Below are 57,514 nucleotides of genomic sequence, written 5' to 3'. Positions count from 1 at the left end.
ATTAAAGATGCGGGCATGTCGGCACTTACGTATACCGGTTGGTTTCCGGGTGCCGCTATAGGGCTTGATATTAATTCAAAAACGCTGATGCAGAACATCAGCCTTGGCTATGCTGGCGGTAATTTAAAAAACGAGTTTAACCCGGCAACCGTATCGCATAGGTATTATTCCGCCAATTACACCGCCTTGGTCCCGCTGATGCAAGGGAAATTGCGGTTTGATGTTGGCGGTGTTTTCAATAACGCCCTGGCCACCCGTAAACACAGCTCGTTCAACAATAACAACAAGTATTTCGAGTTCAACAGTTCTGTTGGCCCTGCTGTACAGTTATCTTACTTGTTTGGTAACGATGGCGGCAACGGCAACAATGCCGATGGCTTATTAAGTTTCCGGGTGTTTAGCCCGCTATTAACTGCTTTGTCGCGCTCAAATTCTGTTTACAATCAACAAAATGCTTTCTTGTCGCCACGCTTAAGTACATACCTTAAAAATACGCGCATTGTCACTTTTGGACGCTATGCAAAAGTTAACCTGCATACCCAATTTGATAACCGGGCAGGGGTGTTAAAAGGCTTATCGGTAGCTTATAATTGGGAGTATTACAAAATATCCGAGAGTAACGCGGTGCAGTCGGCCGTAAACACAGTAAGCCTGTCTTATCATTTTTAAGCTATGAAACCGGTAATACGCGCCACCACATCCGTTCTTGTCATCATCGTTTTGCTTTGCAGCGCTTGTAATAAAGCCGTTATAACAACTGAGAAAAGCAGCAGCATAGCAGTCTTCGACTACCTGTGGAACACCCTCGATACCAAGTACGCCATGTTTACTTATAAAAAAGTAAACTGGCAGGCAGTTTACAATAAGTACCGCCCACAAGTATCTGACGCTACTACGCAGCAAGACTTGTTTAATATCTGCACCAATATGCTCGATGAGCTGAAGGACGGGCACGTATCGTTAAGCACCAACACATCCGTTTATAGCTATACCGGTTACTACCAAAACTACGGGCATAACTACAATGCTGATGTTTTAAGGACGCGTTACCTTACGGCTTTAAAAAGCAAGGGAATAATATCTTACCAGCTTACAGGTGGCATTAGCTACATCCATATTCCGAGTTTCGGTAGCGAGCTTAAAGCCAATGATATTAACGCGGTGCTGGAAGAGTTTAAGGATGTTACCAAAATCATGATTGATGTGCGGGATAACACAGGCGGCGGCTCGGTTATGGTTGATCTGCTGGCATCCAAATTTGCTACGCAGAAGATCCTGGTGAAATACGATACCTATAAACGTGGCACCGGGCACGATGACTACTTTCCGGAGGTAGCTAAATATGTAGAGGCAGGCGACAGCAGGTTTGCCGGAAAGCGCATTGCCGTTTTAACAAACCGCAGGTGTTTTAGCTCCTGCAACGATTTTGTTTTGTACATGTCAGAACTCCCCGGCCTTACCATTATAGGCGACAAAACAGGCGGCGGCGGCGGCACGCCTTTTAATATAGAGTTGCCAAACGGCTGGGTGCTTTCTTACTCGTCATCGTTCGCTACATCTCCCTCCGGCTTTAATATTGAAGACGGCATTACACCCGATATCTTGGTTACCAATAGCCTTGCCGATGATGTGAACAGGCGCGATGCTATATTCGAGGCGGCCGTTAATTACCTCAACAAGTAAGCTTACTGTTTCCACAGGCATTGCCCACGCGTAATGCTGTTTTTTGTACCTTTGCGGCTATGGCATCTGTTAAACCATCTGTACCCTCTGGTACCCGCGATTTTTCTCCCGCCGAAATGGCAAAACGTAACTTTATTTTCGATACCATTAAGGGCGTATTCCGCAAATATGGCTATCAGCAAATAGAAACGCCTACCATGGAGAAGCTAAGTACCCTTACCGGTAAATATGGTGATGAAGGAGATAAATTGATATTTAAAGTGCTGAACAGTGGCGATTATTTAGTTAAAGCCGATGTAAAGCAGTTAGAGGATCGTAACTCTAATTTGCTTACCTCATCTATCTCCGAAAAAGCCCTCCGCTACGACCTTACAGTGCCTTTTGCCCGTTACGTAGTGCAGCACCAAAACGAAATTACGTTCCCGTTCAAACGTTTCCAGGTGCAACCCGTTTGGCGTGCTGACAAGCCACAAAAAGGGCGTTACCGCGAATTTTACCAGTGCGATGCGGATGTGGTAGGTTCCAAATCTTTATTGAACGAGGCAGAATTTGTAATGATTTACGATGAAGCCTTAAGCCTTTTAGGGTTGAAGGATTTCACCATCAAAATAAACAATAGGAAAATACTATCAGGCATTGCACAGGTTATAGACAAGTACGATAGCATTATTGACCTTACTGTAGCCATTGATAAGCTGGATAAAATAGGTTTGGATGGCGTTATAAAAGAGCTGCTGGAGCGCGGCTTTACCGAAGCGGATATTGATAAGCTAAAGCCCGTTATTTTGCTGGAAGGCAGTAACGACGAGAAACTACAGAAACTTCGCGAAGCATTGGCTACATCAGAAATTGGCTTGGCGGGTTGCGACGAGCTGGAAACCGTTTTCAATTACCTGCAATACACCCCGCTTAAGAAAGCAACGCTGGAGCTGGATATCACCCTTGCCCGTGGCTTAAACTACTACACCGGCGCTATCTTCGAGGTGAAAACCAACGAGGTAGCCATGGGCAGCATAGGCGGCGGCGGCAGGTACGACGACCTTACCGGCATGTTCGGCTTAAAAGGCTTAACCGGCGCGGGCATCTCTTTCGGTGCCGACCGTATTTACGATGTACTGGAAGAACTTAACCTGTTCCCGGCTTCGGCAGTAGAGGGTACCAAAGCGCTCATTATTTGCTTTGATGCCTCGGGCGAAACCTTTGCCCTTCCACTGCTGCAAAAGCTACGCAACGCCGGCATCAATGCCGAACTGTACCCCGCTGGTGCCAAGCTTAAAAAGCAGATGGATTACGCCAACAACAAACAAATACCCTACACCATCCTGATAGGCAGCGAAGAAATGCAAACCGGTTTGCTGGCATTTAAAGATATGGAAAGCGGCGTACAAGAAAAGCTATCGGCAGAAGATATATTGACGAGGTTAGGGGCGTAATAAAGCCTCTCCCCCCATACTCACAGCATTATTGCGAGTGCAGAGCTAAGAGCGATTGTTTTCTTTTGTCATCCTGAGCGATAGCGAAGGATCTACTCGCGAACTACGCATTACCGCAATGCATAGCCGATAGATGCTTCGTGCCTCAGCATGACAAATCCCAATTGGTTTTTGTTACCTTGCGCTATGCTCATCACTATCATTATACTATTATTCCTAACGGGGTTCTTCGTATTTAAAAAGCCTTTGAAAAGCGAGGCTACATCGCAAGGCTTATCGCCCCAACAGAAAAGCCTTTTAGCACAGCACATAAAATATTATACCCAACTATCTGAGGCTGATAAAGCGCTTTTCGAAATTAAGGTAGCGCAGTTTCTTGCCGAGGTAAACATAGAAGGCGTTGGATTGGAACTTACCGATACCGACCGCATAATGGTTGCCGCCAGTGCCGTTATCCCCATTTTTGGCTTTAAAGATTGGACCTACCGCAATGTAACCAACGTACTGTTGTACCCCGACACCTTTAATAAAGATTTTGAGTTTGAAGGCAACGAGGGCGAAAGCCGCAGCATAATGGGCATGGTAGGCAGCGGTTACATGAACGGGCAAATGATACTGTCGCGTGCGGCGCTGATAAAAGGCTTCTCTAAAAATTCGGGAAAAGAGAATACCGGCATTCACGAGTTTGTACACCTGCTTGATAAAGCCGACGGCGCTACCGATGGCATCCCCGAAGGCTTTTTGGAGCACGAATACGTTACGCCCTGGGTGAAAATGATGCACCAGGAGATACACCGCATAGAGGAAGGGCATTCGGATATTAACCCCTACGCCACCACCAACGAGGCAGAGTTTTTAGCCGTTGTAGCCGAGTACTTTTTTACCAAGCCGGAACAATTTCAAACCAAGCACCCCGAATTATACGATATGCTGAGCAAGATATTCGGGCAGGATCCATCAACAAAATAAGCCCCATGACGTTTGCCGAAAAAGTTATTGCCTTCAACCGCCAACTGGAATATACCGGTCCGCCCCTGCCCGCCGGCATCCGTATCATGAACCCTTTCCGCGAAGAGGAGCAAGCGCTGCGCATATCCGAAGAGTTTTACCGCAAGTATTATAACGACGATAACCCGCGCCACCTCATCCTGGGCATTAACCCCGGCAGGTTTGGCGGCGGCTTAACTGGCATCCCCTTTACCGACCCAAAGCGGCTGCAATCGGAATGCCATATTGCCTACGAGGGCAAGGTAACACACGAGCCATCATCAGTATTTGTATACGAGGTAATAAACGCCTACGGCGGCCCAGAAGCGTTTTATAACGACATTTATATCAACTCGCTTTGCCCGCTGGGTTTTACTACCATTGATAACAAGGGCAAAGAGAAGAACTATAATTATTACGATAGCGCCGAGCTGGCTGCCACAGTACGCCCCTACATTATCGATAACATTAAAAACCAAATTGCCCTCGGCGTTAATACCGATCTTTGCTTTTGCTTCGGCACCGGGCAAAATGAGAAGTTCATCAGGAAACTGAACGAGGAGCATGGCTTCTTTAAAGAAGTGGTTGCCTTGGAGCATCCGCGCTTTATTATGCAATACAAAACCAAAAGCAAGCAGGCTTACATTGATAAGTACTTAGAAGCCTTTGCACGGATGAAGCAATAACCCGCTGCCAAACACCGATAGAAACAAAAACGGCCCCGAATGTTCGGAGCCGTTTTGTTTTATTTTACCAGCGTACCAATTGGGTCGCCCTCGGCTATCTTCATAAAGTTGCCGGGTTTGTTCATATCAAATACAATGATTGGAAGTTTGTTTTCTTGGCAAAGGGTAATGGCGGTCATGTCCATTACGTTTAAGCCTTTGTCGTACACTTCCTGGAAGGTTATTTCGTCGTAACGGGTGGCTGTTGGGTCTTTCTCCGGGTCGGCGGTGTAAATACCATCTACACGGGTACCTTTCAGCACTACATCGGCTTTTATTTCGATAGCGCGCAGTGATGCAGCCGTATCGGTAGTGAAATATGGGTTACCTGTACCGGCACCAAATATCACTATTTTACCGCACTCGAGGTGGTGCATAGCACGGCGGCGAATGTAAGGCTCGCATATCTGCTCCATTTTAATAGCCGATTGCAGGCGGGTTTCTACGCCAACGCTTTCCAATGCGTTTTGCAAAGCCATACAGTTTATAACGGTTGCAAGCATACCCATGTAATCTGCCTGGGCGCGTTCCATTCCGCTTTTTTCGGCACTTAGCCCGCGGAAAATGTTACCACCGCCAACTACTACCGCTATTTCTATACCTTGTTCTTTTACAGCTTTTATGTCTTGCGCGTATTGCAAAACCTGGTTATTATCAATACCATACTGTTTTTCGCCCATGAGGGACTCGCCACTAAGCTTTAAAAGGACTCTTTTGTATTTCATTTGGATGGATGATTTGTCAAAAATAGCTAATTAATGGTATTGTTAAAATTTTATATAGTCTCTGTTAAAAAATTCCCCTTTAGCATGGTTGCCTGCACTTCATAGCCGTCGTTAAACACTATCAGGTCGGCTTGGTAGCCTGCAGCAATACGCCCAAGCTTATCCATTTTCGCCAGCTCGGCAGGATATTTGGCTGCCATGTTCACGGCTTCTGCCAATTCAATGCCAACCTTCTCCACGCAATTTTGCACAGCTTTCAGCATCGTAAGGCTCGATCCGGATAGGGTACCATCGGGCATTACGTATTTGTTACCCTCCAGCCTGTGCTGGTATGCGCCTGCATTGGCTTCGGTAACAGCATCAGTTATCAGGAAAAGTTTATCGCCCAGTTCGCGTTTGGCAAGGCGTATCATAGCCCAATCCACATGGTTGCCATCGGCAACTATACTGGCGTATGGGCGCTCCTCAAATATGGCGGGGATGTAGCCCGGCTCGCGGTGGTGCATCTGCGGCATAGCATTAAACAAATGCGTAACGGCGGGTATAGGTTTGTTTAAAAAGCCCTTGCCCTGCGCGTAGGTTGCATTGCTATGCCCCGATGATATAATGATGCCTTGTGCATACAGGTAGTCTATCACTTCCTGGTCTTGCAGTTCGGGTGCAATGGTCATCATTTTAATAACACCATCGGCACTTTCTATCCAACGTTTCAATTCGGAGAGGGTTGCCTTCTTAATGTATTGTTCGGGGTGTGCGCCTTTCTTTGCTGCGTTTAAGTAGGGGCCCTCGAGGTGTAATCCCCAAAAGTTTCCCCGTGCGCTATCGCGATATTCTTTTGCTGCGGCTATGCCTCGTTCCACCACCTCATCGGAGTTTGTAGCAATGGTAGCAAAAAAGCCAACGGTACCTTCGCTAAGCAGTACGTCCTCCATTCGCTTCAAGGCATCAACCTCGGGTATGCCGCCAAATAGTTTTCCGCCTGCGCCATATATCTGCAGGTCGATAAATCCCGGAGCCAGGTAAGCGCCTTGCAGGTTGTGCTTATCAGCGCCTGCCGGTATAGCTGTATCATCAACAATGCCGATGATGGTTTCGCCCGAAATTAATACTGCTTTGCCCGAGGTAATAACACCATCGGTAATAAATTTGAGGTTGTGAAGTGCTGTTATCATAAGTAGAAAAGATGCTTTAGCTACAAGCAAGTGCTGCCCCCTTGCATATGGTAATACCCCCACCGGCGATAGCTTCGTTCCTCGCAACTATGTGGCGACAGGGAAAACCGAAACAATATCGCAAAAAAAATCCCCCTCGTTTTTAACGAGGGGGATAATAAAATTAAGCTCCTAAAGCTACTCGCTTAAATGCGGTTACCGTTAGGCCCTTTTCAACCGTATCTAAAAACTGGCTAACAGATTTAGATGAGTCTTTAACAAACTCCTGGTTCAACAGGGTAGAGTCTTTGTAGAATTTATTCAGTTTACCTGCAGCAATTTTTTCGATCATTGCTTCCGGTTTACCTTCAGCGCGGATAACGTCTTTTGCAATTTCAAGCTCACGCTCAACAACCGAAGCATCAACGCCGTCTTTATCAATAGCAACAGGGTTCATGGCAGCAATTTGCATAGCAACGTCTTTACCTGCTTCGTCAGCACCTTCAACGTTTTTGCTCAAGCCTACCAATACACCTAAACGGAAGTTACCGTGGATGTAAGCAACAACTTTTTCGCCTTCAACAACTTCGTATTTAGATACGCCTATTTTCTCGCCAATTTTACCGGTTTTGTCGATAGTTGCATCGCCAATTTTAACAGTAGTGTTTTCAACATCTATGTTTAAAGCGTAAAGCTCTTCGATGTTGGCAGGGTTTGCTTCAACAGCTGCGTTAGCAATTTGGTTAGCAAAAGCAATAAACTCAGCGTTTTTAGCTACGAAGTCAGTTTCGCAGTTAAGCTCGATGATAACACCACGTTTGCCATCTTCAGATGCGCGTGCAATTACTACACCTTCGTTGCTTTCGCGGTCCTGACGGCTCGCAGCAACTTTAGCGCCTTTTTTCCTTAAAAAATCAATAGCAGCTTCAAAATCACCATTGGTTTCAGTTAAAGCTTTTTTGCAATCCATCATGCCTGCACCGGTTTGCTGGCGCAGTTTGTTTACATCGGCTGCAGAGATCTGTACTGTAGACATTTTTTTAGTTTTTAAAAGTTGTAGATGTTACAAAGGTTGCAAAAATTGTAAGGCTATTCGGAAAAAACCTCACAATTTATGCAACCCTTACAACAATTTAATATTACTCTTCTGTAGATTCAGCAGCAGGTGCTTCGGTTTCAGCTTCGGCTGTTACTTCTGCAGTCCTTTTTCTTTTGCCACCTTCAGCAGAACGGTCTGCTACTTCAGGAGCATCAGCTTTTGCTTTTGCAGCAGCTGCTTCTTTTTCAGTTTCGTCTTCTTTATCGCGTTTGCGCTCTTCTAAACCTTCTTCGATAGCTTTGATGATGATACCGGTGATCAAAGAGATCGATTTGGTTGCATCGTCGTTTGCCGGGATAGGGAAGTCGATGTTAGAAGGGTCAGAGTTAGTATCAACCATTGCGAAAGTAGGGATGTTCAATTTCAACGCTTCCGAAACAGCGATGTGCTCTTTCTTAACGTCGATAAGGAACAAAGCAGCAGGCAAACGGTTAAGGTCTGCAATACCGCCCAATAGGCTTTCTAATTTGATACGCTCGCGCTGAATCATCAGCCTTTCTTTTTTAGAAAGGTTGCTGTAAGTACCGTCTTTAGTCAATTTATCGATGTTAGACATCTTTTTGATCGACTTACGTACGGTTGCAAAGTTGGTTAACATACCACCCAACCAACGCTCGGTGATGTAAGGCATGTTTACCAATTTAGCTTGCTCGGCTACAATATCCTTAGCTTGTTTTTTGGTAGCTACGAATAAAACCTTACGGCCCGATTTTACTATTTGTTTGATAGCTGCAGCAGCTTCTTCAACTTTTGATAAAGTTTTATTTAAATCGATAATGTGGATACCGTTGCGCTCCATGAAAATGTACTGTGACATTTTCGGGTCCCATTTGCGGGTAAGGTGGCCAAAGTGTACACCTGCATCCAGTAAATCCTGATATGTTGTTCTTGCCATTGTTGTTGTCCTCCTAAAATATTAACGTTTACTGAATTGGAATCTCTTACGTGCTTTCCTGCGGCCCGGTTTCTTACGCTCAACCATACGGTCATCACGTGTCATTAAACCTTTAGCGCGTAAAGCAGGTTTTTTGTCCGCATCCAGTTCAACAATAGCTTTCGCAATAGCTAAACGAACGGCTTCTGCCTGTCCTTTTACACCACCACCAGCTACGTTTACTTTAACATCGTATTTACCGGTAGAGCCCGATACTTCGGTGCTTTGGGTAACAATGTATTGTAAAGGTAGAGTTGGGAAGTACTCTTTGTAATCTTTACCGTTTACGGTAATAGCGCCAGCACCATCAGTTAAATAGATGCGGGCAACTGCTGTTTTTCTTCTGCCTGAAGTGTTAGTTGTTGGCATTTTTCTTTTCTCCTGTTAATTAAATGGTTTTTGGATTTTGAGCTGCATGAGGGTGCTCTGCGCCGGCATAAACGTGCAGGTTGCCATAAATGGCTTTACCTAAACGGCTTTTTGGCAACATACCGCGAACGGCTTTTTCGATCACACGCTCAGGGTGCTTAGCCATTAACTCTTTTGGAGAAATGAAACGCTGACCACCTGGGTAACCAGTGTAAGAAACATAAGTTTTATCGCTAAACTTGTTTCCGGTCAGTTTAACCTTGTCTGCATTAATAACAATAACGTTATCGCCGCAGTCTACGTGTGGGGTGTACCCTGGCTTGTGTTTACCACGAATCATCATCGCGATTTTTGTACACAAGCGCCCCAAAATCTCATTGTTTGCATCAACAACAACCCATTCTTTGCTAACGGTTTTCTTGTTGGCTGAGACAGTTTTGTAACTTAACGTATTCACTTGCTTTAAATTAAATTAAATAAACGTATTCTATACCCCGCATTTACGGGACTGCAAAGATACGCCTATTTGTTTAATTTACAAGGGGTATTTAAGATTATTAAAAATATTGATTTTCAGGAGGGTTTGATGGTTATTTTAACCACAGAGGGCACGGAGGTTGCGCAGAGGTTCGCAGAGCCTTGCAAACTCATTAGAGAGTTGTTGAGATAGCAAATACAGTTGCACTAAAGGGAGCCCGGGACTATTAGGTTTTTGCTAACTCATTAGCCAGTTTGCAAAGCTCTCTGTGGCTCTTTGTGCTTTTCTCTCCCTGTTCTCTGTGGTTAAATTCACCACAATGCGAACCTATTTCACCGGCAATTTCTTCAATACCTTATATATAGCCTTCGCCCAGAACTCGCCTAATGCAACAGCTCCTTTTTTATTGGGATGCAGGTAAAAGATGCCTTGCCTGCCTTGCTCTGCCTGGAGATCAGTTAAGTGGTTCTTTTCGAAGTAAGCAAAAGCTTTGGTATCGCCAACAAATACATGTTCAGGGTTGCTTGCTTTGTATTCGCCTGCCAGTGCATCTATTACCGGGATGTAGGTTTGCAGCCGTGTTAGCCCTTCCTGCAAATAGGTTGAGCCGTTTTGGGTATTGGGGCTGTACCATACCGGGTGCTGGTATATCACTATAGCTGCAGGAAACTCCTTCAGCAAAGCGTCGGTAATGGTTTTTAAATTGGTGCGATAATTCTCTACCGAAGCCGGCGCTCCATGGGTGCCTTTTACGGCGCTATCATTAGTACCTATCTTGATAGAAAATATGAGTTGAGCGCTTGTATTTGTAAATGCTCTTGCGGCTTGCTCTACCTGTTTAAACGCATCCGTACCCGGCAGAAAATCAAGCGTGGTATAACCGCTGTGCCCCTGGTTGCTAAAGTTTACTTCGCCAATGTGTTTTTGTTTCTTAAGCCATGCCGATGCCATAACCGGTGGCGCCTGGGTGGTAGGGCTATCTAAACCGGCGCCATACGTAATACTGTTGCCGATAAACACGATATTGAGATTGCGGGTTTGGGCGGAGGCGGAGAACTGGAAAAGTATAATAAGTATGCCAGTTAAAACCCGCCCAATATATCTATTATTCACTACTTCTTATTTGGATGCCTGCTTGTATGAAAAACCGAAGCAATAGTAATAGCTTTATACACTTCATCAATTTCATATAATATTAAAAAAGGAAAATCCGGCAAATTTGCTTCGCGATATTTCCCTTTTAGAGGGTAATGAAATGGATTGCTTCTTACTGATTCAATTTTAGCAGCCACCTGGGTTTCGAATCGATAACCCAAGCCTATTTGCTTTTCTTCATACCAATCGCCACTTTCCTGTATTTCTTTGATTGCTTTTGGTGAAATGCTGAAATTGTAGATCATCGTTTGTATCTCAACTCAATAGATCTCTTAAATTCTTCTAAAGTAACGCCTCTATCAACGCCGGTTTTTACGCGCATTACTCTATCATCTAATTCAGCTAAAAAAGCTTTATCATTTTGCCAATCGTAACTTTCCTCAGGTTCATCGCTCCAGATCAAATAAAGCTGGTCAACTTTTTTATCGTCGGCATTATTTATTAAGGCGTGGAGTTTTTCTCGTTTTGCAGTAGTCGTCATAACAATATGCTTTTAAACAAATTTAACCATTTAGTTTGATGGTATCAACCACCACATCGCATCAATATGATTTGAATTACCGTGTAGTCTAATCTCTCGCTGCCAACTCCAATAACTCTTTTTCATCAGGATACTTAACACCTAATGGTATCGCCTCGCGTATTACCCGAAACCTCTTTTTGCCAATAGTGTAATGCTGCAGCCCTTCTCCGCGTTGGGTGAAGTAAATAAGCCGGTCGGCATCTTTTGGCATGATGATGTAGGTGTAAAAGACAATATTGGGTCCTTTCTCCTTTACAGCTTGTTTGTTTCCGTCAACATCAAACTGGTCATAAACTGTATACGACGGGGTAACCGACCTTATTTGGCATATCTCGAGGTTATTCTGCGGAGCTTTCCATTTAATGATGGTGTGTTGACCGCTCTGAACTTTACTGAACTTAAAACCGCTTAAATTCATATCAGCATATTTCCTAAATACCCTTAGCCCGAGTTTGCCCTCCTTATCCATCAAAATGCCATGCTGATTTCCCAGTATTTGGCGGCGGTCGCGCTCAAAGTCGATTTTCAACTGCAGCGTGTCGGCAACAGGCGTAAACAACAATAAGTATATCAACAACAGCCTGATCATTGCTTACCTCTTCTCCACCCTATCGTAAAACCCGCCGAAAGAGTTCAGCTTCACGGCATCTTCGTTAAAGAAATCGCCGGGGAAGCCGAGTTCTATTTTGCTGGCATCATCCAGTTTTTTTATTTGCTCGGGGCTTAGTTTTACGTCAACGGTTTTCAGATTGTCTTTTAGCTGGTCAACCTTGGTGGCACCTACAATGGGTATGCACTGGAAACCTTTGCTCATGGTCCATTGCAGGGCTACGTGGCTTTCAGATACGCCGAGTTCGTCTGCAACTTCCATCACTACGCGGGTTATTTTTTCTGCTCGCTGGTTCAGGCGGTTGCTTTCGGGTTTTATGCGCCCTTTGTCGCCTTTTAGGTATTTACCGGTTAGTGCGCCGCCTGCCAGTGGTGCCCAGGGCGTAACCGTCATGCCGAAGTGTTTTGCCATGGGTATCAGTTCGCGTTCTGCCGTGCGGGCAAGCAGGCTATACTCCACCTGCAATGCTATGAACTGGCTCCAGCCCATTAGTTCGGCAAGGGTGTTGCCTTTTGCTACTACCCAGGCGGGGGTATCGCTAATGGCGGCGTAGGTTATTTTGCCCTGTTTTATCAGGTCGTCCATAGCGCGCAGTACTTCGTCTATCGGGGTTATATCGTCCCAAATGTGCAGATACAATACGTCAATAAAATCGGTTTTGAGGCGTTTTAGGCTTTCCTCCACACTGCGCATCATGTTTTTGCGGTTGTTGCCGCTGGCGTTGGGGTTGGTAATGTTATCCTTTAAGGTATACTTAGTGGCTACCACAAAATAGTCGCGGTCCTGGTTGCCCAGGTAATCGCCAATTATCTTTTCGCTGGTGCCCAGTTTATACATATTGGCGGTATCGAGAAAGTTGCCGCCAGCGTTGGCATAGGCATCCATTATCGCAAAGCTTGTTGCGGCATCGGCGCCCCAGCCGGCTTCGGTACCAAAACCCATGGTGCCCAGGCATAATTCGGAAACCTTAAGGCCCGAGCGGCCCAGTAATTTATATTTCATAAGCGGTAGTTTTTATATAGAACGGTTATAGCAAAGCTGCTGTTTTACGGGCTTAAATAAAAGCCGGCTGTAAACAATAATTACAGGCAATTGTAAATATTGGTAAATACCCGCCGCCATGAAAATTATAACCCTGCATAAACCGGTAAATATTAATGCGCTGTACCAACACATCAAACAAAGGCTAAACCCCATCTTCCGCGAGCAAAGGCAGGTTGATTTCGACCTTGTGATAGAAAACACTCCGGCAGGCATCACCATCAGCCAGCCCGAAATGTACGAGGGCGAGCTGTTTATTATTGCCGTGCAGGACGATGAGCTTTGGATAACCCGCAACGAGCATTATGTGGATGATGTAAATTCGGTAACCATAGAATCTATCCTGAATAGTTTATTCGATGATTTATCAGACGGTTTAGGTACCGACCTGGTATTAGAAGGGTAGCGCCTTTGGCATTTAGCCGATTATATATTTAGCTTTACATAAAAAGCCCTGATGCGGATAAAATATCTACTCCCCGTAATTTTATTATGCCTTTCGTTTAACCTGAAAGCGCAAACCATCCTTACGAATGGCGGCGTGCCTATCATCGTTAATAAGGATACTTTATTTAAGGTATACGCCGGGCAGGGCATGTTTGATGTACAGGAACGTGCGGAAGTTATTACCCGCCGCATAAATGGCTTGCTCAACAGTATTGATTTCAACCCAGATTCGTTAACCTTAACTAACGACACTTCGCTATCGGTTATCGCCTACAAATCGCAGGTGGTTATGGCGGTTAACGATAAAGATGCTTCTTTTACCGAACTGAACCGCGCTAAGCTTGCAGCTAACTATCTAACTATATTAAGGAAAAAGCTGGGAAATGTTTTCGAAAGGAATTCGCTGAAACAACTTACCGTAAACGTTTTGGAGGCGGTGGCTGTTGTTATTTTGCTGGTGATACTAATTTGGGGCGTAACCCGTGCCTTCCGTTGGCTCAAACTCAAAATTATTAAAGCGTGGGAAAGCCGCTTAGCCAAGCTGGCTGCAAAAGGAGCCCCTGTTGGTTATGCCAATCGCATATTCCCACTTATTAATAGTGTGCTGCGTATTGCAAGGCTCCTCATCATTATCCTGCTTGTATACTTAGCGTTGCCATTACTGTTTTATATCTTTCCCTCATCAAAGCCTTACGCTACGCTGTTGCTGGGTTATATTGTCGACCCGCTGAAAAGCATACTTGTAGCGTTTATCCATTACATCCCCAACCTGCTTACCATAGCCGTAATATTTACGGTTACCTATTATATAGTAAAGCTGGTAAAATTCATCGCCCGCGAAATTGAGCAGGGAGCATTTAGCATCAACGGCTTTTACCCCGAATGGGCAATGCCTACCTACAACATCATCAGGGTGTTGCTCTATGCCTTTATGTTTATTGTGATATTCCCCTATTTGCCGGGTTCCGATTCGAAAGTATTCCAGGGGGTTACTGTATTTTTGGGGGTGTTGTTCTCGTTCGGTTCCTCATCGGCAATATCCAACATGGTATCGGGCATTGTGCTTACTTATATGCGCCCCTTTAAAGCGGGCGACAGGGTGAAACTCGGCGAAATTACCGGAGATGTTATTGAGAAGAACATACTGGTAACCCGCGTGCGCACCATCAAAAACGAGGATATCACTATCCCCAACAGTACCATCCTCAACAGCCATACTGTAAACTATACTTCAACCGCAAAAACGCTGGGGCTGATACTGCATACCACCATTACTATTGGGTACGATGCCCCCTGGCAGCAAATACACCAGCTGTTGATAAGCGCAGCCGAAGCAACGGATGGTATACTGCCCGAACCCAAGCCCTTTGTGCTGCAAACCGCCCTGAACGATTTTAACGTGAGCTACCAGATAAACGCTTACACCGCGAGCCCCAACCAAATGGCGGCTATTTACTCGCGCCTGCACCAAAACATACAGGATAAATTTAACGAAGCCGGGGTAGAAATTATGTCGCCGCATTACAGTGCCCTGCGCGATGGTAACCACATCCAAATACCCGACGATTACCTGCCTAATGATTATAAAACTCCCGGATTTAATGTTAAACCAAGCGAATAAGCCTTAAAACAAAAAAGCCTGCATTGCAGCAGGCTTCAGTATTTTTAAGCGGGATGAACTATCCGTGTATCCAGCTGAATTTGTATTCGAGTTGCGGGTTTTTCATACGCTCGGCTACGCGAAGTAAACGGGCAGGCAGGTTCACAATGTAATCGCGTGCTTTTTCGCCGTCTTCTTTTAAGCCTGTAACGCTCTCAATGTGCCAGTCTTCTATCAGTTCTTTCAGGATGTCTACATAATCGATAGCGGTGTAAATACCCAGGCGTTCGGCAGCATCGGTAAAATGCCCGAAGGTTTGCCCTATTTTTAAGCCCACTTCGCGCAGGAAGTGTGCCGGCATTACTATCTTTTTACGCATCATATCTTCAAAAGCCAGCATCGCCTCGTTTTGGTCAACCTCAAATATTTTCTCGATGAAGTATTTGTAGGCTTTGGCGTGGCGTGCCTCGTCGCCGGCAATTACGCCGCACATTTTTGACAATAACGTATCGCCATCTTTCTTAGCTGCCGATGCCACCCTGCGGTGAGATACATTGGTAGCCAACTCCTGGAAGGATGTGTATATAAAGTTGCGGTATGGGTCGCGCCCGGTGCCTATGTCAAAACCATCGGCGATAAGCCATTGGGTGCTTACCTCCATCATGCGCATGTTTACGCGGCCGCTCAGGTAAAGGTATTTGTTCAGCAAATCGCCGTGGCGGTTCTCTTCGGCGGTCCAATGGCGGGTCCATTTCATCCAGCCACCATCTTCGTCTTTGCTCACACCTTCTACCATGGTCAACCACGATTCGTAGGTGGGCAGCGCTTCTTCGGTGATGGTGTCACCTATAAGTACCGCAATGAGGTCGTAAGAAAGCCCGCGGGCACTTTCCTGCAATTCTTTTATCTCGTTAAAAAACGTATCCCTTGATGCATCCGGTAAAAAATCCGATGGCTGCCAAATGGTATCAACGGGTTTCAGGAACTCGAACATCTTCTCGAGCATGTGCGGCTCGATATGCGACATAACCTCCTTACGTTTTTCTTCGAAAAAGTGCATAGTACTGTATTAGCTTACAAAGTTAAGCATTTAAATTATATAATTGTTTTACGGGCGGTAGCCAATCGCATCCTTCATTGCGCCCGATAAATTGTTCAGATTTGGTTCGCCGTTAAATATCGAAAAATTGGTGTTATAATCCCACAAAATTCCCGGAATATCTAAGGCTTTTAAAGTCTGCCTTACGGTTTTAATGTACCGCGCCCGGCTGTCCTCCTCGGTGTACTTTCGGTATACGCCATACTCGCCGCATATAATAGGTACAAAGTATTTATTGCCCCAGTTTTTTACTATCTGCAACTTATCGCGTACCGACTGCTCGTTGCCGTCCGTCCGGTATTGGTAGTAGTTGTTTTCGCCCCAGGTGCCAATTACCATGGGGTTTATAGCGGGGTAGGTTTTTACATTATAAGGGAACGGAATGCCGGTGGTGGCTACCTGGTCGCCCACCCAATCTGCCCCCTGGTGGGTAAACAAAAAGGGCTCGTAAAAATGGAAGGTGTAAATGATGTTCTCATCTGCCAGCCTTTCCATGCGGCTAAGCTCGTAAATACTGTTGTAGTTAGATGCGCCAACCAGCAGCGTGCGTTTCTTATCAAACTTGCGGATGGCGGTTACAATATTGTACGCAGCATCTTTCCACACTTTGGGGTCCATGTGGGGTGGCTCGTTGTATATCTCAAAAAAAAGTACATTGGGGCTCTCGCGGATGTACCTTTTAGTTAATAATAACCACGAGTTAATAACCTTTGGGGTTTCGGTGAGGTAATTATTATCATTTATTTTACCATAATGGTAATCTATTATCAACTTTATACCGTATAAACGGCACTGTTTCAAAACTTCATCAATGTGTGTAAATACTTTCTCAACGGGAATTTTTGTACTTTCGAAGTGTTCAAAGGCGACGGGCAGGCGGATAGTGGTGATCTTAAGCGTCCTCAATAACTCATAATCGCTTGTTTTTATGTGGCTTACGCTTAAAGCATCCTTATTCCACCACTGTTCGAGCCACGATACGCTCACCCCATTGTTTAAACTTTTGGCACGCTTAAATGCTTCCAACCTTTCGTTTGAGGGTGTTGGTTTGCTTTTTGCGTTAAGGCTATGCATAATTATAATTAAAGTTATAAATAGCATTCCTACGCGTTGTAAGGTAAAACAATGTGGTGTAAGGGTTGTAATTTTCACTTGAAATCAATATTGCGCTATTAACTGATCTGGAAATCTTATTATAATTAAACAACTAATGTTTGTTCAAATATCAAAAGAGGAATATAAAAAGGAAATCCTAAAAAAATCATGGTACCAAACCAATAATATTATCTGGACCATCATATTCCTGTACCCGGTGTTTAGTATAGTTGATTTTATTTATGCTAACACCATCTGGCTCCAATTTTTTATAGTACGCATAATTACCGTACTCATTGTGTTGGGGCTCTATAATTTCTTCCAGACCAAAAAGTACAATTACCGAAGTTTACTGCATCTCTGCTTCTTTATGCTCTCTATCACCACTGCATTGCTGTGTAACCTGGTGAGCCTACAAGCACAACTGATATACTTTTTAATGTATTCCATCATTATCCTGTTTTTTAACCTGCAGGTGTTTTGGGAACCCATTAACTCCATCATACAAATACTGATGGCGTTTTTGCTGTTGGCTATTTTCTACAACCTGTTCAGCGAGTTCCCATTGGAGCTGGTTATTAACAACGGCGGTAACTTCTTTGCGGTTATTGCTTTTATATCGTGCTTAATACCAAACGCACGCTACAAAGTTATGGCGCGCGATGTACGCTCGCAGATATTGATAGAAAAATCTAACGACCAGCTGAAAGAGCAAAACCGCGACATTAACGAGAAAAACAACATCATCGACAGGCAATACGAGCAACTGCGCAAATTAGATGAGCAGAAAAACAGCTTCATAAACATTGCCGGGCACGATTTGAAGAACCTTATAGGGCAGGTAATAATGAGCAATAACATGCTTAAAGAAGAAGATTACCGCCTTAGCTCTGATCAGAAAGAGATGAGCAATTACATATCCGAATCGGCAGAGAAGATGCAGTATATGCTGAACAAGCTGATGGATGTGAAAGAGATCGAGTCGCCGGAGATGAAGTTTAATATGGAGATATTCGACATTAATGCAGAGGTGATGCACGTATTTAAAGGCTTGCAGGAAACTGCCCAAATGAAGAACATCCATTTGGTTGATAACATACTTAAACTGCCTTTGAACGTGAAACTGGATAGGGTATTTGCAGGGCAGGTTTTCCAAAACCTACTCTCAAACGCTATAAAGTTCTCGCAAACAAACAACAATATAAAAATTGTTACCAGTTTACAGCGCCAGAAATTTGTGTTCGAGATTATTGATGAGGGCGTAGCCATTGGGCAGCAAGAGCTGGATATGATGTTTAATAAACTTAAAACCCTTAACGATGCATCATCAGGCTCAACTATGGAGAGCCGCCTGGGCTTAGGTTTATCCATTGCAAAACTAATGACCAAAGAGCTGGGTGGCGAACTGATGTACCGCAGCGACGATAATGGCAACTATTTTAGAGTAGAATTTTACGTAATTAACTAATACTGAAAAACCCGATGAAGAGATTATTAACCCTTTTAGCTTTCATTGTAATTAGCACGGCATCATTTGCCCAGGCGATAATATCGTTTAAGGCAATGGGGCACGATGACGACGAACCTGTTTACGGTATGAGCGGGGCAACCTCGTTCTACTTTAAAATTACCCCCCAGTACGAAATTACCGGCAGCAAACTGGTTATTTACTTTGAGCCATCGCAAGCTTTAATCCGCGAAAAATCTTACGTAAACTTATTTATAGGCCCAAAACCGGTTTATAGCGCCCGCTTAACTAAAGACAGTATCCAGAAGATATCTATCAACCTGAGCAAGGCTGATGTATCGCCGGATAACTACCTTAAAATGAGCGTAAAAACGCTGTTGACCATTACCGACGATATGTGCCGCGATTTGGACAACCCCGCTATGTGGTTGAAAATCAAAAACTACTCGTACCTGTCGTTAGTTAAAAGCCAAAAGAATTTCTTCAACAACATCAACATCAGCAATTGCTTTGATAGCAAAACCGCCATTGTATACCCGAGCAACCCCACCCTGCACGATTTGAAAGCCGTTGCATGGGCATACTCGCGCATGAAAAAAACGCAGCAAAAAAACATCGGCGTATACGAGGTGAACAAACTGCCCGATACTGTGCGCAACTACATTATGGTGGGCAATATGAACAGCCTGCCTGCCGATAAACGCCCTATGGTGAAAGTTACCCCGCAAAGCAGCCAGGGCTTGTTTTACCTGCACAAATCTATAAGCACCGTTACCGATACCATTACCCGCATGGTTGATGTGAAAGGGCAGTTAGTGCCTGTTAAATCGGTAGCATCTGAAGTGGTACCTACCGAGATATTGTTTGTTACCGGTGGCGACGATACAGGTTACGAAAAAACCATCACCGCACTGGGTAACATGAACATCCTTAACTCTACCTTCGGCGATTACCTGTTGGTAAATAAGGCACAAAACCAATTCTTTAAAACTATCGACGAAAACCGCTCTAAGCTTTCGTTGAAACAAATTGGCGGTGTTAGCGACTTCTTATCGGGTATCGGCTCGTTAAAAAGCGCCTTCAACTTTAAAAACTCCGATTTTAGCTTTACGCCAAAAGAGGTTGAGATACGCATAGTAGGTAACTACAGCAGCCTTAACCCAGGCGACCGTGGCTTCTTCAACATATACCTTAATGGTTTGTTGCTGAGCAGCGAGAAATTGGATGCATCGGGCAAGCTGAATACCACTGTAACCATTAACCGTTACCAGCACCACAAATACAACACGCTGGAAGCCGAGTTCCGCTTTTACCCTAACAACGGTAACTGTAAAAACAGCTTCACCAACTTCTTTGCCGAGGTTGACGTGGATAAATCGTACCTCGAATCGAAAAACCCTTTCATCACCAGCGACCTGAGCTTCTACCAATACCCGGAAGCCTTTAACAGCGGTACCACCAAAATTGTGGTTACTAAAGATTATGCCAAGTACGCTGCCGGTGCCATGGGCGAAATTATCTACGAGTTGAACAACAACATCAATGCTAACAACTTCCCTGAATTTGTTTACTCGAGCGATATCCCTGCTTCTGACCTGAAAAAGAACAACATCATCGCCCTGCTAAGCAAAGATGACCCGATGTACAAAGAGTTCCCGGATGCGCCTATCAATTTCGAGAAGAACTTCCGCCTCTATAATACCGATAACAATACCGTGGTATACTCGCTATCGGATACTACATCCAACGGTTTGGCGCAGATCTTCTACGGGCGCAGCAATAACGCTACACTGGTGTTAACTGCTACCGGCAAACACCCTGCCGAAGCATTCCTGAGTGCCTCAAAATCGATAACCGAACAGTTATCAACCCTGAGCAGCAACGTATGTATATCTGATGTGAACAACAACAAATACCTGTTCAACATTAACAAGAGCAGCGATAACCTGGAGTATATTGATACCAAGAGCGCGCTTACCCGTTTCTGGGATAGCTACAACCTGTACATATTGCTGGGTATATTGGTGCTGATACTATTATCGTTCCTGTACATCCGTTCTAAAGTTCAAAAATCACAAGAGTTATTTAATGATTAATGTGCCCGGCGCATATTCATTCTGTTAACCCTTTAATTTTGCTATAACAACGATGTCGATTCCTGAATTACTCATTAAGGACGGATTTATTACTGCCGATGACCGTGAGAAAATTGACAGATATTCGAGCGAGAGCGGGCTATCTTTTATCAAGATAGCCCTCACGCTCGGCTATATCTCGCGCAAGAACTACGAGCGGTCGCTGAACGAGGTGGGCATAGAGTTCGCCCAGATACGGGAGATGGAGTACGACCAGGATGTGCTCGACAAAATCGACCTCTCCTTCGCCAACGAACACCTTGCCCTGCCCCTGCGCATAGAGAACGGCAAAGTGGTAACCGTAATGGCTAACCCCGATGATGAGCTTTTTGTAGACTTTATAAAGTTCACTTACGATTTAGAGCCGCACATCATCATCGCATCCGACTTGGATATTACCTGGCTGAGCAATAAACTCATCGGCGAGAAATACGTAAAATCATCCGTATTCGAGTTGCTGAAGCGCGACCCGGATAGCTCTGCCGTAGTAACCTTTTCATCGGCACAGCTGGTATTTATATTTATACTGATAGGCGTGGTAGCCGTTGGTTTGGTGATGAGCTTTAAAAACACCTCCATCATCCTCAACGTTATCATTAGCTCGTTCTTCCTGGTTGCTATTATATTTAAGCTGTTCCTTGCTCTTGTGGGGTCGAGGTTCGAGCTGCACCAGGCGGTTACTAAAGAGGAGTTGAAGCTTACTATTGATGATGAGCTGCCCATCTACACCATACTGCTGCCGGTATACAAAGAAGATAAGCTGATAAAAAAACTCATCTGGAACTTACAGGCGATAGATTACCCCCGCCACAAGCTGGATGTAAAGTTGCTGATAGAGGAAGACGACGATAAAACGCTGAACGCGGTGCGCAACCTCGATTTCCCTGCCATTTTTGAGGTGCTTGTAGTGCCTTACCACATGCCTAAAACCAAACCCAAGGCATGTAACTACGGCTTGCACTTTGCCCGCGGTAAATACCTTACCATTTACGATGCCGAGGATATCCCCGATACCGACCAGTTGAAGAAAGTGGTATCGTTGTTCGGCAAGCTGCCTTCGGAGTACATTTGCGTGCAGAGCGCCCTCAACTACTTCAACCGTAACGAGAACTTCCTTACCCGTATGTTTACCCTCGAGTATTCGTACTGGTTCGACTATATGCTGCCCGGGTTGGATACACTCGATATCCCCATCCCATTGGGTGGTACCAGTAACCACTTTAAACTGCAGGAGCTGATAGACCTTGGCGCGTGGGACCCATTCAACGTAACCGAAGATGCCGACTTAGGCGTGCGCGCTTATGCAAAGGGGCACAAAATTGCCATCATCAACTCTACCACCTACGAGGAAGCCAACAACGAACCCTTTAACTGGATTCGCCAACGCAGCCGCTGGATTAAAGGCTACATGCAAACCTACCTGGTGCACATGCGCGACCCGGTTAAACTGGTGAAGAAAATTGGCTGGAAAGGTTTCCTGGGCTTCAACTTCTTCATCGGCGCTACGCCTGTTATATTTTTGGTGTACCCGCTGTTGCTAACGTTCTTTATCTGCTATATCATCTTCGACCTTTCGTCTATCCGCACCCTCTTTCCGGATTGGGTGTTGTTTATGTCGATATTCAACCTCATGGTGGGTAACATACTGATGATATACGTGAACATGATGGCGGTATTTAAACGCCGCTACTACGAGCTGATTTTGTTTGCCATAGCCAACCCTATTTACTGGCTAATGCACAGCATATCGGCATACAAAGGGCTGTACCAGCTGGTTACTAACCCATTCTATTGGGAAAAAACCAACCACGGCTTAAGTAAAGTAAATAACCCAACAAACGTTGTAAAATAAAACATGAGAATCAGCAGGTCTGTATATCTACTTTTCCTCACGGTGGTACTTATTATTTACTACCTGGTGGCTGCCGTATACCTCAATAATTTGGGGTACTACAACCACGAGTCGTTGTTTTACATCGAAAAAACGCGCATTGTATTTGATGGTGTTGGCGCACGCCTGAAGGTTATGGGGCTTACCTCGCCCATGATCCCCTTCATGGCTACCTTCTTTTTCACCAATATAAGTTACACGCTGGCGCCTGCGCTGGCAAGCGCATTGGGTACGGGCTTACTATTTTTTGTAATAGCAAGCACCCTCATCAAACGCCGCGACGACGACTTTTTTATGTACCTGCTGCTTGCCATATTCCTGTTTCACCCGGGCATATTGTACACGGCAGCATCGGGCAAGAGTACCTATCTGGTGCTCATGTTCTTCTTCCTGTTCTTCCTCAACCTGCTCAAATTTTACCGCAGCAATACTACCTTCCACGTATCTATTGCCAGTATATGTTTGGTAACGCTTATTTTTTGCGATTATAAGTTTGTGTGGCTCACGCTCTTCTTTTTACCGCTGGTGCTTACCATTACCATACACAGCTTAAATTTGGGCGAGCAGGAGAGTATCTTCCGTTTGTTCCTCAGCTTTAACAGCCCATCGCTGCGCCGTAAACTGGTAAACAAAACCTTTGCGCTGTACATCATCATCTTCGCGCTGCCGCTGGTTGCCGTGCTTTGCTACAAGCTGCTAAACCTTACCCACGCCAGCGACCTTAACTACTTTAACGAAAGCCCCTACGCTACCTGGAACGTACTGATAGATAAGCTAAGCTTCGACCAGCAGACCACCAACACCAACTACCAGATACCCGAGATAAGCCTGCTGATAAGCGCGCGCGTGCTGATGTTTTGCCCCATGATACTGATAGCCATCTACCTTTTCAGGGAGAGTACCTACCAGATATTGACTTTGCTTACACCCTTCGCGTTCATCGAGTTTTTACACCTCAAATACGATAAGGTATACATTGCCTACCAGTACTACATGGTGTTTTTGGTGCTGGCTTTCTTGTGCGTAATGTTTAAATCGCAAACGGTTAAAAACCAGAAAACCTTCCGGCTGATACTCGCAGTAACCGTTATTGTGCAGCTGTACACCGGCTGGTACTTCCTCAAAACATCGCCCATTGCCGAAGACCGCAACTTCCTGAGCGTACTAACCAAACGCACCGAAGACGAAACCCAAAGCGATAACGCCGATATTGCCGGCTACATCAACAGCCTGCCCGACGATGTGCACATCCTTTTAGATGATGCCACCGCCTACGGCGTAGTTGCCTTTGTTAACCAACAGAAGATAAAAGCCCTCACCATGCCCTACCAGGACAACTTCCTGAGCGGTGTAGAATCGCCGGATAAAGCTGCCGACTACATACTAATAGCAACCGACAAGAACCTGGTAACCGGCTACACCCAGCTAAACAACCGCTACTTAGTGAGCATAAAACGCACCCTGCCCCAACTGGTATTCAAACGCGTATACGAAACCGACAACTGGATAATGTTTAGGGTGGTTAAATAGATTTTGGGATTTCACCGATGGGGGATTGATTCCACCGATTAAGAAAATACGAAAGGGGCTAAGGTAGGTTGAACTACTTTAGCCCCTTTTGTTTATCGGCTATTTTTCTGAACCATGATTTTCCTGATTTTAGGATTATCTGATGCGATACGCTAATCGGAGAATCCTAAAATCAAGCGCATCATGGTTCAGACAATATGATTGTCCGATGCGATACGTCAATCGGAAAATCCCATAATCAAGCGCATCATGGTTCAGACAATGAACTGCTCACTGCAAACCGCGAACTGTCAACTGCCAACCGCCTACTGCAAACTGTCTTCCTCATCCTCCACATTGCCGTCGGACCCAACCAGTGGGGTATCTTCCGCATCGGTATTGCCGAGGCTTACAGGTTTAATGGTGCCCGCATCATCATGCGGATTAGCGAAATCGCCCTCTAAAGGAGCCGACAGTTCCGTTTCTTCTTCGGGATGTTTAAATATGTTCTTCGATGCCATAATAGGTAATGTTTGGGCAGAACATAATACAAAAGCGGTGCCGAAAATAAACAGTAAAGGTACTGCAGCAGCAAATAGGGCAGGTTCCGCCCCGCTTTCCGCTCATACGCGCACAAGGCATTACGCGCGAAGCCGGTATACGCTGCAATCGGGTTTATTGCCGAGCGGCAGCTTCATCTGCACATCCGCACATCCAAGGGTGTCCGTCCGTCCGGAAGTGCCTATGTTGCGGATAGGGTACGGACAAATATCACTTGCGCCAACAGCTTGCTACCACGACACCCGCCTAAGTAACTGATTTTGTTCATAATCCAAGGTTATTTTTATACCTTGCATAACCAATTTAAACCTATGCCAAACACAAAAACTCGAAAAATCTCATTTAATACCATTATTAAAAGACAATGGTCAACGCGAGTGGAAACCCCCTTCTTTGCTATAGCTGACGTTATTAAGTATGTACTCTCTCTTAATAAAAAAGGGAAACAGTTCGAAATGAAGGAAGACAAATTTTGTCTCCTACAAACAGCGAAAGCAGAGCGGGATGTCGATACAGTATTGATATCAGGTTTCTTTAAAAGTGCCAGGCACACATTCAGACCCAATTTAATTGACAGACAGACCGGTGAAGAGCGACCAAGCCCGAAGAGACTTTCCGAAGGAGATATTGAAAAAACCCACTTTGCGTTTAAAATCACTAAAAGCGAAGTTTTTTTGGTTGTAGAAATAAATGGCAATGGGATTTCAGCAAATCAGATAGTAGAATACTTCGGTGCTTTCACAAAGAAGTATCTAACTTCGAAAGGCGAACCCAAAAACTTTACAATTGTGTTCTTCAAAATTGGCAGGGAAGACTTTTTGGAAGAAATAAAGTCCATGAAAACAATAAGGTTAGCCAAAGTCTTTTTCGATAAAAAGCTTTTGGGAAGTAATTGTTTAGCTTTTTCAAATAGAACGAGTAATCTCCAACGAGACATTGAGTTAACAGTAAAGGCAGAAAGCCGGTCCGATATTACGGAAACTGCCATAGATTTTTATAATTCCTTTACCAACAAAACCGAAAAAAGTATATCTAAAGTTCGAATTGAGGGAAAAGATAGAAACGGAACTGAAGTTGCTTTAGATACATCATTTATGGAAAAACTGGATAGCGTCGATGTATCCATAAATGCGACTACAGGAGAAGTTGAAACAACAGAAATGCTCTCTTCGCTTAAAGCGTTTACAAAGGACTTGAAATAATTAATATTATGTGGCTATTAGTTTTCTTAGAATATTTTAAAATAAGCAATACGAAAGCCCTATTGATAAATTTTTCCATAGCGGCGTTAATTTGCGTTAGCATTTTCTACTATCGCGACCCTATAAACTTTGCAAAATATATTGACCAATTTGTAAGTAATTCTACAAGTGTATTAAGCCTACTTGTTGGATTCACCGTTGCAATGTTTACTTTACTAATAACCGCATCCAATCCGAATATTGATGAAATTAAAACGGTGCTGACGGAGTTCGTTCTTTACAACGAAAAGGTTAGTATTTATAAGATGCTATTAATCAAAATGGTCTATATCATACTAATTGAAAGCATACTGTTGTTATTTAATTTGTTGTATCCTTTCTTCTTTGAGGCAACAACCCGGGTGGGAAAAATCTTCTTTGGTATTGATGCGTTTTTAACCACACATATCATATTGGCGAACATAAATAACACCGTTGATTTATATTTCGTACTAACAAAAAAAAATAATTAGTTGTATTTAGAATACGATAGGAGCGGATTATTAACTAAGGAAAGGACCGAAATTTATAAATTAACATAAAAACTTAAGTTGTCATTTACAGTTATCTTATCCATGTTTTTAATTTTTTCTCTATCACTGAGAAGCTCAACTGGGTAGAATGTTTGAACTCGTAAATAATCTTGAGTGATACCGCCCTTAAGAGATTTCGTCATTGACCTGAACCAAATTGCATAATCAACACTCTTTAGATTAAAAAAGATAACTTGTTTATTGAAATACGTACAATCAACCGTCTGTTGATACTCAATGAGAATAGATAATATTTCTTTAGGAATATTTTTAAAATCAATTACGCCATTTCTGTGATAAGTTTTGCCGGGACGATTGAATTTAACATCGGCTGCAAAATGTGCAAACAATGTATGTACATATACAAAACTATCTACTACGATTAAATTACCGCATAGTGTCAAAATTTCTTCCTGCTGTTTATTTTCTTCATAGTATTCACGAACTTGATAATAAACGTATTTACTATGTAGAGTTAGCGCCTTTTCAATGTATTTATGTCGATTTGAGCCTTCTCCGAGGCTTTTTGAATAGTCGACAACTTCCTTTATCAATCTTATGGTCTCAGTAGCCACTGTTTGCAACAGAAATGAGCCGAATTTACTACCATGAATTGTGTTCTTCCATTCTTCAAAATGTTGCTGTAGCAAAGCGACATCAATGATTTTTCTTTCTGGAGATATTGTTGTTGTGTCGCTATTTTTAATCTCACCCCATCCCTCATGGTCATCCCAGTACAGCAGGTATTTTTCCCAAAATAAAAAATCTGAACACTGTGTAAAATCTTCTGCTTTTAACGACTTAGCACTTTTATCATCAGAATAAGTATGCTTTAGTCCTAAACAAACGAACTTAGATTCAGCAAGCGATAAATCTTCGTTATTTATTAGTTTATTGATTAAAGCTTGCGTGACTTCATTAAATTTCTCGTCTGATGCATTATTTAAATTAAGTAACTCTTCTCGTGTGTAAGTCATGATATTATTTTTAACAATACAAATATGATTATTAAATTGGTTTGATAATCTGTAGATAGATTTTGACTATCCATCATCCCGTCCGTCCGCCGAGACAAGCCCCATCCTTTGGACACCTTGCGGACAAACCATCCCACCCAAAAACTTTTCCACCAGAAATCCACATCGCTATAAATACTAAAAATATTAGCATAATTTTGCGATATGCCAATGAAGTTTAGGAAGGTGTATGTGGTGGTTTGCGATAACCATATTTTTAGCCCTCATAATTACATGAGTGTTGAAATGTATAGCAAGCGCGATAATGCCGATAGGGCGTGCAAACGGCAGCAGGATAAAGCCAACGAGGAAGCGAGAATGCTTTATAAAGCTAACAAGCCTATACCTCAATACAAAGTGCATGGCTTTTACCTGGTGCACGAGAAGCTTTTTTAATTAAGCAGGGCGTGTCCGTCCGCCAACACAAGCCCCACCCTTTGGACACCTCGCGGACAAACCCTTAAAATCCCCCGAAAACCACATCCGCAATATCCACCCCTTGCTTGCGGTTTTCTTCGGTGGCGTGCTGCTCCAGCATTGCCGATACTTCTATGCGCAGGGCGGGGTTTTCGCGCTGTAGCTGTCGGGCTTTGGCGAGCCATTTATCGTAACCATTAACATCGGGGAAGAGCATTACTTTGCGCCCGGCGAGGATGCGGCATTTGTCGGTGTTCAAGCCGTCGAGGCTGCCGCAGGCGAGCCAGGTGAAGGCGGGCATGAGGGCGCTGGCTATAATGGCGGTTTTCTCGCTTTCTACAATGGCTACGGGTATGTGGGGGGCTTCGGGCAGCAGGTGTTCGCCAAACAGGCATTGCCTTAACTTGAAGTTTGCAGTTTGCGGTTGGCAGTTTGCAGAGCTTGCCTGAAAGTTTGCAGTTCGCGGTGGGCAGTTTGCAGAATTTTGCTGGTTCGCAGTTTGCGGTGGGCAGTTTGCAGAGCTTTCTTTACTGCTAACTGCAAACTGTCCACTGCCAACTGAGGACTGCACACTGCTAACTGAAAACTGCTTACTTATCAGCGTGTGCATCCACGTAATGTGGTTGTGGGGCTGCTTTACGCGCTTGCCGGTTTGCTTATTGTACAGCATTACCTTGCCCGTGCGCAGGTTGCCCTTTGCATCCAACTGCCAAAAAACGGTAGCGCCCTCCCAATGGCTGTGGGTGCCTATGCGGTACCTGCCCACCAGCGTATCGGCAACATCAAACCCGAAACGCGCAATAAGGTACTGCACAAAGTTATTCTTATCGTAATCAACAAAGCTGTTATTAGCGTACCAGGCATCGATGAATAGTTCGGGGGAGGTGGGTAGTTTTAAGTCCGAAGTCCTAAGTCTTGAGTCGGAAGATAGTCTTGAGCCTGAAGTCGGAAGCCCATAGTGGGAAGATAGTCCTGAGCCCGAAGTCGGAAGTCTATAGTGGGAAGTACCGGGCTTACTTCGCACTACCGACTTCCTCAAAGAGCTGCCGGGGCGTATAGTGGTAGCCGCAATTGTCGGCGCGGTCGCATTTGCCGGCGTGAGGGGCAAGGGTTTCGCCTGTGTCGGTATCAATATAGCGGGTAAAGGTTTTACGGCTGTTGCAGGCAGGGCAGGTGTGGCGGCTTTGCATGCCTTGGTAGGGTTGCAGGGTGTATTTGTGCATTGGCTTGGATGTGCAGATGATGTTGGGATAGCACGTATTGTGGCTATACTTTGTGGTTAATTGCATGCGGGCCACAAGCCGGGGACGCTTGCGGCAGCGGGAGATACCGGTGGCAGGGCATCTGCACATTTGTAATTTGCACATCTGCACATCTCCATGTCCGTCCGTCACTAAATACCACGGCACCTCGGGACGGACGGACAAAACGGTATTAGCCGGCTAAGCAGCTTTCAATATCCTGTCGACCTTTTGATGCGATATGCCCATAGTTGTACCAATTTGGCGCAGGGTTAAGCCTTCTTCGCGTAGTTGCATTGCCTGTTGCAACAGTTCAATATCTGTAAGGCTTTTCTGCCTGTCTTCCAGCTGCTGCCACTCGTGCCCGAAGCCTACAAAACTATAATGCAAAAAGTTGTAAGGCTTGCTTATGCGGCACAGGCATACATTACTTTCGCCATACACTTGCTCGGTATTACGTTGCTTTATCTGCTTAAGGTAGCGCAGGGTACTATCGGCATTGCTTTCGCCAATGGCAAAGGCGCTGTCGCAAAAGTTCATCAGCATTTTACTGCCTTGCAAATGGTTGCGGGTTATGGGTTGGGTAAGGTCGCGCTTAGGGGTGTGCGCCAGTACCAGTATGCTAAGCCCGTGTTTGTTTTTCAGGTTCTTCAGCTCCTTCATCAGTGGCAGGGCACCGTTGGCTTGTTCGGTTTCGTTACGCAGGTAGGTGAGGTTATCAATAATAAGCACCTTGGCGTTGGTTGCCACTACGGTGCGTTCCAAATCGTAAATAAGGTACTGGTCAAAATCGTCGAAACCGTTGGGCAGCTCAATATCGGGGTTAATTTTAGCACGCAAAAAGCCGGGCATAAACTGGTAATGGTTGGTATAATCCTGCGAGTAGCGTGCCTCAAATTGTTTATCGGTTAGTTCAAAATCGCAATACACAACAGTTTGGGCTTCGGCTTCCACATCAAAAGGTGCATTGGCACTGCCTTTGGTAATGGCATCGGCAATTTGCACTGCCAGTATGCTTTTGCCCAGGTTGCTATCGGCAAATAAAATACACACCTCTCCCTGGTGCCAAAATTTACCGAAAAGCATTTTAGGGATAGCGGCATCCCTTGCTTCGGTTATCCAATGGTTAGCTTCGCGCACCATCAGCACGCTATCCTCAATAACTTCGGGTTGGTTAAGCTGCTGCAGGCTTTGTTGTTGCAGGTGTTCGGCATGTATACTCATGCTTTGGGCTTGGTTTTGTTGCATATATAAATGATTAAAAAATGGCATTTTTTAATACAGCCCCTCCAATAGCCTATAGTATATAAGGGCTTTAAAGGCATTGGAAGGAAGGCTTTAGCGTGGCTTAGTGCGTTTGTCCGTCCGCCGGGAAGTACTGTTTTTTATGGACAGGCTTGCGGACAAAGCATTTTAACCACCCCGAATTGGATTTTACAACCCGCGGGATGCTTATAAGTATAGAAAGGGCAGGGGGTGTTTACCTGTAGGGGTGAATTATTTTTTGTCCGCAAAGCAGGGGCTATTTATTTCGGACGGACAGGGCTGCGGATGTGCAGATGTGCGAATTACAGATGTGCAGATGAAGATTTAGGATGACCTGCGATATTGGAATGCTTTGTGGTTACCTTGCATGCGGGTCACAAGCCGCGGACGCTTGCGGTAGCGATAGGCAGCGATGGACGAGCTTCCTTTCTCAAACCTCACATCTAATATCTCAAATCTCCTTCGGCGCTATCCAAAAGTTATTAAAGCCTAAGCCTATTTGTATATCTATCATTTCCTGCTGAAGCATCTCCAGCACGGCGAGGAAGTTGTATACAAAGTGCACCTTGTTTTCGCTGCCTTCGGCTATGTTTTTAAAATCGAGGCGTTTGTTTATTTGGAGGAGGTTTTGGATGGCTTGCTTCTGCTTTTCTATAGTGTAGGGGTACTGTACCACCGTGTGGGTAACCTGCTCGCTGCGGGTGAGGTATTGGCGCATCAGGCGGTTGTATACCGTCATCAGTTTATACAGGTTCAGTTCAGATAGTTCTTCGCCGGGGGTAACAACCTTTTCTACCTGCTCCAAATCGGTTTTAATGTTGCCGCGGCGCTCCTGTTTAAAGCGTTCATCTTCAAAGGGGCGTATCTCCTCGCAAACTTCCTTGAATTTTTTGTACTCTATCAGCTTGCGTATCAGCCCTTCTTTGGTATCAAGCTCGTTCTCTTCCTCGCCGGTATTGTATCGCGGCAGCAGCATTTTTGCCTTGATGCGCATGAGGGTGGCAGCCACGAAGATGAACTCGCTGGCAAGCTCCATGTTCAGCACCGTCATCTGGTGTATGTAGTTCAGGAAGTCGTCGGTAATTTTGGCGATGGGGATATCGTGTATATCCAGCTCGTCGCGCTCTATGAAGAAGAGCAGCAGGTCGAACGGTCCTTCGAACTGGGGGAGCTTTATCGCGAAATCGTTATCCAACATTGGGTTCAAATTTAGAGATATTCCGGATAACCAAAAGGCATTGATATTCCCAAAAGAAATAATTACCTTTATTCTATTCTAAATTTGTCACTTAATATAGCTTACTTTGTAGGTTAAATTTTTCTAACGAATGTCCATGCAGGTACCCGCCGGTGAATTATTAAAAAACATCGCATACCCTTCTGATCTAAAGCAACTTAAGGAAGAAGACCTGAAAAAGGTGTGCGACGAACTGCGCCAGTATATTATTGATGTTGTATCGGTAAACGGGGGGCATTTTGCCGCCAGCCTGGGCGTGGTAGAACTAACGGTTGCCCTGCAATATGTACTGAACACCCCTTACGACCAATTGGTTTGGGATGTAGGGCACCAGGCATACGGGCACAAAATACTCACCGGGCGCCGCGAGCAATTTCACACTAACCGTATTCATGGCGGCTTAAGCGGTTTCCCTAAACGCAGCGAAAGCGAATACGATACCTTTGGCGTTGGGCACTCCTCTACTTCCATTTCGGCAGCGCTGGGCATGGCGGTAGCATCGCAATACAAAGGCGAAACCGACAGGCAGCACGTAGCCGTAATTGGCGATGGCTCCATGACCGCCGGGCTTGCCTTTGAAGCCCTTAACCATGCAGGTATAGAGAACAGCAACCTGCTGGTGATACTGAACGATAACAACATGGCGATTGACCCCAACGTGGGCGCGCTGAAAGAATACCTAACGGATATTACCACCTCTAAACCCTACAACAGGTTTAGGGATGATATTGCCACCGTGCTCACCAAGCTATCGGCAATTGGTCCGGATGCGTTTAAAATTGCCAAGAAGATAGAGAAAAGCATAAAAGGCACGCTGCTTAAACGCAGCAACTTCTTCGAGGCGCTGAAGTTCCGCTATTTTGGTCCTATTGACGGGCACGATGTGGAGCATTTGGTAAAAGTACTGAAAGACCTGCGCGATATACCGGGACCAAAACTGCTGCATTGCATTACCGTAAAAGGTAAAGGCTACGCCCTGGCAGAAAAAGACCAAACCAAATGGCATGCCCCGGGCTTGTTCGATAAGATAACCGGCGAAATAAAAAAGGCTAAATTTGATAAGCCGCAACCACCCAAGTACCAGGATGTTTTTGGGCATAGCATTATTGAGCTTGCCGAGGCTAACCCTAAAATTATGGGTATTACGCCTGCCATGCCGTCGGGTTGTTCGCTCAACCTCATGATGAAGGCTATGCCGCACCGCGCGTTCGACGTGGGCATTGCCGAACAGCATGCTGTTACCTTCTCTGCCGGTTTGGCTACACAGGGCTTAGTGCCCTTCTGTAACATATACAGCAGCTTTATGCAGCGCGCTTACGACCAGGTGATACACGATGTTGCCCTGCAAAAGCTCAACGTTATCTTCTGTTTAGACCGTGCAGGTATTGCGGGTGCCGACGGTGCCACTCACCACGGCGCATACGACCTTGCCTACATGCGCTGCATACCCAATATGGTGGTAAGCGCCCCTATGAATGAGGAAGAACTGCGCAACCTGATGTATACAGCACAGCTGGAAAACATGGGTCCGTTCTGCATACGTTACCCGCGCGGCAACGGTGTTATGGTTGATTGGCAGAAGCCATTCAAAGCTATACCGGTTGGCAAAGGGCGCAAGGTAAGCGATGGCGAAGAAGTTGCCATAGTATCGATAGGCGCTATAGGTAACGAAGTGGTGAAAGCCACCGCCCAGTTGAACGAGCTTGGCTACTACCCCGCCCATTACGACCTCCGCTTTGTAAAACCCCTTGATGCCGCCATGCTGCACGAGGTGTTCAGCAAGTTCGGCTGCGTAATTACGGTTGAAGATGGTTGTTTAGAAGGCGGTATGGGTACAGCCCTGCTGGAGTTTATGGCTGATAACAATTACCAAAACGTAAACGTGATACGCCTCGGCATCCCCGATGCTTTTATAGAACACGGCGAGCAACCCGAGCTATGGGCAGAATGCGGCTACGATGCGGCATCAATAGTAGCCAAAGTGCAAAGCCTGGATATTAAATGCAATAAGCATACTATAGCGTCGTAAAAAAGAATCAAGAGTTAAGAAGCAAGAATCAAGATTATAATAAAAAAGCGATTAGGGTGACCAATCGCTTTTTTTTAAGTTGTATCTCGACTATTTTAAATAATCCGGTAATTTCAATTTGCTAAGGGTTTCTTTAGCTTCTGCCACTTTCTTTAAAACAAAGGGATCGTTAGCATGGCTTTTCATGTTAGGGTCGATAGTCATTTTGCCTTCGCCTTTTTTTGTTTTCTTAACTATAGTCATCACAACTCCTTTCTTTTATATCAAATATAACCATTTATTTCCTCTTAATCAAAAAGCTGTCGTAGTTAACGTTATTTTGAAATGTATACAATTCATTGTCTTTTATCCCAAAAACATCAAAATCCATGCTAATTTCGGCATACAAGCGGCTAATACTCATTTGATATAATCTTGTTCGCGCCGGCGTACTCCCTTTAGCATAAATCAGATGATTACCGAAATGGTCACAAAAATTATTTATCGTTTTTGCTACAGTAGCCAATACTATATCTCTATCCTTATTATCAGTTACAGCTTTATCATCAATTTCTCCATCAACCGAACTTTCATCTCCAAATGCTAAATTGTAAATAGTAGGATCATCCTGAAATTTAGAATAGATGATTTTCTTTTTTATCTTTCCGTTGGGACCTTCGCTATAAAAAGAAAATTCTTGAAAATCTTTACCGGCTTTGTAATCATAACTTTCTAAATGCATCAGGTAATAATAAGATTTTCAAAAATAAATTCAAATGCAATTGACGCCTGCGAACATTCTTTCCGCTACATTTGGCTATCATGGCAAAACTTTTAGATAAAATAGCGATAGTTGATGTTGAAGCTACTTGCTGGGAGGGCGCTGCGCCCGAGGGCATGGAGAGCGATATTATTGAAATTGGCATTTGCCTGCTGGATGTAAACACCGGTGAAATTACCGATAATAGAGGTATCCTGATAAAACCTGAGCGCTCCACCATTAGCGAGTTTTGCACTTCGCTTACCACCATTACACCCGAAATGGTAGCCGCCGAGGGCGTAAGCTATAAAGAAGGCTGCGCGATACTGAAGAAGCAATACCTAACCCAAAGCCGTGCCTGGGCAAGCTTCGGCGGGTACGATGCCAAGCAGTTTCAGCGGCAAAGCACGGCGGCGGGTGTGGGGTATCCGTTCAGCCCCTCGCATATCAATGTGAAAACCTTGTTCGCGCTCAAAAAGAAATTGCCTTTTGAACAAGGCATGGCAGGCGCGTTAGACATACTCAACATCCCCTTAGAAGGCACCCACCACCGCGGCGTTGATGATGCAAAAAACATAGCCAAAATACTTTGGTGGATATTGAATAACTAAGAAACAAAAAAAGCGATTGGGATGACCAATCGCTTTTTTGTTGTGTATAACTCCTGTTCCCCCGCTAACCAGCGGGGGTTAGGGGGCTTACCTTGCAGGCGCCGCTTTAGGCAATTCCTTACGCGGTATCATATCTTTACGCTCGCTGGTGTGGTATACGAACGATGCTACGATAGTTGCGGCTTGTTTCAGGTCGTCTTCTATCAGGCGCTCGTAGGTATCCTGGTTGCTGTGGTGCGTGCGGGTGTTGTAATCTATACCATCCTGTATGAACTGGAAGCCGGGTAAACCCAGTGCATCGTAGCTCAGGTGGTCGGTACCGCCGGTGTTGCCAACAGTAATGGTGGTAGCGCCAAGGTCTTTAAAGGGCTCCAGCCATGCCTTGAATATAGGGCCGGCAAGCGAATCGCCCTGCAAGTACACACCACGAATTTTACCCGTACCGTTGTCAAGGTTGTAGTAAGCATCAAGCTTGGCGTGCTCTGGTTTCAGTTCCATGGTTTTTGGGTCGCCCAGGTGGTTGGCAACGTAACCGCGCGAGCCGTATAAGCCCTGCTCTTCGCTGCTCCACAAACCAATGCGGATAGTGCGTTTTGGTTTAAAGCCAATAGCTTTCAGTATACGCATGGCTTCCATCATAACAGCACTGCCGGCAGCGTTATCTGTAGCGCCGGTACCTGCGTGCCACGAATCGAAGTGCCCGCCTATCATAATTACCTGGTCTTTCAGTTTTTTATCGGTACCCGGTATTTCGGCAAGTACGTTGTAGCCTTGCAGGTCCTTAGTGAAAAACTCGGTTTTTACATCGGCTTCCATCTCCACCTTTTTACCGGCTTTCACCAGGCGTAAAATGCGTTGGAAATCTTCGCTGCTGGTTTCCAGTTCGGGGGCAACAGCTTTTGCGGTATCGGCGTACGATGCACCGTTGGTGGTAAATACCGTACCATCGGTACCGCGTGCCTGGCTTAATATCAAGCCCACTTTTTGCTCAACAAAAAAGGTGCTCATGGCAGCGCGCATAGCTATCATTTTGCGGCGGGCAACCATCATAGGAGAGTTAGGGTCGAATGCGTTGTTGCGATTGCCACCGCGTGGTGCGGCAGTTGCCTGTGCCATTTTATCAAGCTCTTCATCGGTATAGCGCGATGCATCCGGTTTAAAGCTGCGCTCGGTAAGTGGTTTGGTATCAAATATTACCACTTTGCCTGCAAGGTTGCCTTTGTATTTTTCCAGGTCGGCAATGCTATCGGCTTTCACCAATACCACTTCGCCTTTAATAGCGCCGTTGGTGCCTGGGGTCCATGCTTTGGGGATGGCGATGATGGCGTGGTAGTAAGGCACGGTGATGGCAGCGTAGTTTTTCTGCACTTCCCAGCCTTTGCCAAATTTGCCCCATGCTTCAAGCTTAGCGTTAGCCAAACCCCATTCTTTCAGTTGGTTTACTGCCCAATCCTGGGCGCGTTTTAAGCCGGGCGAGTTAGATAGGCGCGGGCCCGAAACATCGGTAATGTTGAAGGCAATATCCATCACTTTAGAGTGGTTTAAGCCTTCTTCACGAATTTTGGCAACAGCCGCTGCATCAACAGGTTCCTGAGCGAACGCGCTGGCTGCCAGCCCTGTAAGTGCCATACAGGTGTAAAGTAGTTTTAATTTCATTGTAAATCAGTTAATTAAGCAATGAGCAAACTTATTTAAATAAAACTGAAATTCGTTTTAACAAAGTTGTTACACGGAAGGAATTAAATGAGGTATATTTAGGCAAATAACCCATCGTCATGTTCAACTACGCCATACCCATATTAGCCTCCCTCAATGCGGATGAAACCATAAAGTTCTATACCGAAAAGCTGGGCTTTACCTTCCACAATAATTGGGATGGCTACCTCATCTTCAGCCGCGACGGCATCTATATTCACCACTGGCCCTGCACCGACCCGGAGATACCCAAAGCCACAGGCTGCTATGTGAACATAACGGAAGTTGATAAACTGTACGAGGAGTACAAGGCACACGGCATTATCCACCCCAATGGCGACATCACTGATATGCCCTGGGGAATGCGCCAGTTCAGCATTTTAGATAATGGCGGCAACATTATCCACTTCGGCGAAAATATAGCGGGGTTTGATGATGAGGATTAACTTATTGCCCATCTGTTTAGCCGGTGCCTATATTTTAAACAGCGGCAAATGCTTTGCACAGGATACAGTTTACAAGCCAGTAGTTATTAACCCAATCCCTAAAACGAGTTTCGCTTTCACCAAACACTGGGCATACGCCTGGTATATAACCAAGGATGATAAGGGGAGGATCAGTAAAGCCATAGATGGGGAAATTACTAAAGCCGATAAAGCACATCTATATTTTACGGCAGATTGCAAAACCAATGTGCAGGGCGGTTACAACATCAGGTATTGCTATGCCAACAAGAAACCCGACGGAACAATATTACTTACCTTTCGGGATGGCGAGCCCGCTTACTCCAATTCTTTTAAGGCGAATATCGGCAACCGCCAATTTAATTTCGAGCCCGAAATTGTATCGCCCATGCTCGTTGCCGGGCAAAAAACAACTTACCGGGTAACGCAGCAAAAGCTGGTGCTACATCAAAAAGAGTACGCCACAGCAAAAGTCATCAGCGGGTATATTGATGTTGAGTTTTCTGAAGTGATAACCGAAGGCGGCAAAACTGCCAAGCATCCGCTATACTTACGCGGCTACTTTAAAACGCCCGTTAATTGATCAGCAGCTTATATCCTCTGCCGTGTACGTTAATTATCTCTACCGATGGGTCCTCTCTCAGGTACTTGCGTATTTTGCTCAAAAACACATCCATACTGCGCCCGTTAAAGTAGTTATCATCGTGCCAAATGTTCAGCAGGGCTTCTTCGCGGGTGAGTACTTCGTTTTTGCGGAGGCATAGCAGGCGCAGCAGTTCTGCTTCTTTGGTTGATAGCTTTTGGTGCACATCGCCACGGGTTACCATTTGCGCGGTGTAATCAAAATTATAGCTGCCCAGTTTAAAGGTAGTGGGGTTATCGTCGGGGGCTTTTTTAGCGTCGCCTTTGTCGGTACGTTTCAGCAGGGCGTTTATGCGCAACAGCAGTTCTTCTATCCTGAAAGGTTTGGTAATGTAATCATCGCCACCAAGGGTAAAGGCTTGCGTTTTATCCTCTATCATGGCTTTTGCAGTAGCGAAGATGATGGGCACATCAGGGTTTATTTTGCGCACCTCCTTACCCAGGGTAAAGCCATCCTTTTTGGGCATCATTACATCCAGTATCAGCAGGTCGTAAGTTTGCTTGGTGAAAGCGCGCAGCCCTTCCTCGCCATCTTTACAAAGCACCACATCAAACTTACCTTTCAGTTGCAGGTAGTCTTGCAGCAAAAGCCCAAGGTTGGGGTCGTCTTCAACAAGTAGTATTTTCTTCATTTGCGTTAAGTGCAGCAACCCGGTTTTGTCCGCGAGTGCCTGTAGGTTGGGTATCTGCGGACGGACGGACAAGCCGCACACCGCAAGGTTTATCAATATATTAGTAAGACCGCCAAACAGCAATTGTGTTACACCGCGTGGAATTTCAGCTCGAACTCCGAGCCTTTATCCTTCTCGCTTTTCACGCTGATGGTACCATCAAGGCGTTTCACAATGGTATTTACATAGCTAAGCCCGAGCCCAAAGCCTTTAACATCGTGCAGGTTGCCGGTGGGTATGCGGTAAAACTGTTCGAAAATTTTGCTCTGCTGGTCGCGGCTCATGCCAATGCCTTTATCGGCTACTTTAATACAAACGTCGGCACCACGCTTTATTGTGGTAATGGTAATATCCGGCGCATCTTTACTGTATTTTACGGCATTATCAACCAGGTTATACAGTACGTTGCTAAAGTGCAGCTCGTCGCCAATAATGGTGGTGCTATCTTCGGTGAGGTTTAAGTGCGTAACTGCATCGTACTTTTGCAGCTTCAGCGCCATACTATCCAATACGGCGGTTATCATCTCGTTAACGTCAACAGGCTTTTTATCCAGCTTAAAGTCGTTCTTCTCTATACGGGCAATGTTCAGCACACGTTCTATATGGCTGCCCAGGCGCACGTTCTCTTCGTATATCACATTTGCCAAACGAGCTACGCGGCTTTTATCCTCGGCTATCTCATCATCCTTTAAAGCCTCGCTGGCTATCATTATGGTTGATACCGGGGTTTTAAACTCGTGCGTCATGTTGTTGATGAAATCTATCTTCATCTCCGATATTTTCTTTTGGCGCAGTATTGAGAATATGGTGTACCCAAAGCAGAAGATAACCACAAACAACAGCGTACCGGTGGTAGCCATGGTAGCCTTCATGTTACCCAATATAAAAGAGTTCTTTTGCGGGAAGGCTATTTTTATCATGCCCGGGTCGTTCACAATTTCGTTAGCGAAGATGGCTTTCTGGTAGCTGTTGGTCTCCACAAATTTTGGCTTCTGCCCCTCAGTATCCATCGCGCTCGAGAAGATGAGCGAATCGCTATTAGCGGTTGATACCTCGTAGCTAAACGGAAGGAATATACCGCGGTTATGCAACTCGAAACGCAGCAACGAATCTACCCAGAAACCATTCAGGCGTTTTGCCAGCGGCTCGTTGCTTTTGCGGTATTCTTCGGCAAGGTTGGCTATCACGTTAGATTTTGATGTGCTTTGCGGCAGGTTCTCCAGCGAATCCGCCTCCAGCATTTTCTTTATCTGCATTACCTGGCGGTCTTTCTGTATGCGTTTTTGCTGCTCTACCCAAAGCGGATTAAGCTTGGCAACGGTAATTATCTGCGGACCAAATTGCGGGTCGATATAGGTGCCGCGAACGGTATCGTATTTATAAATGCGTGTTTTGGCAGGGTGCGGGGTTTTCACAACCTCGGGTATCATACGCCCTTGTACGTTGCCATACTCATCGGTAAACTCCTCAATACGTATGCGCAGGTTAAGCGTGCCCTGCTGCGTTAATGCCGATATCTCATCGTCCATCTTTTTGTGCAGCATCATGCGCTTCAGGCTATCGCGCAGTATGGCAAGCTTGCGTTCGCGTTTGTTCTGCTTTTTTTTGATAATGATGGAGTCGTCGGTATTCAGGCTGTTGCCGTTTATGCTGATGCGGGTAGCCTCTTCGGTGGTGCCGTTAAGGTTAGTGCGTATGCGTGTTTTTGCTGTAAGAAAGGTGATGGCATCCTGCTTGGCAAGCTTGGCAACAACGCTGTTAAGCGCTTCATCAACCGTGCGGCTAAACACGTCCGACTGCATTTGGTACGATTGGCGCAGGAAAGAGTACTGCATACCCACCACACCCAACAGTGCAAAGCCCATTAGCCCTATTATTAAACTAATACTTCTCTTTTTCATTCGATAAAGCAAAAATATTTTAATTAACCTGACGGTGGGCGCATTTAACAATTTTTAACACTTGCGCTGTAAGCATTTAACATATTGATACATACCTGTTTTATACCTTTGGTTTAATAAACTTAGATCATCATGAAAACAATGAAGAACCTTTTCTCACACCCCCGCCTCGAGATAGTTTTCTCGCTTAGCTTAGTTGCCATTTTGGGTTTACCGCCATTGGTGCTGGCACAAAGCCCCAAAAACATAGAGATACAAATAACCAACGGCGATACCACCATAAACGGTAAAGACATTAAAAAACTAACGCCCGACGAACGCAAAGAAGCCCTGGGCGAGATAAACAAAATGGGCAACATCACCTTCGACCGTATGGATAAGGATGGTAAGCGAGATATTGTGATACGCCGCAACAAACGCTTTAAAGGCGATAAAAACCATGATGATGTAGTTATTGAACGCCGTATGGATGGCGGGCCCGATATGCCTTTCCATGTAGAAATGGGCGACAGCATCCGCAAGAAGTTCAACTTCCGCTTAAAGAAAGTGCCCGGTGGCGATAGCACCTTTGCCTTTAAATTTGGCGATGGCGACGGTAATTTCCGGTTTGATGACGAGCGCCGTATAGAACTGGATGGCGAGCCGCCAATGCCAATGGATATGCCTTTTCGTTTTGAAGGCCCACGCGGCGGGCGTTTTATGGAGTTCAACCGTAAAAACACCCAAACGTTCAACTTTGCCACTACCGATAATGATGGCATAAGCACCCGCATGAGTTTCCGCGTAAGCGATGCCGGTAAAGAAACAGCCAAGCGCATAGCCGGTACCGATAAAACTACGCTGGATATAAACGATTTGAACCTTTCGCCCGAGTTCTCTACCGGCAAAACTGCACTAAGCTTCAGCCTTGATGCTAAAACCACTGCCGATGTAAAACTAACCGACAGCGAAGGCAAAGCCCTCTGGAGCGATAAAGCCACAGGCGGCAGCTTCAGCAAAAAAATAAGCCTGCCACGCAATGGCATTTACTTTTTAACCGTGAAACAGGGTACTGCGGTTGCAGTGAAGAGGATAGTGAAGGAGTAGTTGGTGAGCAGAGAATAGAGAATGGTGAGTGGTTGGAAAGCTCGCTAATAAAAGCAAAAGGCCTTACGGAAAAACGTAAAACACTTTTGTTCAAGAAGTTCTGTAGCCATTTCAGCAACTATTCACCACTCTCTACTCACTATTAACCCGGAGGATTGAGTGGTTGGAGAACTCACAAAATAAAAAAAGGCTTTTCGGGTTAATCGAAAAGCCTTTTATGTTTTAAGCGATGTGATAGCCGATTCAACAACCATTCACCACTCTCTACTTACCAATAACTTAGAAAGGTAGATCGTCGTCAGCAGAGGTTGAACTGATATCTGCAGGGGCTGCGTAAGCAGGTGCAGCGGCGGCAGTGCTACCGGCAGCGCCCAATGGGTTAATTCTCCATAATTGTAAAGTGTTAAAGTAAACTACTTTACCCATTTTGTCGGTCCATTTACGGCCGCGCAGGTTAAAGAAAACTTCTACATCATCGCCAACTTTAACATTGTCTATCAGGGCTGTCCTGTCCTGTATAGCTTCGAATTTTATATACTCAGGGTACTGAGGGTTCTCGATGTACTCGATGATCAATTCTCTCTTTTTAAGCGACTCTGTAACCTGTACGGTTGGGCTCACTTCGTATACTTTACCTTTAATTTCCATGCTTCCGAAAAATTTAAAATGTAAAGTTAGCAGTAAGAAATTAAAACGGGGGTTATTTATTCATAAATTTGCCCAATTATACTATGCAAGTTTTCCACACTGAGAGTAAGATCGTTATCACCTGCAACAAAAGGCTTTCGCCTTACCTGCAGCAGGAAGTTGAAGCACTGGGCTTTACGCCCACCCGTGTTTTTCAAACAGGCGTTGAACTGGTTGGCACCGTTGCCGATACCATCAGCCTTAATTTGAACCTGCGCTGCGCAAGCCAGGTGCTATATTTATTAAAGAGCTTTACCGCTGCCGACCCCACCGAGCTTTACAACGAGCTGGTGAAAATAGAGTGGGAAGAGCTGATAGATTTTTCGGGCTATTTTTCGGTAGCATCCAACGTAAACAACAAGCACATCACTACGCCACTTTTTGCCAATGTGAAGGTAAAAGATGCTATTGTTGACCGCATAAAGGCAAAAAAAGGCATTCGCCCAAACAGCGGTGCCGATGCCAACAAAACCGTAGTGAGCCTGTATTGGCAGGATGATCGTGCCGATATTTATTTAGATACATCGGGCGAAACCCTTGCCAAACACAGCTACCGCAAAATACCGGGTAAGGCGCCTATGCTGGAGGCTTTGGCAACATCAACCATTATGGCTACCAGGTGGGATGCGCAGAGTACCTTCATTAACCCCATGTGCGGCTCGGGTACGCTGGCTATAGAAGCTGCGCTGATGGCTACCGATAAACACCCCGGCTTGTTCAGGATGAATTATGGCTTTATGCACATTATGGGTTACGACGAAACCGTATTTTTTGCCGAACGCCGTGCATTAAAAGATAAAGCCAAGAAAGCCCTTGGCTTTAAAATTATAGCTACCGACCTATCGGAAGATGCGGTAGATATTGCCCGTAAAAATGCAAATACCGCCGGCGTAGAACATTTAATTGATTTTGCTGTTTGTGACTTTGCGGATACCGAGGTACCCGAAGGCCCGGGGGTGATCATGTTCAACCCCGAGTATGGCGAACGCCTGGGTACGCATACCAAGCTGGAACTAACCTACGCCCGTGTAGGCGATTTCCTGAAAAAGAAATGCCTGGGCTACCGTGGTTACGTATTTACCGGCAACCCCGACCTGGCAAAGAAGATAGGGCTGCGCGCCAGCCGCAAAATTGAGTTTTATAACGGTAAGCTGGATTGCCGCCTTTTTGAATACGAATTGTATGAAGGCAGCAAACGCGAACCAAAAACAGAATAAATGAAGAAGATACTTTTTATTGCCCTGCTGTTAGCATCAGTTGCCTGCAAAGCACAGGAAGGTACGCTGGCATTCCCCTTCCAGGGAGGTAGCCCCATAATGGCGCGTTTCTTTAAAGATAGCCTGCAGGTGGGTAGCGATATCAAATCGCGGATGGCTACAGGCACCGCTGTATTTAAGTTTACAGCCGATGTGAGCGGCAACATTACACGCATCGTAATTTACTATGCCGACGATTATATTTTGACTATGCCTATCATTGAGGCGTTAAAAAAATCGACAAAAAAATGGATAATCCCCGACAAAGAAAAATTCCACGATTTTATTATTCCATTCTCAATAGGTTACAATTACCCGGCATCGGGCGAGGCAGAAGTGCAAAAAGCGGCTTATGCCTTCTATAATAGCCGTAAACCCATCATAGCGCGCGACCAAATCCCCTTAAACTCAGCTACTTTACTCCCAACGGTTGTGATTAAGTACGACCTGTAATTTTTAGCCATACCATATAATAATATGCGAAAGCGGCGGGGAAAAATCCGCCGCTTTTTTTGCGTTTAGAGCGCCCGGTTTTGTGCGCGAACACATTTTTTTGAAAAAAATTTAATTTAAACCATATAAATAGAAATCCGCCCCTAAAAAAATCTCGTTTGTATAGTATTATTTGAATTCCCCTAAGCAGTATAATGAAGAACCTGTTAAACAATAAAGTAAAAGCGGTAGCAACAAACATCCGCAACAAGCGCGAAGAACTTAACTACACCCAGGAGTATTTGGCAGCAAAGCTAAATATATCGCAAAACGCATACAGCAAGATAGAATTGGGTTATACCAAAATAACCCTTGAGCGCCTGTTCCAGATAGCTGATGTATTTAACATCGACCTGATGGAACTGGTAAACACAGATAGTGCCGAGGCTGCTTAATTTCTGCCCGTAGAAATTGAGGGGCCTTAGCCCCTTTAAATAAATATATTTGCAGCAAATTGTACCCGCAATGAGCAACGCAGATATCATAGCCCAAACAACCGCCTTTGTACAGCAAACCCTTAAAGATGCCGAAGGCGGGCACGACTGGTGGCATATACAACGCGTACACACCAATGCACGCCGTATTGCCGAGACCGAAACCTGCAACCACCTTATTGTTGAATTAGCAGCCCTGCTGCATGATATTGCCGACAGCAAATTTCATGGTGGGGATGAAGAGATTGGCCCCAAAACCGCAGGAGATTTCCTTAATAGTATACAAGTTGATGCCGATGTGGTAGAGCATGTGCAGCAAATTATCAGGCACATGTCGTTCAAGGCGAGTTTTGGCGAAGTTACTTTCCATTCGCCCGAGCTTGCGGTGGTGCAGGATGCCGATAGGTTGGATGCCATTGGCGCTATTGGTATTGCCCGGGCTTTTACTTATGGTGGGTTTAAAAACCGCGAAATTTACAACCCCGAGATAAAGCCCAACCTGAACATGACCAAGGAGGAGTACAAAAACACTGTTGCCCCTACCATAAACCACTTTTACGAAAAGCTACTTTTGCTGAAAGATAAAATGAACACCCGCACCGGCAAATACATGGCGCAGCAACGGCACGATTTTATGCTGGTATACCTGGAACAATTTTACAGCGAGGTGCAATAAACACCCCCTTATTTAGTTAATAGCAACAATGAAAAAGCCCCTACTCATTTTTGCACCGGCGCTACTGTTTATCAGTAGCTTAGCCAGCGCGCAAGATACGCTCAAGCAGCAACGCTTTAACCTACACTTTCAGCAAACGGTTATCACGCAATCGAAACTTGGCTTTAGTGCGCCCTATAGTGGCGATAACAGCCTCTCAACAGCAAAAGAAACCCAAACATCGTTAACCACTACGCTATTCGGCGGGGCAAGGTTATGGAAAGGGGCTTCGGGATATTTCAACACTGAGATGTCGGGCGGTTCGGGGTTGAGCAAAACGCTGGGTATTGCCGGCTTCCCCAATGGCGAAACTTTTAGGGTAGGTGCAGCCGAGCCTAAAATATACATTGCCCGCCTGTACTTTTCGCAAAATTTTGAGTGGGGCAACGAGAAAGATACCCTTGCGGATGATGTGAACCAATTGGCAGGCGTGCGCAGTAAACGCTACCTCAATTTTACGGTGGGCAAATTTGGCATGGCAGATTTTTTTGATGGCAACGAGTTTAGCCACGATGCGCGTTCGCAGTTTATGAACTGGAGCCTGATGAGTAACGGCGCATGGGATTATCCCGCCAATACCCGCGGCTATGTGATGGGCGCAATGGCAGAACTGGGGCACCCTACCTGGGCGCTGCGTTTTGCCTTTACCATGACCACCACAACAGCCAACGGTGCCATTTGGGATGAGCGTATTGGCAGAGCAAACACCCAAACGCTGGAGTACGAAAAGCGCTACCAGCTAAACGGGCAAAAGGGCACCTTCCGCATTTTGGGTTTCCGTAACAATGGCAAAATGGGCGATTACCGCTACGCCATTGCGCAAAACCCTACCGCCCCGGTTGTGGATACTAATAATGTATACGGCAAGCATAAATGGGGTTTCGGCATTAATGCCGACCAATACCTGAGTAAGAACTTTGGCGTATTTGCCAAGCTAAGCTATAACGATGGCAAAACCGAAACCTGGGCATTTACCGAGATAGACCGCTCGCTAAGCCTTGGTGCCGTTTTAAAAGGCGAAAGCTGGAGCCGTAAGGATGATGAACTGGGACTTGCTTTTGTAGCCAACGGCTTATCCGATCCGCATAAAGATTACTTGGCAGCAGGCGGTTACGGCTTTATTATTGGCGATGGCAAACTCAACTACGCACACGAACTGATAGCCGAGCTGTATTATAAGGTGAACGCATATCAGCATAAATTATGGCTCTCGCCCGATTACCAGTTTATTGCCAACCCGGCTTATAACGCAGACAGGGGACCGGTAAACATATTCTCGCTGCGGGCGCACGTGGAGTTTTAATAAGTTTGCTGTTAAACCAATGGCTTGTAAATTTGTCGGACAAAAATAACGGCACTTCCGGACGGACGGACAGAATACATTTTATATGAAGAAAGTACTTTTAGTTTTTGCCTTACTGATAACTTGCACTGCCACCTTTGCGCAGCTAAAGAATAACGTTACCAAGTCATCCATCACTTTCAAGATAAAAAACCTGGGTATAAACACGGGCGGAAGGATCGAGAAAATGGAGGCTAATGTAGATTTTGACCCGGCGAAGCTTGCTACCAGTAAAATGGAAGCCGTTGCCGATGTTACCACCATTACTACTGATAACGATATGCGCGATAACCACATTAAAAACGAGGAGTTTTTTGATGTGGCTAAATACCCCAAGATAACTATGTCGTCGGTATCGTTCGCCAAAAAGAGTTCTGATAAGTTTGTGGGGAAGTTCAACCTTACCATAAAAGGCAAAACCAAACAAATAGAGGTACCCTTTAGCTATGTTACCAATGCTACTACTGCATATATCAAAGGCAGCTTTAAAATTAGCCGCGAAGAGTTTGGCATTGGCGGCAGCACCATGACCTTATCTGACGAAGCTACTATTACAATAGACGTAGAAACCGCTAAATAACACCTGTTAATACTTAACAATTATTTAACTCGCTGCGTAAGGGGCGCTTAGCATATCATTGCTGCATAAAGTGTAACTTTACGGTATGAATTTGCGCGTACTCGTCCTGATTAACTCCGCTGCGGTTGCCATAAGCCTTTCGGCGGTAAACTATTACTTCCAGCATAAATGGTACGATATGATGATCACTTTTTTGGTGACGCTTATCAGCAGCTACATTGTATTCTATTACCTGATAGAGAAATACATCTACTCAAAAATAAAACTCATTTACAAACTCATCCACAACCTTAAACTGGGCCGCGACCTGCGCGATGCCCTTGGCGAACACGTAACCGCCAACCCTATAAAAGATGTGGAAGAAGAAGTGAAAGAGTGGGCACGCCTTAAAAAGATAGAGGTAGACGACCTGAAGAAACAGGAGCGTTTTCGCCGCGATTTCCTTTCTAACATATCGCACGAGTTTAAAACACCGCTTTTCGCTATACAGGGTTACATAGAAGCCTTGCAGGACGACGACTTTGACGATAAGGAAATGGCGCGCAACTTCCTCGAAAAAGCATCAAAGAATGTTGACAGGTTGAGTTACCTCATTAAGGACCTTGATGAGATCTCGAAGCTTGAATCGGGCGAAATACCTATCAATTACAGCAAATTCAAGATAAACGATTTGGTTAAGGATGTTTTTGAAGGGCTGGAACTAAAAGCTAAGCATCATAACATCAAGCTCACCTTCAAGCAAAAATACGACGAAGGCATATACGTAAACGCCGACCGCGAGAAAATACGCCAGGTATTGGTGAACCTTATAGATAACTCCTTTAAGTATGGCAAAGAAGGCGGCGAAACTGCTGTGAGCATATTTACCCTGCACGAGCAGGTGCTGATAGAAGTTACCGATAATGGTATGGGGATAGAAGAAAAGTACCTGCCGCGCCTGTTTGAACGGTTTTTCCGTACCGATACCAGCCGTTCGAGACAAATTGGCGGCTCGGGGCTGGGGCTTGCCATTGTAAAACACATTATAGAGGCGCACCAGCAAACCATTAATGTACGCAGCACCGAGGGCTTAGGCTCTACATTTGGCTTTACTTTACAGAAGACAAAACAGACGTTACCTTTCCCAAATATACCAGTGTTAAAAAGTTAACATTAATTTAACATTGCAACCGTACCTTTACGCCAAATATCTCATAAAATGTCACTTAACAGTATTTTCCAGTACTTCGTCCCAAAGGACAAAAAAACATTCTTCCCGCTGTTTGAGCAAGCTGCAAGCAACGTGATAACTATGGCTACCGTTTTGGTTGAGGCCGTAAACAGCAACAATGCAGCTACGCGCGAAGAATTGTTCAGGCAGATAGATAAACTGGAAAACAAAGGCGACGAGCTTACCCACCAGATATACCTGGAACTGGGCAAAAACTTTATTACCCCGTTTGATCGTGAGGACATACATGCGCTGGCAACAGCTATTGATGATGTTGCCGATTATATACACGGTGCTGCCAACCGCATGGCGCTTTATAAGATAGATGATTTTAACGAGCACATCCGCAAGCTGTCTGACCTGATCTTACAGGCTGCCGGCGACTTGGATAAAGCCGTGCGCGAACTGAAGGACCTGCGCAACGTACGCGCCATTGCCGACTCGTGCATACGCATTAACAGCGTAGAGAACCAGGCAGATTACGTTTTCGACCGTGCTGTTGCCGATTTGTTCTTATACGAAACAGACGCCATACGCCTTATAAAATACAAAGAGATATTAGCTGCGTTAGAAACCGCTACAGATATGTGCGAAGATGCTGCTAACGTAATGGAATCGATATTAGTTAAAAACGCATAACCAACGCAAATCCCCTTTAAATGGTTACCACTTTATTAGTTGTTGTTGTTTGCCTTGCCATAATCTTTGATTTCATCAACGGCTTTCACGATGCAGCAAACTCCATCGCAACAATAGTATCAACCAAGGTATTAACGCCTTTCCAGGCAGTGCTTTGGGCAGCTTTCTTTAACTTTTTGGCCTACATTGCCGTAAGGTACTGGGGCTTCCACGGCGGCAACTTTGAGGTTGCTAACACCGTAGGTAAAACCGTACTTACCGAGTTTATTACCATGCAGGTAGTGTTTGCCGGCTTATGCGCTGCCATTACCTGGAACCTTATCACCTGGTGGTTTGGTATCCCGTCAAGCTCGTCGCACACTCTTATTGGTGGCTTTGCCGGCGCCGGCATGACCAACGCCATGTATATGGGCGCCAACGCCTTTACTGCGGTAAACACCAAAGTAGTTTTAACCACTATAGCTTACATATTTTTAGCGCCATTCATAGGTTTGATAATTGCCTACGTTATTACCATTATCATCCTTAACCTGTGCCGCAGGGCAAAACCATCGCGTGCCGAAAAATGGTTTAAAACCGGGCAGCTGATATCATCTGCAGCGTTAAGCTTTGCACACGGAGGTAACGATGCCCAAAAGGTAATGGGTATTATCTACGTAGCGCTGGTATCATCGCAAGTAATAAGTTCGGGTGCGCCCATGCCTAACTGGATACCTATTTGCTGCTATAGCGCTATAGCGATAGGTACCATGAGCGGTGGCTGGAAAATTGTAAAAACTATGGGTACCAAAATTACTAAAGTAACCCCTCTTGAAGGTGTTGCTGCAGAGAGCGCCGGTGCCGTAACATTGTTTATTACCGAAAACTTTGGTATACCGGTATCAACAACGCACACCATCACAGGCTCTATCATTGGTGTGGGCTTAACCAAAAGGGTATCGGCAGTACGTTGGGGTGTAACTATTAACCTGGTGTGGGCTTGGATAATTACTATCCCTATCTCGGCTGTACTTGCCGGGCTGGTATTTGCCCTGGTACACGCTTTATCGTAAAAAATTGCGTTTTATTGGCAGTACTTTTGCTGTATGCATGCTATGAAAAAAACGTTACTCTTTATTCCCTTTATATTTTTGGTGTTCTCGGGCTGCGATACGCTTAGCCAGGTAGCCCAAACCACCGTGCAACAATACGGCAACCCCAGCAGCCTGGAGATAGCCAACGGCTTAAAACAGGCGCTTGAAATTGGCACCGGCAAAAGCTCCGACCAGCTATCGGCAACTGATGGTTTCTTTGGCAATGTTGCCATTAAATTACTTTTCCCGCCCGAAGCACAAAAGGCAGAGAAAACCTTGCGAAGCATTGGCTTGGGTAAACTGGCAGATAATGTAATACTGTCGCTAAACCGCGCTGCAGAAGATGCCGCAAAAAGCGCCAAGCCGGTATTTGTAAACGCCATTAAGCAAATGACCATTGCCGATGTTACCAACATTTTGTTAGGCAACCAGGATGCAGCCACGCAATACTTTAAACGCACTACCACGCTGCAGCTATCGGCAAATTTTAAGCCTATTATACAAACCAGCTTAAATAAAGTAGGGGCAACCAAATACTACGGCGATGCCGCTACCGCTTACAATAAAGTGCCTTTTGTAACCAAAATAAACCCTGATATAACTGATTACGTTACTCAAAAAGCTATCGACGGTTTGTTTGTAGAGATTGCTAAAGAAGAGTTGAATATCCGCCAAAACCTATCGGCACGTACTACGCCGCTGCTGCAAAAAGTATTTGGTTACTACGATAAGAATAAGAAACAATAAGTAGGGTTAACACCCTCGTAAACCATTACGTTATTGCACAGGCAATGGCGTAATGGTTTTTTTGTTTCTACTTATTCACAAACTCCAGCTGCAATGTTTTTTCTTCGGGTTTGCCGTTGGCATTGCCTGCCCATTTAGGGCCCTCGTTTATTATCTGGATGGCTTTTTTATCAGCCAATGTGCTGAGGCTTTTGGTTACCACAATATTGCTGATATCGCCGGTAGGGCTAACTGTAAACTTTAACTCCACTTTTCCGGCCTTCTGCCCCGCAGGCACCGTGCATTTTTGCGAAAGGTACAACTGGTACATAACCCAGCCTTTTTCGGGATGAGCCAGGGCGTTCGGCTTTAAAACATCCGATTTTGAATAATCATACCCGGCTTGCGTATCTGCCCTTAAAAAGTTGGCATTAGTATTAAGGTTATTAGATAAATTGGTATTGACGGCTTTGCTGGCATTTCCGAACGCAATTAATCCCGGCTCATTTTTACCACCTATTTGTTCGGCATTACCAATGATTTTATAATCATTAGATGACTCGGGCTTGGTATATGCGGTGCCAATGGCTCCGGGCGGGATAACCTTGTCTTTAGGTACTACCGGCGTAACGTATTGTGTTGGTATGCCAAGCTTGGCTAACTCGTACCCGCTCGCCGGCTTTTTCACTTCAGATGTACTTACACCAGCAACTTTTCCCTCCAGCGTTTGCGATATGCTGCGCTTTGCCACGGCAACTGTAAGCGGCATTTCAACAGTATCTCTTTGTATAGCGATGGTGTTCATAACCACTTCATCCAAAGGCATGCCATCGCCCGGCGTCTTTTTCAGAACATCTCCGCGCATGGTATCAGCAAGGGCAAGTACACTGGCATTGGTAGGCTTAGCTTGCATCCTGCCGCCATCGGCAGTTGCATGGTTGGTAATCTTTTGAATTGGTTTAGCCGGCTGCAATGCTGCTACTTCAACTTGTTTATCAGTTGTTACAGGTGGCGTTACAGTTTGTACAGTATCGGGCTTTGATGTAGTGGCAGGGGCTACGGTCTGCGCAATTTGGGGCTCTACAGGGTTATTGCTGCCTTTATAAAGCAAACCAACAACTACCATAAAACCTATCACACCCGCAGCTATCGAAATAGTCATCCAGGGGATAATGCGGCGCTCTTTTTTATTTACGCGTGCATCCAGTAGCCCGGCCAGTATATTCAAATTAGCTTGTTGATTACCGCTGCTTTGATAGCCTTCCAGCGCATCCATCAAAAACGGATCGTCCTGTGCCTCGCGCTCCAGTTTGTGCATAGCTTTGGCATCAAGCTCCCCGTTAAGGTACTTCTGTATCTGCAATATGTTGGCCCTGCTTTTATCCACGGCGTTTCTCGAGGCAAAGCTTTAAGTTGCGTTTGCCGTTTTGTATATAACTTTTTACTTCGTTTAAGGTATAACCGGTTTGCTCTGCTATTTCTTTATAGCACTTCTCTTCTATATAAAATAAGTTGACGCTTTGCTTCTGCGGAGCGGTTAACTTATCCATACATCGTGCCAAAGCCTGCAATGCTTCCTCTTTATCACCCTCGTTTTCATCAGGATGCAAAACCGGGGTAAATTCCATAAAGTCGTCTATCCCAATTGTTGGTAATTTTTTATCGGCACGCAATTGCATTAAACAATGGTTGCGGGCAAGCACATACAACCAGCTCCTGAACTGTTTTACCTCGTGCTGTTTCAGCTTTACCACCAGCTCCTCAAAAATAGCCATCACGGCATCGCGTGCCGGCTCTTCATCCTTCAGGTATTTTAAGCAAAGCCCGTATACCAGGGGCATATGCCTTTCATACAGTTTCCCCAGTACGCCTATATCGGCGTTCAGGCGATAGCTGCTTACCAGCTCTTCATCTGCGGTATCATCGGGCCTAACTGGTTTTCTGAAGAAGTTCATTCAAAGCCACAAATTAATTTTTTTTTACGGCTTATGGAAATCTGCTTTTGCCGAGAACTTCTTTTTAGGATATATAGTAAGAGATGGATGCCATAAAAAGCACAAAAAGAAATGCCGCCCAACAGGGTTACTGCGGGCGGCATGGCATTATTTTATAAATGGCTTAAGCTTCTACCGAAAACTTTTCGCCTATTTGTTGGCGCCACATAGCGTAGTATAAACCTTTTTGCTCCAGCAAGTCGTGGTGCTTACCGGCTTCAATGATATGCCCTTTCTCCAGCACAAATATCTTATCAGCATGCATAATGGTTGACAGGCGGTGCGCTATCAGGATGGTGATATGATCGTTCACCATAGATACATCGCGTATGGTGGCGGTAATTTCTTCTTCGGTGATTGAATCGAGCGATGACGTAGCCTCATCAAACACCAAAATATCGGGCTTGCGCAGTAAGGCGCGGGCAATAGATAAACGTTGCTTTTCGCCACCTGATACTTTTACGCCGCCTTCGCCAATAACAGTATCCAGCCCTTTATCGGCACGGGCAAGCAAAGTTTGACAGGCTGCGCGGTGCAGGGCGTTCATACACTCTTCATCAGTAGCATCCGGGCGAACAAACAGCAGGTTCTCACGGATGGTACCCGAGAATAATTGGGTATCCTGCGTAACGAAACCAATTTTTTCGCGCAGCTGGTCCAGGTCAATTTCTTCCCTCGATATTGCGTTATAGGCTACATCACCTTCCAATGGCTGATACAAACCAACAAGTAATTTCACCAGTGTACTTTTACCCGAGCCTGATGGCCCAACAAAGGCAATAGTTTGACCGGCGGTGGTTTCGAAACTGATATTGTTTAACGCATTACGATTGGCCGTAAGGTGTTTAAAGCTTACGTTGCTGAAGGTTAATGTGTCTATCTTCTCTAGCAAAACAGGCTTTTCCGGTTTTTTATCAATAGGAATGCTTAATATCTTACTAAAATTGCCCAACGATACCTGCGCTTCTCTCCACGATAAAATTACGTTACCCAACTCCTGCAGCGGGTTGAACAGGAAAAACGAATAGAACAGGAATTTGAAGTAATTACCCGGGCTAAGCTCACCTTTAAATATCAGCATGAGCAGTACAACCACCATGGCGCTGCGTACAAAGTTTACGGTGGTGCCTTGCACAAAGCTCATGCTGCGTACAAATTTCACTTTCGTTAACTCCAGGTCGAGTATTTTGTAGGTGGTTTTGTTAAGGCGTTCTATCTCCTGTTTGGCAAGCCCGAGGCTTTTTACCAGCTCGATATTCCTTAACGATTCGGTAGTGGAACCCGCCAGTGCCGTAGTTTGCCCTACAATTGTTTTTTGAATGGTTTTAATACGGCGGCTTAGCAGCGAACTCACCATAGCTATAATAGGTATAGCCGCAAAGTATACCAGTGTTACCTTATAGCTTACTGTTAGCGAGTAAACAATAACGAACACCATACCCACCAAACTAACAAATAACACGCTGATAAACGAGGTGATAAACTTTTCGCAATCGAGTCTTACTTTTTGCAGGATGCCCAGAGTTTCGCCACTGCGCTGGTCCTCAAAAACCTGGAAGGGCAGCTCCAGCGAGTGCTTTAAACCATCGGCATACATTTCGGCACCGGTTTTTTGTACGATGATGCTGGTGAAGTAATCCTGGAAGTTTTTCGCTACGCGTGATACCATGGCCGCGCCAACTGCCAACAAAACCAGCATAATTGCCCCGTGGAAGCGCTCGTCGAACGACAGCACTTTGCCATCTTTAGGCGGGATCATGTACTTGTCTACAATGTTCCCGGTGATCATGGGGTCTAATAAGGAGAAGCCGATGTTGATAGCAGCCAGCACCAAAGCAAGCACTACTATCCACTTATATTTTGATAAATAAGATAAGAGTATTTTCATTTGGATGCAAAACTAAAAAAAAGGAACGGCTAAGAAGCTCATTCCCTTTAATTTGACAATGCCGTTAAATAGGCGGTTTGTGTTGTTTAACCGCAGAGGGCGCGGAGTTTACGCAGAGGTTTGCAGAGCCAGTGTTAGTCTTCAGAGATTTAACGAGTTGGCTTTTGTAGTTCCCTCTGTGAGCCTCCGCGGTTTTCTCTCTGTCTTCTCTGTGGTTAAATAGCCACGCAGCAAATCAATATCACAACACCAATTCCATCTGGATATTGCAACGCTCATACGGCGAAGGTATACCGGTAACCTTTTTAAAGCCCAGTTTATGATAGAGGTTAATAGCCGGTTTCAGGATGGTGTTGCTTTCTAAATAGAGTTTGGTTGCGCCCATCGCTTTAGCCTTATTAATACACGCCTGCCCAAGCAAATAACCAATGCCCAGCCCTTTAGCCTTGGGTGATACCGCCATTTTTGCCAACTCGAACATTTCGTCGTTCATTTTAATAAGCGCACATGCACCCACCGGTTCACCATTATAAATGGCAATAAATATGTGCCCGCCTTTATCCAATATATATTCCTGCGGATGGTCGAGCGATTTATAGTCGGACTCCTCCATTTTAAAGTATTGGCTTATCCATTCTTCGTTCATCTGCTTAAAGGCTTGTGCGTGTTCGAGCCTATAATCCACTATTTGCACAGCTTTGCTTTCTCGTTGTTTACGTTCGTGCTGCACACGTTCCAGCAAGCCTTTTTGCTCCAGCAGAAACTCCCATTCTTCAATGGCTTTCCAGATGTTGTACTGTGTTTCGGCAAGGGCGTTTTCAATGGCAGCATTCACATCGGTATATTGTGCCTGTATCTTGCGGTTCACTACCCAGCCTTTTTCGGTGAGAGTGATGTAGCTTTTCCGGGCATCGGGCTGATTAGCGGCTTCCATGGCTATACCTGCTTTCACCATCTCTTTAGCAATAGTGCTTACCGACGGGTGCGAGTGCCCTATCTCTTGCGCTATTTGCATGATTGCTTTAGGCTCTCCTTCTGCCAACACATAAAATACGGGGAACCACTTAGGGTTAATATCGATGTTATATAATTGATATACACTTGCAGCTTGCTCGGTAAGGCTTTCGCTTAACCTTCTTAACCTGCTGCCGAGTGCCATTTTGCCTGTTTTATTATAAAATTCCATAAGTAATATTAATTACGTAATTGATTACGTAAAATTATGAATTGATTTTGAGATATGCAAGCTGGCGGGTAGAATTGGCTATTTAACCACAGAGGGCGCAGAGATTTACGCAGAGATACACAGAGCCTGTAATGTGGTTAGTTTGAGCACGCAGGCGCTAAGACCTAAAGAGAAAATGAGGTTGGTAAGTCGTAAATATTCAACTTCTATCTGCTGGCTTTAGTTATCATTTTGTGCCCTTGGAAAAAAAACTTTGCGGCTTAGCGTCTTTGCGTGAAATAATAATGCCAAACGCTCTCTCGCCGATGTGCAAAGCTCTCTGTGAACCTCTGCGTAAATCTCTGTGCCCTCTGTGGCTAAAATGAAGCCGCTGCAAATCAATTCGTGCAATTCGCTCTCATTCGAAAAATTAGTGGTAATAAAATAAAAAAGGGGATAACCAAACGGCCATCCCCTTCTTTTATAAAGTAGTTTGTCCCGTCCTAAAATAGGTTGACACAAAAAGTGTTAACAAATGAAAGAACAAGAAGTTAAGGCCTATCAGAGAAAGACCCAAAAAGATTACAGTTTATCATTTAAACTGGAGATTGTAGACGCAGTAGAAAAAGGCGAACTTACTTACAAGCAGGCGCAGTTGCGTTATGGCATCCAGGGTAAAAGCACCGTGTTGGTTTGGTTGCGAAAACATGGTAGATTAGATTGGAAAGAATCAGAAGCCATGAAAAGAGATACACCCAATAAGAAGATCCGGGAACTGGAAAAGAAGCTAAAGCGATTGGAACAAGAGAAAGAAGTTTTGAACCGAGCTATCGATATAGCCGACAGCCGGTTGAATACTGATATTAGAAAAAAGTATTTGAGCCTGTTGTCAGAAGCTACAGAACAGGCTCGAAGCGAGACCGACGAACCGTTGGATTTGTAGCTAACGTTTTAGGATATAGCCGTCAATATTTCTATAAGCACTGCAAAGAGCAGGAGCAAAAGAACGAACAGGAACTGCAAATAAAGCAGCTTGTTGACAAGGAGCGGAAAGTATTATCCCGTTTAGGTGGCAGAAAACTTCATCATCAGATCAGAGATAGCTTGCAAGCGCAGGAGATCAAGTTTGGGCGGGATAAACTGTTTGCCCTGTTAAAGAAAAATGGGATGCTGATATTGCCTAAACGCAGATACATACAAACCACCATGTCAAAGCATTGGCTAAGAAAATACCCTAACCTGGTTAAAGATATCGTTGTAAAACGTCCCGATGAGGTATGGGTAAGTGATATTACCTATCTCAAAACAGATGAGGGCAATTGTTATCTGAATATGGTGACCGATGCTTATAGCAGGAAGATAATGGATTATGCGATAGCTGATAACATGGAAGCGGCACAAATGAAGCAGGCCTTTCAAATGGCTATCAGGAACAGAAAAAACAGGCAGCACCAACTTATACATCATTCAGACCGGGGGATGCAGTACTGTAGTGCAGAATATGTAAGTATCGCAAATCAGCATCAGATCAAAATCAGCATGACTGAAAATGGAGATCCTTATGAGAATGCACTGGCTGAACGGATGAATAGAACTTTAAAGGAAGAGTTTGGCTTAGGCAACGTACTAAAATCAAAATTGCATGCAAAATTATTAACAGAAGAAGCTGTTGATCTGTACAATAATTACCGGCCGCATTTATCTTTGAAGATGAAAACACCTCAAAGTGTTTATAAACAAAAATCCCAGCTACTCACGTAACTGGGACTATCGTAAAATCTGTCAACTTATTTCAGGACGATTCAG

Annotated in this window: 58 protein-coding genes and 1 pseudogene (1 of these 59 cut by a window edge); 30 read left to right on the top strand and 29 right to left on the bottom strand. The window is 45.0% G+C overall.

Annotated features, from left to right (window positions below; genetic code table 11):
* The 5 genes from BC343_RS16625 to BC343_RS16605 all read left to right on the top strand — a co-directional run.
* On the top strand, positions 1-669 hold the 3' portion of the coding sequence (locus BC343_RS16625) for a hypothetical protein (protein WP_078348939.1). Its footprint begins 141 nt before the window's first position; 669 of the gene's 810 nt are visible here — the last part of the coding sequence; the start codon falls outside the window, past its left edge; the stop codon is at positions 667-669.
* 3 nt (positions 670-672) lie between these two features.
* Positions 673-1,683 (top strand): S41 family peptidase, encoded by a 1,011-nt coding sequence (locus BC343_RS16620; protein WP_078348938.1) that lies wholly within the window; start codon positions 673-675, stop codon positions 1,681-1,683.
* Positions 1,684-1,742: 59 nt separating this feature from the next.
* Positions 1,743-3,116, top strand: a complete 1,374-nt coding sequence (gene hisS / locus BC343_RS16615) for a histidine--tRNA ligase (RefSeq protein ID WP_078348937.1) — start codon at positions 1,743-1,745, stop codon at positions 3,114-3,116.
* 186 nt (positions 3,117-3,302) lie between these two features.
* Positions 3,303-4,085, top strand: a complete 783-nt coding sequence (locus BC343_RS16610; protein WP_078348936.1) for a M90 family metallopeptidase — start codon at positions 3,303-3,305, stop codon at positions 4,083-4,085.
* A gap of 5 nt (positions 4,086-4,090) precedes the next feature.
* The gene (locus tag BC343_RS16605; protein ID WP_078348935.1) at positions 4,091-4,789 is read left to right on the top strand and encodes an SMUG2 DNA glycosylase family protein; all 699 of its coding nucleotides are present in this window, start codon (positions 4,091-4,093) and stop codon (positions 4,787-4,789) included.
* 59 nt (positions 4,790-4,848) lie between these two features.
* Here BC343_RS16605 and pyrH read toward each other — a convergent pair whose 3' ends face one another.
* From pyrH to BC343_RS16550, 11 genes are all read right to left on the bottom strand, one after another.
* Positions 4,849-5,553 carry a UMP kinase gene (gene pyrH, locus BC343_RS16600; protein ID WP_078348934.1) on the bottom strand — a complete coding sequence of 235 codons (705 nt, stop codon included), beginning with the start codon at positions 5,551-5,553 and terminating at the stop codon, positions 4,849-4,851.
* 50 nt (positions 5,554-5,603) lie between these two features.
* Complete coding sequence (gene nagA, locus BC343_RS16595; RefSeq protein ID WP_078348933.1) at positions 5,604-6,725, bottom strand: N-acetylglucosamine-6-phosphate deacetylase; 1,122 nt, start codon at positions 6,723-6,725, stop codon at positions 5,604-5,606.
* Between the two features lie 163 nt (positions 6,726-6,888).
* Complete coding sequence (gene tsf, locus BC343_RS16590; protein ID WP_078348932.1) at positions 6,889-7,740, bottom strand: translation elongation factor Ts; 852 nt, start codon at positions 7,738-7,740, stop codon at positions 6,889-6,891.
* 103 nt (positions 7,741-7,843) lie between these two features.
* Positions 7,844-8,698, bottom strand: a complete 855-nt coding sequence (rpsB, locus tag BC343_RS16585; RefSeq protein ID WP_078348931.1) for a 30S ribosomal protein S2 — start codon at positions 8,696-8,698, stop codon at positions 7,844-7,846.
* A gap of 21 nt (positions 8,699-8,719) precedes the next feature.
* The gene (rpsI, locus tag BC343_RS16580; RefSeq protein ID WP_078348930.1) at positions 8,720-9,106 is read right to left on the bottom strand and encodes a 30S ribosomal protein S9; all 387 of its coding nucleotides are present in this window, start codon (positions 9,104-9,106) and stop codon (positions 8,720-8,722) included.
* 19 nt (positions 9,107-9,125) lie between these two features.
* Positions 9,126-9,563, bottom strand: coding sequence for a 50S ribosomal protein L13 (gene rplM, locus BC343_RS16575; RefSeq protein ID WP_078348929.1), 438 nt, complete (start codon positions 9,561-9,563; stop codon positions 9,126-9,128).
* Positions 9,564-9,911: 348 nt separating this feature from the next.
* Positions 9,912-10,697 (bottom strand): SGNH/GDSL hydrolase family protein, encoded by a 786-nt coding sequence (locus BC343_RS16570; protein ID WP_202909809.1) that lies wholly within the window; start codon positions 10,695-10,697, stop codon positions 9,912-9,914.
* Positions 10,697-10,984 (bottom strand): type II toxin-antitoxin system RelE/ParE family toxin, encoded by a 288-nt coding sequence (locus tag BC343_RS16565; RefSeq protein ID WP_078348928.1) that lies wholly within the window; start codon positions 10,982-10,984, stop codon positions 10,697-10,699. Before BC343_RS16565 ends, BC343_RS16570 begins: the two co-directional genes overlap by 1 nt.
* A complete protein-coding gene (locus BC343_RS16560) occupies positions 10,981-11,220 on the bottom strand; it encodes a hypothetical protein (protein ID WP_078348927.1) in 240 nt (79 codons plus the stop codon). The genes BC343_RS16565 and BC343_RS16560 overlap by 4 nt, the downstream gene beginning before the upstream one ends.
* Positions 11,221-11,308: 88 nt before the next feature.
* The gene (locus tag BC343_RS16555; protein WP_078348926.1) at positions 11,309-11,851 is read right to left on the bottom strand and encodes a hypothetical protein; all 543 of its coding nucleotides are present in this window, start codon (positions 11,849-11,851) and stop codon (positions 11,309-11,311) included.
* A gap of 3 nt (positions 11,852-11,854) precedes the next feature.
* Entirely contained in the window at positions 11,855-12,874 is a 1,020-nt protein-coding gene (locus BC343_RS16550) for an aldo/keto reductase (protein WP_078348925.1), read from the bottom strand.
* Between the two features lie 118 nt (positions 12,875-12,992).
* Here BC343_RS16550 and BC343_RS16545 point away from each other — a divergent pair, with 118 nt between their 5' ends.
* On the top strand, positions 12,993-13,319 hold the full coding sequence (locus tag BC343_RS16545) for a hypothetical protein (protein WP_078348924.1): 327 nt from the start codon (positions 12,993-12,995) through the stop codon (positions 13,317-13,319).
* A gap of 51 nt (positions 13,320-13,370) precedes the next feature.
* Positions 13,371-14,981, top strand: a complete 1,611-nt coding sequence (locus tag BC343_RS16540; RefSeq protein ID WP_078348923.1) for a mechanosensitive ion channel family protein — start codon at positions 13,371-13,373, stop codon at positions 14,979-14,981.
* 58 nt (positions 14,982-15,039) lie between these two features.
* Here the strand turns inward: BC343_RS16540 and BC343_RS16535 are convergent, their stop codons facing one another.
* Positions 15,040-16,020 carry an acyl-ACP desaturase gene (locus BC343_RS16535; protein ID WP_078348922.1) on the bottom strand — a complete coding sequence of 327 codons (981 nt, stop codon included), beginning with the start codon at positions 16,018-16,020 and terminating at the stop codon, positions 15,040-15,042.
* A gap of 48 nt (positions 16,021-16,068) precedes the next feature.
* Positions 16,069-17,133, bottom strand: a complete 1,065-nt coding sequence (locus tag BC343_RS16530; protein ID WP_162276886.1) for a glycoside hydrolase family 5 protein — start codon at positions 17,131-17,133, stop codon at positions 16,069-16,071.
* Positions 17,134-17,269: 136 nt separating this feature from the next.
* Here BC343_RS16530 and BC343_RS16525 point away from each other — a divergent pair, with 136 nt between their 5' ends.
* The 4 genes from BC343_RS16525 to BC343_RS16510 are packed head-to-tail and all read left to right on the top strand — an operon-like array spanning position 17,270 to position 24,178.
* The gene (locus BC343_RS16525) at positions 17,270-18,622 is read left to right on the top strand and encodes an ATP-binding protein (protein ID WP_078348920.1); all 1,353 of its coding nucleotides are present in this window, start codon (positions 17,270-17,272) and stop codon (positions 18,620-18,622) included.
* Positions 18,623-18,636: 14 nt separating this feature from the next.
* Positions 18,637-20,718: a cellulose biosynthesis cyclic di-GMP-binding regulatory protein BcsB gene (locus BC343_RS16520; protein ID WP_078348919.1), complete on the top strand. Its 2,082-nt coding sequence runs from the start codon at positions 18,637-18,639 to the stop codon at positions 20,716-20,718.
* 52 nt (positions 20,719-20,770) lie between these two features.
* Positions 20,771-22,609: a glycosyltransferase gene (locus tag BC343_RS16515; RefSeq protein WP_078348918.1), complete on the top strand. Its 1,839-nt coding sequence runs from the start codon at positions 20,771-20,773 to the stop codon at positions 22,607-22,609.
* Between the two features lie 3 nt (positions 22,610-22,612).
* Positions 22,613-24,178, top strand: a complete 1,566-nt coding sequence (locus BC343_RS16510; protein ID WP_143822236.1) for a hypothetical protein — start codon at positions 22,613-22,615, stop codon at positions 24,176-24,178.
* Positions 24,179-24,483: 305 nt separating this feature from the next.
* Here the strand turns inward: BC343_RS16510 and BC343_RS16505 are convergent, their stop codons facing one another.
* Positions 24,484-24,678 (bottom strand): hypothetical protein, encoded by a 195-nt coding sequence (locus BC343_RS16505; RefSeq protein WP_078348916.1) that lies wholly within the window; start codon positions 24,676-24,678, stop codon positions 24,484-24,486.
* A gap of 351 nt (positions 24,679-25,029) precedes the next feature.
* Here BC343_RS16505 and BC343_RS16500 point away from each other — a divergent pair, with 351 nt between their 5' ends.
* Complete coding sequence (locus BC343_RS16500) at positions 25,030-25,920, top strand: hypothetical protein (protein ID WP_078348915.1); 891 nt, start codon at positions 25,030-25,032, stop codon at positions 25,918-25,920.
* A 565-nt stretch (positions 25,921-26,485) separates the two neighbouring features.
* Here the strand turns inward: BC343_RS16500 and BC343_RS16490 are convergent.
* Complete coding sequence (locus BC343_RS16490) at positions 26,486-27,469, bottom strand: hypothetical protein (RefSeq protein ID WP_078348913.1); 984 nt, start codon at positions 27,467-27,469, stop codon at positions 26,486-26,488.
* Positions 27,470-27,679: 210 nt separating this feature from the next.
* On the opposite strand from BC343_RS16490, the gene BC343_RS16485 reads away from it, so the two are divergent.
* A complete protein-coding gene (locus tag BC343_RS16485) occupies positions 27,680-27,904 on the top strand; it encodes a hypothetical protein (protein ID WP_078348912.1) in 225 nt (74 codons plus the stop codon).
* Positions 27,905-27,968: 64 nt separating this feature from the next.
* Here BC343_RS16485 and BC343_RS16480 read toward each other — a convergent pair whose 3' ends face one another.
* From BC343_RS16480 to BC343_RS16465, 4 genes are all read right to left on the bottom strand, one after another.
* On the bottom strand, positions 27,969-28,739 hold the full coding sequence (locus tag BC343_RS16480; protein ID WP_078348911.1) for a DUF6371 domain-containing protein: 771 nt from the start codon (positions 28,737-28,739) through the stop codon (positions 27,969-27,971).
* A gap of 199 nt (positions 28,740-28,938) precedes the next feature.
* Positions 28,939-29,148, bottom strand: coding sequence for a PG0870-related protein (locus tag BC343_RS16475; RefSeq protein ID WP_078348910.1), 210 nt, complete (start codon positions 29,146-29,148; stop codon positions 28,939-28,941).
* Positions 29,149-29,367: 219 nt separating this feature from the next.
* Positions 29,368-30,414: an AAA family ATPase gene (locus BC343_RS16470; RefSeq protein ID WP_143822235.1), complete on the bottom strand. Its 1,047-nt coding sequence runs from the start codon at positions 30,412-30,414 to the stop codon at positions 29,368-29,370.
* Between the two features lie 469 nt (positions 30,415-30,883).
* Positions 30,884-31,630 carry a segregation and condensation protein A gene (locus tag BC343_RS16465; RefSeq protein WP_078348909.1) on the bottom strand — a complete coding sequence of 249 codons (747 nt, stop codon included), beginning with the start codon at positions 31,628-31,630 and terminating at the stop codon, positions 30,884-30,886.
* A 136-nt stretch (positions 31,631-31,766) separates the two neighbouring features.
* Here BC343_RS16465 and dxs point away from each other — a divergent pair, with 136 nt between their 5' ends.
* Entirely contained in the window at positions 31,767-33,698 is a 1,932-nt protein-coding gene (gene dxs, locus BC343_RS16460; RefSeq protein ID WP_078348908.1) for a 1-deoxy-D-xylulose-5-phosphate synthase, read from the top strand.
* A gap of 90 nt (positions 33,699-33,788) precedes the next feature.
* Here the strand turns inward: dxs and BC343_RS31215 are convergent, their stop codons facing one another.
* Positions 33,789-33,941, bottom strand: coding sequence for a hypothetical protein (locus tag BC343_RS31215; RefSeq protein WP_202909810.1), 153 nt, complete (start codon positions 33,939-33,941; stop codon positions 33,789-33,791).
* Positions 33,942-33,975: 34 nt separating this feature from the next.
* Positions 33,976-34,419: a DUF6934 family protein gene (locus BC343_RS16455; protein WP_078348907.1), complete on the bottom strand. Its 444-nt coding sequence runs from the start codon at positions 34,417-34,419 to the stop codon at positions 33,976-33,978.
* Between the two features lie 80 nt (positions 34,420-34,499).
* Here BC343_RS16455 and BC343_RS16450 point away from each other — a divergent pair, with 80 nt between their 5' ends.
* Positions 34,500-35,048, top strand: coding sequence for a 3'-5' exonuclease (locus BC343_RS16450; RefSeq protein ID WP_078348906.1), 549 nt, complete (start codon positions 34,500-34,502; stop codon positions 35,046-35,048).
* Positions 35,049-35,135: 87 nt separating this feature from the next.
* On the opposite strand, the gene BC343_RS16445 is transcribed toward BC343_RS16450, so the two are convergent.
* Positions 35,136-36,704: a M28 family metallopeptidase gene (locus tag BC343_RS16445; protein WP_078348905.1), complete on the bottom strand. Its 1,569-nt coding sequence runs from the start codon at positions 36,702-36,704 to the stop codon at positions 35,136-35,138.
* Positions 36,705-36,823: 119 nt separating this feature from the next.
* On the opposite strand from BC343_RS16445, the gene BC343_RS16440 reads away from it, so the two are divergent.
* Together BC343_RS16440 and BC343_RS16435 are read left to right on the top strand one after the other, a co-directional pair.
* The gene (locus BC343_RS16440; protein WP_078348904.1) at positions 36,824-37,189 is read left to right on the top strand and encodes a bleomycin resistance protein; all 366 of its coding nucleotides are present in this window, start codon (positions 36,824-36,826) and stop codon (positions 37,187-37,189) included.
* Positions 37,176-37,790: a hypothetical protein gene (locus tag BC343_RS16435; protein WP_143822233.1), complete on the top strand. Its 615-nt coding sequence runs from the start codon at positions 37,176-37,178 to the stop codon at positions 37,788-37,790. The genes BC343_RS16440 and BC343_RS16435 overlap by 14 nt, the downstream gene beginning before the upstream one ends.
* On the opposite strand, the gene BC343_RS16430 is transcribed toward BC343_RS16435, so the two are convergent.
* Entirely contained in the window at positions 37,783-38,481 is a 699-nt protein-coding gene (locus tag BC343_RS16430) for a response regulator transcription factor (protein ID WP_078348951.1), read from the bottom strand. The genes BC343_RS16435 and BC343_RS16430 overlap by 8 nt on opposite strands.
* A gap of 128 nt (positions 38,482-38,609) precedes the next feature.
* On the bottom strand, positions 38,610-40,421 hold the full coding sequence (locus BC343_RS16425) for a sensor histidine kinase (RefSeq protein WP_078348902.1): 1,812 nt from the start codon (positions 40,419-40,421) through the stop codon (positions 38,610-38,612).
* A 141-nt stretch (positions 40,422-40,562) separates the two neighbouring features.
* On the opposite strand from BC343_RS16425, the gene BC343_RS16420 reads away from it, so the two are divergent.
* Positions 40,563-41,507: a T9SS type A sorting domain-containing protein gene (locus BC343_RS16420; protein ID WP_162276885.1), complete on the top strand. Its 945-nt coding sequence runs from the start codon at positions 40,563-40,565 to the stop codon at positions 41,505-41,507.
* A gap of 279 nt (positions 41,508-41,786) precedes the next feature.
* Here BC343_RS16420 and BC343_RS16415 read toward each other — a convergent pair whose 3' ends face one another.
* Entirely contained in the window at positions 41,787-42,155 is a 369-nt protein-coding gene (locus tag BC343_RS16415) for a DUF3127 domain-containing protein (RefSeq protein ID WP_078348900.1), read from the bottom strand.
* A gap of 83 nt (positions 42,156-42,238) precedes the next feature.
* On the opposite strand from BC343_RS16415, the gene BC343_RS16410 reads away from it, so the two are divergent.
* From BC343_RS16410 to BC343_RS16360, 10 genes are all read left to right on the top strand, one after another.
* A complete protein-coding gene (locus tag BC343_RS16410) occupies positions 42,239-43,411 on the top strand; it encodes a THUMP domain-containing class I SAM-dependent RNA methyltransferase (RefSeq protein ID WP_078348899.1) in 1,173 nt (390 codons plus the stop codon).
* A complete protein-coding gene (locus BC343_RS16405) occupies positions 43,412-43,903 on the top strand; it encodes a hypothetical protein (RefSeq protein WP_078348898.1) in 492 nt (163 codons plus the stop codon). It abuts the gene before it with no gap.
* Between the two features lie 194 nt (positions 43,904-44,097).
* Positions 44,098-44,337: a helix-turn-helix domain-containing protein gene (locus BC343_RS16395; protein ID WP_078348896.1), complete on the top strand. Its 240-nt coding sequence runs from the start codon at positions 44,098-44,100 to the stop codon at positions 44,335-44,337.
* A gap of 70 nt (positions 44,338-44,407) precedes the next feature.
* Positions 44,408-45,052 carry an HD domain-containing protein gene (locus BC343_RS16390; RefSeq protein WP_078348895.1) on the top strand — a complete coding sequence of 215 codons (645 nt, stop codon included), beginning with the start codon at positions 44,408-44,410 and terminating at the stop codon, positions 45,050-45,052.
* A gap of 28 nt (positions 45,053-45,080) precedes the next feature.
* Positions 45,081-46,394, top strand: coding sequence for a carbohydrate porin (locus BC343_RS16385; protein ID WP_078348894.1), 1,314 nt, complete (start codon positions 45,081-45,083; stop codon positions 46,392-46,394).
* 85 nt (positions 46,395-46,479) lie between these two features.
* A complete protein-coding gene (locus tag BC343_RS16380; protein ID WP_078348893.1) occupies positions 46,480-47,013 on the top strand; it encodes a YceI family protein in 534 nt (177 codons plus the stop codon).
* A gap of 85 nt (positions 47,014-47,098) precedes the next feature.
* Positions 47,099-48,163, top strand: a complete 1,065-nt coding sequence (locus BC343_RS16375) for a sensor histidine kinase (RefSeq protein WP_078348892.1) — start codon at positions 47,099-47,101, stop codon at positions 48,161-48,163.
* Positions 48,164-48,211: 48 nt separating this feature from the next.
* Entirely contained in the window at positions 48,212-48,862 is a 651-nt protein-coding gene (locus tag BC343_RS16370; RefSeq protein ID WP_078348891.1) for a DUF47 domain-containing protein, read from the top strand.
* A 20-nt stretch (positions 48,863-48,882) separates the two neighbouring features.
* Positions 48,883-49,914 carry an inorganic phosphate transporter gene (locus BC343_RS16365; protein WP_078348890.1) on the top strand — a complete coding sequence of 344 codons (1,032 nt, stop codon included), beginning with the start codon at positions 48,883-48,885 and terminating at the stop codon, positions 49,912-49,914.
* A 42-nt stretch (positions 49,915-49,956) separates the two neighbouring features.
* A complete protein-coding gene (locus tag BC343_RS16360) occupies positions 49,957-50,682 on the top strand; it encodes a DUF4197 domain-containing protein (RefSeq protein ID WP_078348950.1) in 726 nt (241 codons plus the stop codon).
* Between the two features lie 67 nt (positions 50,683-50,749).
* On the opposite strand, the gene BC343_RS16355 is transcribed toward BC343_RS16360, so the two are convergent.
* The 4 genes from BC343_RS16355 to BC343_RS16340 all read right to left on the bottom strand — a co-directional run bounded on the left by BC343_RS16355 (position 50,750) and on the right by BC343_RS16340 (position 55,729).
* Positions 50,750-52,048: an energy transducer TonB gene (locus BC343_RS16355; RefSeq protein ID WP_078348889.1), complete on the bottom strand. Its 1,299-nt coding sequence runs from the start codon at positions 52,046-52,048 to the stop codon at positions 50,750-50,752.
* The gene (locus BC343_RS16350; protein WP_078348888.1) at positions 52,041-52,616 is read right to left on the bottom strand and encodes an RNA polymerase sigma factor; all 576 of its coding nucleotides are present in this window, start codon (positions 52,614-52,616) and stop codon (positions 52,041-52,043) included. The genes BC343_RS16355 and BC343_RS16350 overlap by 8 nt, the downstream gene beginning before the upstream one ends.
* 163 nt (positions 52,617-52,779) lie before the next feature.
* Positions 52,780-54,543 carry an ABC transporter ATP-binding protein gene (locus BC343_RS16345; protein WP_078348887.1) on the bottom strand — a complete coding sequence of 588 codons (1,764 nt, stop codon included), beginning with the start codon at positions 54,541-54,543 and terminating at the stop codon, positions 52,780-52,782.
* A gap of 241 nt (positions 54,544-54,784) precedes the next feature.
* On the bottom strand, positions 54,785-55,729 hold the full coding sequence (locus tag BC343_RS16340; RefSeq protein ID WP_078348886.1) for a bifunctional helix-turn-helix transcriptional regulator/GNAT family N-acetyltransferase: 945 nt from the start codon (positions 55,727-55,729) through the stop codon (positions 54,785-54,787).
* Between the two features lie 514 nt (positions 55,730-56,243).
* On the opposite strand from BC343_RS16340, the gene BC343_RS16335 reads away from it, so the two are divergent.
* Both BC343_RS16335 and BC343_RS16330 read left to right on the top strand, forming a co-directional pair.
* On the top strand, positions 56,244-56,651 hold the full coding sequence (locus BC343_RS16335; RefSeq protein WP_078348609.1) for a hypothetical protein: 408 nt from the start codon (positions 56,244-56,246) through the stop codon (positions 56,649-56,651).
* A 32-nt stretch (positions 56,652-56,683) separates the two neighbouring features.
* Positions 56,684-57,469: pseudogene (locus BC343_RS16330) on the top strand (IS3 family transposase); the annotation flags it as partial.
* Between the last annotated feature and the right edge of the window lie 45 nt (positions 57,470-57,514).

The organism is Mucilaginibacter pedocola (assembly GCF_002013915.1).
Taxonomy (GTDB): Bacteria; Bacteroidota; Bacteroidia; order Sphingobacteriales; family Sphingobacteriaceae; genus Mucilaginibacter; species Mucilaginibacter pedocola.
This window is presented reverse-complemented; position numbering and strand designations above follow the sequence as displayed.

What these genes read in the sequence shown, in the direction of transcription:
- BC343_RS16620 (WP_078348938.1), top strand. Translation starts at nt 673, where the DNA reads ATGAAACCGGTAATACGCGCCACCACATCCGTTCTTGTCATCATCGTT.
- hisS (WP_078348937.1), top strand. Translation starts at nt 1,743, where the DNA reads ATGGCATCTGTTAAACCATCTGTACCCTCTGGTACCCGCGATTTTTCT.
- BC343_RS16610 (WP_078348936.1), top strand. Translation starts at nt 3,303, where the DNA reads ATGCTCATCACTATCATTATACTATTATTCCTAACGGGGTTCTTCGTA.
- BC343_RS16605 (WP_078348935.1), top strand. Translation starts at nt 4,091, where the DNA reads ATGACGTTTGCCGAAAAAGTTATTGCCTTCAACCGCCAACTGGAATAT.
- pyrH (WP_078348934.1), bottom strand. Translation starts at nt 5,553, where the DNA reads ATGAAATACAAAAGAGTCCTTTTAAAGCTTAGTGGCGAGTCCCTCATG.
- nagA (WP_078348933.1), bottom strand. Translation starts at nt 6,725, where the DNA reads ATGATAACAGCACTTCACAACCTCAAATTTATTACCGATGGTGTTATT.
- tsf (WP_078348932.1), bottom strand. Translation starts at nt 7,740, where the DNA reads ATGTCTACAGTACAGATCTCTGCAGCCGATGTAAACAAACTGCGCCAG.
- rpsB (WP_078348931.1), bottom strand. Translation starts at nt 8,698, where the DNA reads ATGGCAAGAACAACATATCAGGATTTACTGGATGCAGGTGTACACTTT.
- rpsI (WP_078348930.1), bottom strand. Translation starts at nt 9,106, where the DNA reads ATGCCAACAACTAACACTTCAGGCAGAAGAAAAACAGCAGTTGCCCGC.
- BC343_RS16565 (WP_078348928.1), bottom strand. Translation starts at nt 10,984, where the DNA reads ATGATCTACAATTTCAGCATTTCACCAAAAGCAATCAAAGAAATACAG.
- BC343_RS16560 (WP_078348927.1), bottom strand. Translation starts at nt 11,220, where the DNA reads ATGACGACTACTGCAAAACGAGAAAAACTCCACGCCTTAATAAATAAT.
- BC343_RS16555 (WP_078348926.1), bottom strand. Translation starts at nt 11,851, where the DNA reads ATGATCAGGCTGTTGTTGATATACTTATTGTTGTTTACGCCTGTTGCC.
- BC343_RS16550 (WP_078348925.1), bottom strand. Translation starts at nt 12,874, where the DNA reads ATGAAATATAAATTACTGGGCCGCTCGGGCCTTAAGGTTTCCGAATTA.
- BC343_RS16545 (WP_078348924.1), top strand. Translation starts at nt 12,993, where the DNA reads ATGAAAATTATAACCCTGCATAAACCGGTAAATATTAATGCGCTGTAC.
- BC343_RS16540 (WP_078348923.1), top strand. Translation starts at nt 13,371, where the DNA reads ATGCGGATAAAATATCTACTCCCCGTAATTTTATTATGCCTTTCGTTT.
- BC343_RS16535 (WP_078348922.1), bottom strand. Translation starts at nt 16,020, where the DNA reads ATGCACTTTTTCGAAGAAAAACGTAAGGAGGTTATGTCGCATATCGAG.
- BC343_RS16530 (WP_162276886.1), bottom strand. Translation starts at nt 17,133, where the DNA reads ATGCATAGCCTTAACGCAAAAAGCAAACCAACACCCTCAAACGAAAGG.
- BC343_RS16525 (WP_078348920.1), top strand. Translation starts at nt 17,270, where the DNA reads ATGTTTGTTCAAATATCAAAAGAGGAATATAAAAAGGAAATCCTAAAA.
- BC343_RS16520 (WP_078348919.1), top strand. Translation starts at nt 18,637, where the DNA reads ATGAAGAGATTATTAACCCTTTTAGCTTTCATTGTAATTAGCACGGCA.
- BC343_RS16515 (WP_078348918.1), top strand. Translation starts at nt 20,771, where the DNA reads ATGTCGATTCCTGAATTACTCATTAAGGACGGATTTATTACTGCCGAT.
- BC343_RS16510 (WP_143822236.1), top strand. Translation starts at nt 22,613, where the DNA reads ATGAGAATCAGCAGGTCTGTATATCTACTTTTCCTCACGGTGGTACTT.
- BC343_RS16505 (WP_078348916.1), bottom strand. Translation starts at nt 24,678, where the DNA reads ATGGCATCGAAGAACATATTTAAACATCCCGAAGAAGAAACGGAACTG.
- BC343_RS16500 (WP_078348915.1), top strand. Translation starts at nt 25,030, where the DNA reads ATGCCAAACACAAAAACTCGAAAAATCTCATTTAATACCATTATTAAA.
- BC343_RS16490 (WP_078348913.1), bottom strand. Translation starts at nt 27,469, where the DNA reads ATGACTTACACACGAGAAGAGTTACTTAATTTAAATAATGCATCAGAC.
- BC343_RS16485 (WP_078348912.1), top strand. Translation starts at nt 27,680, where the DNA reads ATGAAGTTTAGGAAGGTGTATGTGGTGGTTTGCGATAACCATATTTTT.
- BC343_RS16475 (WP_078348910.1), bottom strand. Translation starts at nt 29,148, where the DNA reads ATGCACAAATACACCCTGCAACCCTACCAAGGCATGCAAAGCCGCCAC.
- BC343_RS16470 (WP_143822235.1), bottom strand. Translation starts at nt 30,414, where the DNA reads ATGCAACAAAACCAAGCCCAAAGCATGAGTATACATGCCGAACACCTG.
- BC343_RS16465 (WP_078348909.1), bottom strand. Translation starts at nt 31,630, where the DNA reads ATGTTGGATAACGATTTCGCGATAAAGCTCCCCCAGTTCGAAGGACCG.
- dxs (WP_078348908.1), top strand. Translation starts at nt 31,767, where the DNA reads ATGCAGGTACCCGCCGGTGAATTATTAAAAAACATCGCATACCCTTCT.
- BC343_RS31215 (WP_202909810.1), bottom strand. Translation starts at nt 33,941, where the DNA reads ATGACTATAGTTAAGAAAACAAAAAAAGGCGAAGGCAAAATGACTATC.
- BC343_RS16455 (WP_078348907.1), bottom strand. Translation starts at nt 34,419, where the DNA reads ATGCATTTAGAAAGTTATGATTACAAAGCCGGTAAAGATTTTCAAGAA.
- BC343_RS16450 (WP_078348906.1), top strand. Translation starts at nt 34,500, where the DNA reads ATGGCAAAACTTTTAGATAAAATAGCGATAGTTGATGTTGAAGCTACT.
- BC343_RS16445 (WP_078348905.1), bottom strand. Translation starts at nt 36,704, where the DNA reads ATGAAATTAAAACTACTTTACACCTGTATGGCACTTACAGGGCTGGCA.
- BC343_RS16440 (WP_078348904.1), top strand. Translation starts at nt 36,824, where the DNA reads ATGTTCAACTACGCCATACCCATATTAGCCTCCCTCAATGCGGATGAA.
- BC343_RS16435 (WP_143822233.1), top strand. Translation starts at nt 37,176, where the DNA reads ATGATGAGGATTAACTTATTGCCCATCTGTTTAGCCGGTGCCTATATT.
- BC343_RS16430 (WP_078348951.1), bottom strand. Translation starts at nt 38,481, where the DNA reads ATGAAGAAAATACTACTTGTTGAAGACGACCCCAACCTTGGGCTTTTG.
- BC343_RS16425 (WP_078348902.1), bottom strand. Translation starts at nt 40,421, where the DNA reads ATGAAAAAGAGAAGTATTAGTTTAATAATAGGGCTAATGGGCTTTGCA.
- BC343_RS16420 (WP_162276885.1), top strand. Translation starts at nt 40,563, where the DNA reads ATGAAGAACCTTTTCTCACACCCCCGCCTCGAGATAGTTTTCTCGCTT.
- BC343_RS16415 (WP_078348900.1), bottom strand. Translation starts at nt 42,155, where the DNA reads ATGGAAATTAAAGGTAAAGTATACGAAGTGAGCCCAACCGTACAGGTT.
- BC343_RS16410 (WP_078348899.1), top strand. Translation starts at nt 42,239, where the DNA reads ATGCAAGTTTTCCACACTGAGAGTAAGATCGTTATCACCTGCAACAAA.
- BC343_RS16405 (WP_078348898.1), top strand. Translation starts at nt 43,412, where the DNA reads ATGAAGAAGATACTTTTTATTGCCCTGCTGTTAGCATCAGTTGCCTGC.
- BC343_RS16395 (WP_078348896.1), top strand. Translation starts at nt 44,098, where the DNA reads ATGAAGAACCTGTTAAACAATAAAGTAAAAGCGGTAGCAACAAACATC.
- BC343_RS16390 (WP_078348895.1), top strand. Translation starts at nt 44,408, where the DNA reads ATGAGCAACGCAGATATCATAGCCCAAACAACCGCCTTTGTACAGCAA.
- BC343_RS16385 (WP_078348894.1), top strand. Translation starts at nt 45,081, where the DNA reads ATGAAAAAGCCCCTACTCATTTTTGCACCGGCGCTACTGTTTATCAGT.
- BC343_RS16380 (WP_078348893.1), top strand. Translation starts at nt 46,480, where the DNA reads ATGAAGAAAGTACTTTTAGTTTTTGCCTTACTGATAACTTGCACTGCC.
- BC343_RS16375 (WP_078348892.1), top strand. Translation starts at nt 47,099, where the DNA reads ATGAATTTGCGCGTACTCGTCCTGATTAACTCCGCTGCGGTTGCCATA.
- BC343_RS16370 (WP_078348891.1), top strand. Translation starts at nt 48,212, where the DNA reads ATGTCACTTAACAGTATTTTCCAGTACTTCGTCCCAAAGGACAAAAAA.
- BC343_RS16365 (WP_078348890.1), top strand. Translation starts at nt 48,883, where the DNA reads ATGGTTACCACTTTATTAGTTGTTGTTGTTTGCCTTGCCATAATCTTT.
- BC343_RS16360 (WP_078348950.1), top strand. Translation starts at nt 49,957, where the DNA reads ATGAAAAAAACGTTACTCTTTATTCCCTTTATATTTTTGGTGTTCTCG.
- BC343_RS16350 (WP_078348888.1), bottom strand. Translation starts at nt 52,616, where the DNA reads ATGAACTTCTTCAGAAAACCAGTTAGGCCCGATGATACCGCAGATGAA.
- BC343_RS16345 (WP_078348887.1), bottom strand. Translation starts at nt 54,543, where the DNA reads ATGAAAATACTCTTATCTTATTTATCAAAATATAAGTGGATAGTAGTG.
- BC343_RS16340 (WP_078348886.1), bottom strand. Translation starts at nt 55,729, where the DNA reads ATGGAATTTTATAATAAAACAGGCAAAATGGCACTCGGCAGCAGGTTA.
- BC343_RS16335 (WP_078348609.1), top strand. Translation starts at nt 56,244, where the DNA reads ATGAAAGAACAAGAAGTTAAGGCCTATCAGAGAAAGACCCAAAAAGAT.